59 protein-coding genes (2 of these 59 cut by a window edge) are annotated in these 57,671 nt (G+C 34.6%); 41 read left to right on the top strand and 18 right to left on the bottom strand.

The features are described from left to right. Nucleotides 1-342: the 5' end (the start) of a YoaK family protein gene (locus RK02_RS00275; protein WP_016182227.1), read on the bottom strand. Its footprint begins 393 nt before the window's first position; only the first 342 of its 735 coding nucleotides appear in the window; the start codon lies at nucleotides 340-342; its stop codon lies beyond the left edge, outside the window. A gap of 115 nt (nucleotides 343-457) precedes the next feature. Then, nucleotides 458-1,240 (bottom strand): MerR family transcriptional regulator, encoded by a 783-nt coding sequence (locus tag RK02_RS00280; RefSeq protein ID WP_016182228.1) that lies wholly within the window; start codon nucleotides 1,238-1,240, stop codon nucleotides 458-460. A 190-nt stretch (nucleotides 1,241-1,430) separates the two neighbouring features. Here RK02_RS00280 and RK02_RS00285 point away from each other — a divergent pair, with 190 nt between their 5' ends. From RK02_RS00285 to RK02_RS00300, 4 genes are all read left to right on the top strand, one after another. Continuing rightward, nucleotides 1,431-2,312 carry a CPBP family intramembrane glutamic endopeptidase gene (locus tag RK02_RS00285; RefSeq protein WP_016182229.1) on the top strand — a complete coding sequence of 294 codons (882 nt, stop codon included), beginning with the start codon at nucleotides 1,431-1,433 and terminating at the stop codon, nucleotides 2,310-2,312. Between the two features lie 139 nt (nucleotides 2,313-2,451). Beyond that, nucleotides 2,452-3,927, top strand: coding sequence for a nicotinate phosphoribosyltransferase (locus RK02_RS00290; RefSeq protein WP_016182230.1), 1,476 nt, complete (start codon nucleotides 2,452-2,454; stop codon nucleotides 3,925-3,927). 15 nt (nucleotides 3,928-3,942) lie between these two features. Beyond that, complete coding sequence (gene nadE / locus RK02_RS00295; RefSeq protein ID WP_016182231.1) at nucleotides 3,943-4,767, top strand: ammonia-dependent NAD(+) synthetase; 825 nt, start codon at nucleotides 3,943-3,945, stop codon at nucleotides 4,765-4,767. 136 nt (nucleotides 4,768-4,903) lie between these two features. Beyond that, nucleotides 4,904-6,262 (top strand): ISL3 family transposase, encoded by a 1,359-nt coding sequence (locus RK02_RS00300; RefSeq protein WP_016182232.1) that lies wholly within the window; start codon nucleotides 4,904-4,906, stop codon nucleotides 6,260-6,262. A gap of 276 nt (nucleotides 6,263-6,538) precedes the next feature. Here the strand turns inward: RK02_RS00300 and RK02_RS00305 are convergent, their stop codons facing one another. From RK02_RS00305 to RK02_RS00320, 4 genes are all read right to left on the bottom strand, one after another. Further along, nucleotides 6,539-7,396 carry a LysR family transcriptional regulator gene (locus tag RK02_RS00305; protein ID WP_016182233.1) on the bottom strand — a complete coding sequence of 286 codons (858 nt, stop codon included), beginning with the start codon at nucleotides 7,394-7,396 and terminating at the stop codon, nucleotides 6,539-6,541. 29 nt (nucleotides 7,397-7,425) lie between these two features. Continuing rightward, complete coding sequence (gene nrdI, locus RK02_RS00310; protein WP_016182234.1) at nucleotides 7,426-7,881, bottom strand: class Ib ribonucleoside-diphosphate reductase assembly flavoprotein NrdI; 456 nt, start codon at nucleotides 7,879-7,881, stop codon at nucleotides 7,426-7,428. A 167-nt stretch (nucleotides 7,882-8,048) separates the two neighbouring features. Continuing rightward, the gene (locus RK02_RS00315) at nucleotides 8,049-8,603 is read right to left on the bottom strand and encodes an LURP-one-related/scramblase family protein (RefSeq protein ID WP_016182235.1); all 555 of its coding nucleotides are present in this window, start codon (nucleotides 8,601-8,603) and stop codon (nucleotides 8,049-8,051) included. 13 nt (nucleotides 8,604-8,616) lie between these two features. After that, entirely contained in the window at nucleotides 8,617-9,489 is an 873-nt protein-coding gene (locus RK02_RS00320) for a Cof-type HAD-IIB family hydrolase (protein WP_016182236.1), read from the bottom strand. A 175-nt stretch (nucleotides 9,490-9,664) separates the two neighbouring features. Between RK02_RS00320 and RK02_RS00325 the strand changes: the two genes are divergently transcribed. The 8 genes from RK02_RS00325 to RK02_RS00360 all read left to right on the top strand — a co-directional run bounded on the left by RK02_RS00325 (nucleotide 9,665) and on the right by RK02_RS00360 (nucleotide 17,291). Beyond that, entirely contained in the window at nucleotides 9,665-10,345 is a 681-nt protein-coding gene (locus RK02_RS00325) for a uracil-DNA glycosylase (protein ID WP_016182237.1), read from the top strand. 194 nt (nucleotides 10,346-10,539) lie between these two features. Beyond that, nucleotides 10,540-11,523, top strand: coding sequence for a phosphate acetyltransferase (gene pta / locus RK02_RS00330; protein WP_016182238.1), 984 nt, complete (start codon nucleotides 10,540-10,542; stop codon nucleotides 11,521-11,523). 118 nt (nucleotides 11,524-11,641) lie between these two features. Further along, nucleotides 11,642-12,109, top strand: coding sequence for a tRNA (adenosine(37)-N6)-threonylcarbamoyltransferase complex ATPase subunit type 1 TsaE (gene tsaE / locus RK02_RS00335; RefSeq protein WP_016182239.1), 468 nt, complete (start codon nucleotides 11,642-11,644; stop codon nucleotides 12,107-12,109). Beyond that, on the top strand, nucleotides 12,102-12,626 hold the full coding sequence (locus tag RK02_RS00340) for a GNAT family N-acetyltransferase (RefSeq protein ID WP_016182240.1): 525 nt from the start codon (nucleotides 12,102-12,104) through the stop codon (nucleotides 12,624-12,626). Before tsaE ends, RK02_RS00340 begins: the two co-directional genes overlap by 8 nt. An 8-nt stretch (nucleotides 12,627-12,634) precedes the next feature. Further along, the gene (locus tag RK02_RS00345) at nucleotides 12,635-13,303 is read left to right on the top strand and encodes a response regulator transcription factor (protein WP_016182241.1); all 669 of its coding nucleotides are present in this window, start codon (nucleotides 12,635-12,637) and stop codon (nucleotides 13,301-13,303) included. Nucleotides 13,304-13,307: 4 nt separating this feature from the next. Next, the gene (locus RK02_RS00350; protein ID WP_016182242.1) at nucleotides 13,308-14,336 is read left to right on the top strand and encodes a sensor histidine kinase; all 1,029 of its coding nucleotides are present in this window, start codon (nucleotides 13,308-13,310) and stop codon (nucleotides 14,334-14,336) included. 167 nt (nucleotides 14,337-14,503) lie between these two features. Continuing rightward, nucleotides 14,504-15,271 (top strand): ABC transporter ATP-binding protein, encoded by a 768-nt coding sequence (locus tag RK02_RS00355; protein ID WP_016182243.1) that lies wholly within the window; start codon nucleotides 14,504-14,506, stop codon nucleotides 15,269-15,271. Next, entirely contained in the window at nucleotides 15,258-17,291 is a 2,034-nt protein-coding gene (locus RK02_RS00360; RefSeq protein WP_016182244.1) for an ABC transporter permease, read from the top strand. Before RK02_RS00355 ends, RK02_RS00360 begins: the two co-directional genes overlap by 14 nt. A 296-nt stretch (nucleotides 17,292-17,587) precedes the next feature. Here the strand turns inward: RK02_RS00360 and RK02_RS00365 are convergent, their stop codons facing one another. Next, nucleotides 17,588-18,340, bottom strand: coding sequence for an exodeoxyribonuclease III (locus RK02_RS00365; protein ID WP_016182245.1), 753 nt, complete (start codon nucleotides 18,338-18,340; stop codon nucleotides 17,588-17,590). Nucleotides 18,341-18,438: 98 nt separating this feature from the next. Here RK02_RS00365 and RK02_RS00370 point away from each other — a divergent pair, with 98 nt between their 5' ends. After that, nucleotides 18,439-19,362, top strand: coding sequence for a Gfo/Idh/MocA family protein (locus RK02_RS00370; protein WP_016182246.1), 924 nt, complete (start codon nucleotides 18,439-18,441; stop codon nucleotides 19,360-19,362). Between the two features lie 92 nt (nucleotides 19,363-19,454). Beyond that, nucleotides 19,455-20,351 carry a UDP-N-acetylmuramate dehydrogenase gene (gene murB, locus RK02_RS00375; protein ID WP_016182247.1) on the top strand — a complete coding sequence of 299 codons (897 nt, stop codon included), beginning with the start codon at nucleotides 19,455-19,457 and terminating at the stop codon, nucleotides 20,349-20,351. Between the two features lie 45 nt (nucleotides 20,352-20,396). Here the strand turns inward: murB and RK02_RS00380 are convergent, their stop codons facing one another. The 5 genes from RK02_RS00380 to RK02_RS00400 all read right to left on the bottom strand — a co-directional run bounded on the left by RK02_RS00380 (nucleotide 20,397) and on the right by RK02_RS00400 (nucleotide 24,187). Further along, complete coding sequence (locus RK02_RS00380) at nucleotides 20,397-21,041, bottom strand: FusB/FusC family EF-G-binding protein (RefSeq protein ID WP_016182248.1); 645 nt, start codon at nucleotides 21,039-21,041, stop codon at nucleotides 20,397-20,399. Nucleotides 21,042-21,244: 203 nt separating this feature from the next. Further along, complete coding sequence (locus tag RK02_RS00385) at nucleotides 21,245-21,880, bottom strand: ECF transporter S component (RefSeq protein ID WP_016182249.1); 636 nt, start codon at nucleotides 21,878-21,880, stop codon at nucleotides 21,245-21,247. A gap of 21 nt (nucleotides 21,881-21,901) precedes the next feature. Continuing rightward, nucleotides 21,902-22,444, bottom strand: a complete 543-nt coding sequence (gene coaC / locus RK02_RS00390) for a phosphopantothenoylcysteine decarboxylase (protein ID WP_016182250.1) — start codon at nucleotides 22,442-22,444, stop codon at nucleotides 21,902-21,904. After that, nucleotides 22,437-23,195, bottom strand: a complete 759-nt coding sequence (coaB, locus tag RK02_RS00395) for a phosphopantothenate--cysteine ligase (RefSeq protein WP_016182251.1) — start codon at nucleotides 23,193-23,195, stop codon at nucleotides 22,437-22,439. Before coaB ends, coaC begins: the two co-directional genes overlap by 8 nt. Then, nucleotides 23,192-24,187, bottom strand: a complete 996-nt coding sequence (locus tag RK02_RS00400; RefSeq protein WP_016182252.1) for a YhdH/YhfP family quinone oxidoreductase — start codon at nucleotides 24,185-24,187, stop codon at nucleotides 23,192-23,194. The genes coaB and RK02_RS00400 overlap by 4 nt, the downstream gene beginning before the upstream one ends. Nucleotides 24,188-24,438: 251 nt before the next feature. On the opposite strand from RK02_RS00400, the gene RK02_RS00405 reads away from it, so the two are divergent. The 7 genes from RK02_RS00405 (at nucleotide 24,439) to RK02_RS00435 (ending at nucleotide 29,991) form a co-directional block, all read left to right on the top strand. After that, nucleotides 24,439-25,524, top strand: coding sequence for an ABC transporter ATP-binding protein (locus RK02_RS00405; protein ID WP_016182253.1), 1,086 nt, complete (start codon nucleotides 24,439-24,441; stop codon nucleotides 25,522-25,524). A gap of 11 nt (nucleotides 25,525-25,535) precedes the next feature. Further along, nucleotides 25,536-26,345, top strand: a complete 810-nt coding sequence (locus tag RK02_RS00410) for an ABC transporter permease (RefSeq protein WP_016182254.1) — start codon at nucleotides 25,536-25,538, stop codon at nucleotides 26,343-26,345. Further along, a complete protein-coding gene (locus RK02_RS00415) occupies nucleotides 26,342-27,184 on the top strand; it encodes an ABC transporter permease (protein ID WP_016182255.1) in 843 nt (280 codons plus the stop codon). The genes RK02_RS00410 and RK02_RS00415 overlap by 4 nt, the downstream gene beginning before the upstream one ends. Next, a complete protein-coding gene (locus tag RK02_RS00420; protein WP_016182256.1) occupies nucleotides 27,181-28,254 on the top strand; it encodes an ABC transporter substrate-binding protein in 1,074 nt (357 codons plus the stop codon). The genes RK02_RS00415 and RK02_RS00420 overlap by 4 nt, the downstream gene beginning before the upstream one ends. 321 nt (nucleotides 28,255-28,575) lie before the next feature. After that, the gene (locus RK02_RS00425) at nucleotides 28,576-29,004 is read left to right on the top strand and encodes a hypothetical protein (RefSeq protein ID WP_016182257.1); all 429 of its coding nucleotides are present in this window, start codon (nucleotides 28,576-28,578) and stop codon (nucleotides 29,002-29,004) included. Nucleotides 29,005-29,342: 338 nt separating this feature from the next. Continuing rightward, on the top strand, nucleotides 29,343-29,621 hold the full coding sequence (locus RK02_RS00430) for a hypothetical protein (RefSeq protein WP_016182258.1): 279 nt from the start codon (nucleotides 29,343-29,345) through the stop codon (nucleotides 29,619-29,621). 31 nt (nucleotides 29,622-29,652) lie between these two features. Next, on the top strand, nucleotides 29,653-29,991 hold the full coding sequence (locus RK02_RS00435) for a hypothetical protein (RefSeq protein WP_016182259.1): 339 nt from the start codon (nucleotides 29,653-29,655) through the stop codon (nucleotides 29,989-29,991). 129 nt (nucleotides 29,992-30,120) lie between these two features. On the opposite strand, the gene RK02_RS00440 is transcribed toward RK02_RS00435, so the two are convergent. Both RK02_RS00440 and RK02_RS00445 read right to left on the bottom strand, forming a co-directional pair. Continuing rightward, on the bottom strand, nucleotides 30,121-31,461 hold the full coding sequence (locus RK02_RS00440) for a sensor histidine kinase (RefSeq protein WP_016182260.1): 1,341 nt from the start codon (nucleotides 31,459-31,461) through the stop codon (nucleotides 30,121-30,123). 1 nt (nucleotide 31,462) lies between these two features. Next, nucleotides 31,463-32,176: a response regulator transcription factor gene (locus RK02_RS00445; RefSeq protein ID WP_016182261.1), complete on the bottom strand. Its 714-nt coding sequence runs from the start codon at nucleotides 32,174-32,176 to the stop codon at nucleotides 31,463-31,465. Nucleotides 32,177-32,342: 166 nt separating this feature from the next. On the opposite strand from RK02_RS00445, the gene RK02_RS00450 reads away from it, so the two are divergent. The 3 genes from RK02_RS00450 to RK02_RS00460 are packed head-to-tail and all read left to right on the top strand — an operon-like array spanning nucleotide 32,343 to nucleotide 34,741. After that, nucleotides 32,343-33,257 (top strand): ABC transporter ATP-binding protein, encoded by a 915-nt coding sequence (locus RK02_RS00450; protein ID WP_016182262.1) that lies wholly within the window; start codon nucleotides 32,343-32,345, stop codon nucleotides 33,255-33,257. Then, nucleotides 33,258-34,007: an ABC transporter permease gene (locus tag RK02_RS00455; RefSeq protein ID WP_016182263.1), complete on the top strand. Its 750-nt coding sequence runs from the start codon at nucleotides 33,258-33,260 to the stop codon at nucleotides 34,005-34,007. After that, on the top strand, nucleotides 34,004-34,741 hold the full coding sequence (locus RK02_RS00460; protein ID WP_016182264.1) for an ABC transporter permease: 738 nt from the start codon (nucleotides 34,004-34,006) through the stop codon (nucleotides 34,739-34,741). The genes RK02_RS00455 and RK02_RS00460 overlap by 4 nt, the downstream gene beginning before the upstream one ends. Nucleotides 34,742-35,038: 297 nt before the next feature. Here RK02_RS00460 and RK02_RS00465 read toward each other — a convergent pair whose 3' ends face one another. The 3 genes from RK02_RS00465 to RK02_RS00475 form a co-directional block, all read right to left on the bottom strand. Further along, nucleotides 35,039-35,545 (bottom strand): methylated-DNA--[protein]-cysteine S-methyltransferase, encoded by a 507-nt coding sequence (locus RK02_RS00465; RefSeq protein ID WP_016182265.1) that lies wholly within the window; start codon nucleotides 35,543-35,545, stop codon nucleotides 35,039-35,041. Nucleotides 35,546-35,675: 130 nt separating this feature from the next. After that, complete coding sequence (locus tag RK02_RS00470) at nucleotides 35,676-36,059, bottom strand: nuclear transport factor 2-like protein (RefSeq protein WP_016182266.1); 384 nt, start codon at nucleotides 36,057-36,059, stop codon at nucleotides 35,676-35,678. Further along, nucleotides 36,046-37,992 carry an ABC-F family ATP-binding cassette domain-containing protein gene (locus tag RK02_RS00475; protein WP_016182267.1) on the bottom strand — a complete coding sequence of 649 codons (1,947 nt, stop codon included), beginning with the start codon at nucleotides 37,990-37,992 and terminating at the stop codon, nucleotides 36,046-36,048. The genes RK02_RS00470 and RK02_RS00475 overlap by 14 nt, the downstream gene beginning before the upstream one ends. Nucleotides 37,993-38,288: 296 nt before the next feature. Here RK02_RS00475 and RK02_RS00480 point away from each other — a divergent pair, with 296 nt between their 5' ends. The 8 genes from RK02_RS00480 (at nucleotide 38,289) to RK02_RS00515 (ending at nucleotide 48,422) form a co-directional block, all read left to right on the top strand. Further along, nucleotides 38,289-38,945, top strand: a complete 657-nt coding sequence (locus tag RK02_RS00480) for a redox-sensing transcriptional repressor Rex (RefSeq protein WP_016182268.1) — start codon at nucleotides 38,289-38,291, stop codon at nucleotides 38,943-38,945. A 528-nt stretch (nucleotides 38,946-39,473) separates the two neighbouring features. Then, a complete protein-coding gene (locus RK02_RS00485; RefSeq protein ID WP_016182269.1) occupies nucleotides 39,474-41,213 on the top strand; it encodes an N-6 DNA methylase in 1,740 nt (579 codons plus the stop codon). Nucleotides 41,214-41,215: 2 nt separating this feature from the next. After that, nucleotides 41,216-41,737: a hypothetical protein gene (locus RK02_RS00490; protein WP_016182270.1), complete on the top strand. Its 522-nt coding sequence runs from the start codon at nucleotides 41,216-41,218 to the stop codon at nucleotides 41,735-41,737. Between the two features lie 282 nt (nucleotides 41,738-42,019). Then, nucleotides 42,020-44,047, top strand: coding sequence for a DUF4357 domain-containing protein (locus RK02_RS00495; protein ID WP_016182271.1), 2,028 nt, complete (start codon nucleotides 42,020-42,022; stop codon nucleotides 44,045-44,047). A gap of 100 nt (nucleotides 44,048-44,147) precedes the next feature. Next, nucleotides 44,148-45,668: a class I SAM-dependent DNA methyltransferase gene (locus tag RK02_RS00500; protein WP_245555670.1), complete on the top strand. Its 1,521-nt coding sequence runs from the start codon at nucleotides 44,148-44,150 to the stop codon at nucleotides 45,666-45,668. Beyond that, a complete protein-coding gene (locus RK02_RS00505; protein ID WP_016182273.1) occupies nucleotides 45,658-46,809 on the top strand; it encodes a restriction endonuclease subunit S in 1,152 nt (383 codons plus the stop codon). Before RK02_RS00500 ends, RK02_RS00505 begins: the two co-directional genes overlap by 11 nt. A 105-nt stretch (nucleotides 46,810-46,914) precedes the next feature. Continuing rightward, a complete protein-coding gene (gene xerA / locus RK02_RS00510; protein WP_016182274.1) occupies nucleotides 46,915-47,898 on the top strand; it encodes a site-specific tyrosine recombinase/integron integrase in 984 nt (327 codons plus the stop codon). An 11-nt stretch (nucleotides 47,899-47,909) separates the two neighbouring features. Beyond that, on the top strand, nucleotides 47,910-48,422 hold the full coding sequence (locus RK02_RS00515) for a restriction endonuclease subunit S (protein WP_016182275.1): 513 nt from the start codon (nucleotides 47,910-47,912) through the stop codon (nucleotides 48,420-48,422). Here the strand turns inward: RK02_RS00515 and RK02_RS00520 are convergent. Beyond that, on the bottom strand, nucleotides 48,419-49,123 hold the full coding sequence (locus RK02_RS00520) for a restriction endonuclease subunit S (protein ID WP_016182276.1): 705 nt from the start codon (nucleotides 49,121-49,123) through the stop codon (nucleotides 48,419-48,421). The two genes, RK02_RS00515 and RK02_RS00520, sit on opposite strands and share 4 nt — an antisense overlap. A 93-nt stretch (nucleotides 49,124-49,216) precedes the next feature. Here RK02_RS00520 and RK02_RS00525 point away from each other — a divergent pair, with 93 nt between their 5' ends. The 9 genes from RK02_RS00525 to RK02_RS00565 all read left to right on the top strand — a co-directional run. Then, entirely contained in the window at nucleotides 49,217-52,300 is a 3,084-nt protein-coding gene (locus RK02_RS00525) for a type I restriction endonuclease subunit R (protein WP_016182277.1), read from the top strand. Between the two features lie 271 nt (nucleotides 52,301-52,571). Next, a complete protein-coding gene (locus RK02_RS00530; protein WP_016182278.1) occupies nucleotides 52,572-53,483 on the top strand; it encodes a permease in 912 nt (303 codons plus the stop codon). A 2-nt stretch (nucleotides 53,484-53,485) separates the two neighbouring features. Beyond that, complete coding sequence (locus RK02_RS00535; RefSeq protein ID WP_016182279.1) at nucleotides 53,486-54,442, top strand: TIGR03943 family putative permease subunit; 957 nt, start codon at nucleotides 53,486-53,488, stop codon at nucleotides 54,440-54,442. 149 nt (nucleotides 54,443-54,591) lie between these two features. Beyond that, on the top strand, nucleotides 54,592-54,861 hold the full coding sequence (locus RK02_RS00540) for an IreB family regulatory phosphoprotein (RefSeq protein WP_016182280.1): 270 nt from the start codon (nucleotides 54,592-54,594) through the stop codon (nucleotides 54,859-54,861). Continuing rightward, nucleotides 54,858-55,286 carry a Holliday junction resolvase RuvX gene (ruvX, locus tag RK02_RS00545; RefSeq protein ID WP_016182281.1) on the top strand — a complete coding sequence of 143 codons (429 nt, stop codon included), beginning with the start codon at nucleotides 54,858-54,860 and terminating at the stop codon, nucleotides 55,284-55,286. The genes RK02_RS00540 and ruvX overlap by 4 nt, the downstream gene beginning before the upstream one ends. Nucleotides 55,287-55,312: 26 nt before the next feature. After that, on the top strand, nucleotides 55,313-55,624 hold the full coding sequence (locus RK02_RS00550; RefSeq protein WP_016182282.1) for a DUF1292 domain-containing protein: 312 nt from the start codon (nucleotides 55,313-55,315) through the stop codon (nucleotides 55,622-55,624). 375 nt (nucleotides 55,625-55,999) lie between these two features. After that, nucleotides 56,000-56,620, top strand: coding sequence for a DedA family protein (locus RK02_RS00555; protein ID WP_016182283.1), 621 nt, complete (start codon nucleotides 56,000-56,002; stop codon nucleotides 56,618-56,620). A gap of 120 nt (nucleotides 56,621-56,740) precedes the next feature. Further along, nucleotides 56,741-57,622 (top strand): DMT family transporter, encoded by an 882-nt coding sequence (locus RK02_RS00560; protein ID WP_016182284.1) that lies wholly within the window; start codon nucleotides 56,741-56,743, stop codon nucleotides 57,620-57,622. A gap of 9 nt (nucleotides 57,623-57,631) precedes the next feature. After that, nucleotides 57,632-57,671, top strand: the 5' end (the start) of a protein-coding gene (locus RK02_RS00565) for a hypothetical protein (protein ID WP_016182285.1). 146 nt of this gene lie beyond the right edge of the window; 40 of the gene's 186 nt are visible here — the first part of the coding sequence; its start codon is at nucleotides 57,632-57,634; the stop codon falls past the right edge of the window.

Raw genomic sequence — 57,671 nt, forward strand, 5'->3', positions numbered from 1 at the left:
AAGAATAATTTCTGCACAGATGACCCAATGAGACCAATAGTGCGTCTTTCGACTTTTGTTGGCAAAATGAGTGAAAATGGCAGTCAAGGCAGCACCGCAACCGAAAACAAGAATGGAAAAAAGAGGATGGAGCCACTTTTTAGGATCATTGATACCAATGCCATAACTAAAAATGATGACGTTCCCAGATAACACTGTGGCAAATTGACCAGCAGTGATATACGTAAAGCCATCCATGGAACCAGTTGCCATAGCGATAATGGTGGCAAGTAACGGTCGATCAAAAAAGGGGAATTGTAATTCGTTGGTGGGCTTTTTGAGGATAGATTGATTCTGTTGCAAGTAATATCAACTCCTATTTATTGAAGTAATTGCCTAAGTTTATTATAGGAGAAAGTTAGGATTTTGAAAAATAAAAACTATATAACTAATAGTAATCAGCAAGTAAAGGGAATCTTTACTTGCTGATTTCATCTGTATTTTGAGTATAGTAATCAATAATCGTTTTAATTAATTCTACTGAAGGAGCCACGGTTTTTTGATTGTAATAAGCAGCGAAACGTTCATCTGCTACATACATTTCAGCTAAAGAGCGATGATATTCTCTAGAATAAAATGGTGCAGCGATACTTAGCCAAGTTCGATGATTGATAAAGGCTTGCTTAGCTAAAGCGTTAGGGAGTGGCTGAGGTTGAGTAAGTAACTGATTTAGTGCTTGAATCAATTGTTCTTCTGCTTGTTGCATTTGTTTAAATTGCTCTTTTGTAAGTTGCTGCCATTTTTGATTGGCTTGATTTACTTGTTCATCTCCATATTTTTCACGAATTTCTTGTCCATATTTTTCTTCGTTATCGATTAATTTTTGTTGTTTGAAATAATTGAATTTTTCATTATCGGTCATTGTATTCTCTCCTTTTAAATTTTGTAAAGTTTGCGTTAGTGCATAGAGTTGTTGTTCAATCGCATTTTTTTGTTGGATAAGTTTCATCTGTTGCATTTGCAAAGCTTGATAAATTTCCGCTTTTTCTTTAGACATTATTGTTTGAATTTCATTTAAACTCAGGCCAAATGTTTTGAAAAAGAGAATCTGTTGCAATCGATTGACTTCTTGACTGCCATAGATACGATAACCATTTGAGCGAATTTTTTTAGGCTGCAATAACCCAATTTCATCGTAGTAATGAAGGGTTCGTTTGCTAACACCGCTCATAGTGGCTAATTGTTGTACAGTATATTCCAATGTCAACATCCTTTCTGGTAAACTAGCTTACAAGATTATCATAAACGGTCACGTAACGATAGAGTCAAGTTTTTTTTTTGAAAATTTGTTAAGTTTTGAGAATTGTAATAAGTAAATATCCGCCTTTAGACCTATTCATTATTTAAAAGTTTATAGTAAATTTGCTATATCAATACTTTAGAGGTGAATTATGAAAAATATTTGTTACTTTGAAATGCATCCGCCTAAGTCATGGTGGCGGCCATTAATGGTGGTGCTATTTGTTTTTTTGTGTTTTCAAGGAATGGGGAGTTACTTTTTATTTGCATTCAGCACGCTTTTTACTCATGAAAGTTTTGCACAGCTAGCAAGTGATAAGCTGAGTGTTAGTATGAATCTTTGTTCATTATTTGGCTTTGGCTTTGCGCTTTTGGGCATTATTTATTGGAATCAGAAAGTCAATAAACGTCCAATTGCTGCTTTAGGTTTCACTAAGGAAAAACTTTTTAGTCGCTATGCTTTAGGCTTTACCATTGGTGGCTTAGCAATTATTTTATTAGCGCTTGTTGCTATGTTGATGGGTAGTTTATCTTTTGAGATAAATAGCCAGCTACGAATAGGCGTGTTTATCGCTTTATTAATAGGTTTTATGATTCAAGGATTAACAGAAGAGGTTTTGTGTCGAGGTTATCTTCAAGGTAGTTTAAGTGCGATAATGGATAAAAAGTGGGCGATTGTGCTTAATGCAGTCTTTTTTGCTATACTACATGGAGCCAATCCGGGTATTCGCTTCATTCCTTTAATGAATTTATTTTTGTTTGGTTTACTCTTTGGGCTATTATATTATTTTAGTGAAAATATTTTATTCGTTGGCGCTATACATAGTGCTTGGAATTTTTTCCAAGGCCCTGTTCTTGGCATAAAAGTAAGCGGGATGAATTCAGTTACCTCTCTTTTAAACGCCAAAAGTGCAACCGCTAATTGGATAAATGGGGGTAGCTTTGGGATTGAAGGAAGTATACTAACTACTATTTTAGGGATTGCAAGTTGTTTGCTATTATATTACATGATTGTAAATAAAAAAAGTCAGTAAAATAAACTTTTTTAAGTCAATGGTTCTCAATTATGAGACATTGGCTTTTTATTGTATTGACAGATATGTTATAATAGCCTCAAATAAATTTTATGAAATCAATGGAGCATTCCTCCTATTGATGAAAGGATTGTTATAGATGCAAAAATTATATCCTGATGATAGTTTAACCTTGCATACTGATTTATATCAAATTAATATGATGCATACCTATTGGGAATTGGGACGTGCGGATTTGAATGTGGTTTTTGAGTGTTATTTTCGCGATATGCCTTTTAAGCATGGTTATGCTATTTTTGCGGGATTACAGCGAATTGTTGAGTATTTAGAAAATCTAAAATTTACAGAGAGTGATATTGCTTATTTAAGGGAGATTGAACAATATCCTGAAGGTTTTTTAGAATACTTAGCAAACTTTAAGTTTAGTTGTACAGTACGTTCAGCTCTTGAAGGAGATTTGGTATTTAATAATGAGCCGATTTTACAAATTGAAGGCCCCTTGGCGCAAGCACAATTAGTTGAAACGGCGCTGTTAAATATTGTGAACTTCCAAACGCTAATCGCCACTAAAGCAGCTAGAATCAAATCGGTATTAGGGCATGATCCTTTACTTGAATTTGGTACAAGAAGAGCGCAGGATTTAGATGCTGCAATTTGGGGTACTAGAGCGGCCTATATTGGTGGCGCGGATGCGACAAGTAATGTCCGAGCAGCGAAAATTTTCGGTATTCCAGCAAGTGGGACCCATGCGCATTCATTAGTCCAATCTTATGGGAATGACTATGATGCTTTTATGGCTTATGCCAAAACGCATAAGGATTGTGTCTTTTTAGTAGATACCTATGACACATTAAAATTAGGTGTACCTAGTGCGATTCGTGTCGCTAAGGAGATGGGGGATAAAATCAATTTTCTTGGTGTGCGTATTGATAGTGGGGATATGGCCTATATTTCTAAACGTGTTCGCGAACAATTAGATGAAGCCGGTTTTCCAAATGCCAAAATCTATGCGTCAAATGATTTGGATGAAAGTACCATTTTAAGCTTAAAAATGCAAAAGGCGAAAATTGATGTTTGGGGCGTAGGAACCAAGCTAATTACTGCCTATGATCAACCTTCTTTAGGGGCAGTATATAAGATGGTTTCTATTGAAAATGAAGAGGGAGAAATGGTGGATACCATTAAGTTATCAAGTAATGCTGAAAAGGTAACGACTCCAGCGAAGAAGCAGGTTTGGCGGATTACCCGTAATTCTGATGGAAAATCTCAAGGAGACTACATTACTTTATGGCATGAAGATCCCCGTAAAGAAGAGGAAATCTATATGTTCCATCCAGTGCATACCTTTATTAATAAGACAGTTACTGATTTTTCAGCTCGACCATTGTTACAAGATATTTTTGTGGAAGGAAAGTTAGTGTATCAATTACCAACTTTAGAAGAAATCAAACATTATGCCCAACAAAACTTAGATTCATTATGGGAAGAATATAAACGTGATTTAAATCCTCAAAAATATCCGGTTGATTTATCAACAGAATGTTGGAATCACAAGATGAATTTATTAGATAAAGTGCGTAAGGCAACAATCGAGCAACATAATTTGATGAAGTAATTTGAGGTGAATGAGATGACATTACAAGAAAAAATTATTGCTGAATTAGGCGTAAAACCAAGCATCGATCCTGCTGAAGAAGTTCGCAAGAGTGTTGATTTTTTAAAAGCATATATGAAAAAACACGCCTTCTTAAAAACTTATGTGCTAGGCATTAGTGGTGGGCAGGATTCTAGTCTGGCCGGACGTTTAGCACAATTAGCAATGGAAGAATTACGTGAAGAAACACAAGATGATGCTTACCAATTTATCGCTGTGCGCCTACCGTATGGTGTACAAGCTGATGAAGCAGATGCGAAACGTGCCTTAGCCTTTATTCAGCCTGACCAAGCACTTACTGTAAATATTCAACAACCAGTTGATGGTCAAGTGGCTGCTTTAGCCCAAGCTGGTGTAGAGGTATCAGATTTTAATAAAGGAAACATCAAAGCTCGCCAACGAATGATTACGCAATATGCTATTGCCGGAGCCAATCAGGGAGCTGTGATTGGTACAGATCATGCGGCTGAAAACATTACTGGCTTTTTCACGAAGTATGGGGACGGTGGGGCAGATATTTTACCAATTTTCCGTTTGAATAAACGTCAAGGTAAACAGCTACTAGCTTATCTAGGTGCTGATGAGGCCATCTATCAAAAAGTCCCAACTGCTGATTTAGAAGACGGAAAACCATTATTAGCCGATGAAGCAGCTTTAGGGGTAACTTATGATGAAATTGATGATTATTTAGAAGGAAAAGTGGTCTCTGAGCAAGCTAAAGCGACGATTGAGGCTTGGTGGAATAAAACCGAACATAAACGTCATTTACCAATTACGATTTTTGATGATTTTTGGAAATAAAAAGGTTCTATGATATTTAGTGTTGTTACTCAAATTGAGGATAACGCTGAATATCTTTTTTTGTTTGAAACAATAGAAAAAGACATCTGTTTCCTCTATAATTAAGTCGACCAAAACCATTAAGGAGTGAAACATGATGTCTTTCTTACATAATATCAAAAAAACTTGTGCAAGTACAACGAATCTTATCAAAAATATCCTAAATATTAAGGATAAACATATTACTTTTCCTGCTTATGCTTACGCATTTTCTGACGAGAAGGTCCATGGCGTGTTTTCTAAAGTCTTTTCTGGTTTGCTTTCCTACCCTGAAAATCCCCATTGTTGTTCTTCTTGTGGAAAGTCAGGTACGGTTATTAAGCATACGCCTAAAGCTAGTTTGATTCAAATGATTCCTTATCAAAATGTGCCGACCTACCTGCGTTTATACAAGCAACGTTATCGTTGTAAAGCGTGCGGACAAACGTTTTCCGCTACGACAAACATCGTTGATGAACGTTGCTATCTTTCAAATGCATTGAAATTCGCTATCCTACATGATTTGAAGCAAAAATGTGCAATGACGGATATCGCCAAGCGCTATTTTGTCTCGCCTAAATCAGTTGAACGAATCTTAAAGTCTTACTCTTATGAGCTAAATCCTTACCATATGCAACTACCAGAATGCCTGCTCATTGATGAATTCAAAGGAACGAGCGATTGTAACGGGAAAATGTGCTTTATTTTAAGTGATGGACAATCCGGGAAAATCATTGATATTTTAGACGATCGCAGAAATTTCGTAATTAAAGACTTTTTTCTACGTTTTAGTTTGGAAAGTCGAAATCGTGTCAAATATGTGGTCATGGATATGAATGCCGCTTATCCTTATGTCATTAAAGAAGTATTGCCCAATGCATCAATTGTCATTGATCGTTTCCATATTATCCAACAACTCACTCGAGCGTTGAATAAAAAAAGAATTCAAGTGATGAAAGCATTGCGCTATAAAAATCAACGTGCTTACAATAAATTCAAACGCTATTGGAAGTTGCTTTTAATGCCTGAAGATCACTTAAACTTTGAGAAATATGTACAATATCCCTTATTCGATCGAAGATATGTGACACAGACTGAGGTGGTGGATACGTTACTTAGTTTTGATGATGCATTCAGACAGTGTTACCAGATTTATCAAGAGCTACTTGCTTGTTTTCATCAAAAGCAGCTAGACGAATTCTTCCATATTCTTCACACGCTACCTGAAGACTTAGATATAGCCTTTAAAAAATCGCTGAAATATTTAATCAAACATACACACGCTATAAAAAATGCGATACAATCCCCTTACTCCAACGGAAAATTAGAAGGGAAAAACAATTTAATCAAGGTCTTTCAGCGAGTGGCTTTTGGATTTAGAAACTTTAGTAATATGCGAAGAAGAATCTTTTTATACGAAGAAAATTGGCATACAAAACAACCAACTAAAAGAAATTGTGGGGAGAAATCCGCCTAAATCTCTTTCTCAATCAGACTGCTATTGTAACAGGCGAGCTTTCGCTTGTGCAAGGGCTTTGCAAGTGACCGATCTTCGTCTCGGTCACCCTTGCACGCTTAGCTGCCTGTTTGACAAAAAGCATCGATTGAAAAAGAAAATAAAAACAGGAGAGAAAGTCATCGAAAAAATAACTTCCTCTCCCATCGACTTAATTGCCAACAACACTAGTTGACAAAGAACCAATAAAAATAGCGACTATAACTTAGTGTGATTTTCTAAGTTATAGTCGCATTTTTAATCACTTGAACAATCAAGCGTATTTGAGTGAGTTAAGTCATAGCTTTGCGCTAAATTTTTGATATGTTCATTTATTTCTAAAATAATTGGCACGTTGATTTCACGCTTCATTAGTAAATAGAAGTGTCGGATATTTTCCTTATCTAAAGGTCGATAGCTTACTTCAGCAGATAGGGTACACTTGGGTACGATAGAGCGACCAACATGATTTTTTAGCATGGAACCAATCATTTCATCAGTATCAATTTCAATGATTTTAGGCATGAGATGGTTGGTTTGCAAGTATTGTTGATTGAACTGGCGCAGGGTTAAATCATCATTGCCTAAAAGCCAGTATTCGCTATCTAAATCACCAGCTAAGACTAGTTCATCGACCGCTAATGGTGTACGCACAAATTCTTTTAAGTTTTCGGCTTGTTCAATTAGACCAAGATCAGCCTTGTTTTCCTCGAGTAAATGTAAAACTTCTTCGTTATTCCCTACTTTAAAAATAAAATCGACATGAGGAAAATCTAATAATAATTGACTAACTAATTTAGGCAGATAAAAAACTGCGCAAAAATGTGAGCTGACAATTGTGCATGACTTCCGCTGCTTTTGTTTTTCGGTTATTTGATCTACGGCATCATCCCATTGCTTAACGATTTTTTCAATAATCGGATACATATAATCGGCTGCCGGAGTTGGCGTAATTTCTTGTTTACCGTTGCGAATAAATAAAGGCACGGTAAGCATTTCTTCTAATTTTTTAATTTGAGAAGAAACGGTTGGCTGAGATAAAAATAAATAATCAGCTGAACGAGTGAAATTATGAGTGGCATAAACCGATAAAAAAGTTCTAAGTAATTGAAACAAGGGAAGTCCTCCTTAGATAATAAAAATAGTTAGTTAAGATAAGTGCGTAATTTTTGATAGATTTGTTCTACATCTTGAGTCGTACCACGTAATTCAAAATCAGCAATCAAGGGTACTTGAAATTCTTGGGCATATTGCTTAGCCGTTAGACAGTATTGATGATTAAAATTACGATTGCCACTGCCGACAATTCCAAGACAAGCTTGAGCATTCTGATTAAAACGTAAAAATTCTCTCAAGGGCTCAGTTAAAATTTCAACATCACCATTGTCAATGCCATTTCCCCCTTCTAAATAAGTCGGTACAAAGGCAAAGAATGGTTCAGTAATTTCATGAGGTGTGGTCTGTAGATGAACTTCTTGACTAATGATTTTTGGCAGCTTGGCATCGTTTTGCTGCTGCTCGTGTGCATATTTTGTTAATTTTTGAATAAAGGCTCGAGTATTGCCTGAAATAGATATATAAATAATATGGATGTCTTTCATCAAAATCCCTCCAGTTCTAGTATAACAGATTTTTTTTATAAGAATAATAAATATCATTATTTATTAGTAATATTTAAGATGAAAAGTCAGTTTATTTTAAAGCTTTTTTGTTAATACAAAAAGTTACGAAAGTTATTTAATTTTTATTAAATAAGATAGCCGTTCATTTAATTTTTAGCTTGACATTGATAACCTTCAGCCAAAATAGCCGTTTGGTATTCATTTGTCTGTAAATTAGAGGAGATATGTGGTTTTTTATGATAAAGCCAGTAATCTAGAACTGCAGCAATGCAGATACATTTGGCCGCATGTTTACTTTCAGGGATATCTAACACATAGTAATCACCACTAAAAAGCGAAGCAGTATTCATCGTCATAATTTTTTTATTGAAATGATGGATTTGATATTGATGTTGATAAATATTCCCGTGAGCAGCCCAATGCAATTGCTTAATATAATAAAAATCTCCCGGCCAATTGAAAATTTTTCGCATCACACCAACTTGTTGCCGATGTTCATAAATTGCAAAACGACTGCCAAACAGAATGCTAAGCTGCTTGATTTGCGCGATGAGTTGACCATTCATTTTATACAGCGAAAGGACATCTTTTTGTCTGCCCCACGTGCCGACCATTAAAAAAAGTTGTTTGCCTTGTTCATCTTTTATTATCGTGCGGGTAACATTGGAAAGCTGTTGATCTTGAATATAGTATTCTGGCATAAAATTTCCTTCTTTAGGTTAATTTTTCATCAATTGCTCTAAAAATGGCTTTACCAACCCCACTATTAACATTGGTATCTGTTTGATATTTGGCGGCAGCTTTTAAATCATCAATTGCATTTTCCATAGCAAAGCTTACGCCAGCCATTTGAATCATGCTCAAATCATTCAGGTTATCACCAATGGTCATCACTTGTGTTAAGGGAATTTGTAATAGCTCAGCCATTTGTTTTACGGCTAACCCCTTTTGCGCCATTTTATGATTGATTTCAATGTTATTGCTACCAGAAGAGGTAACAGCTAACTCGTTAAAATCTTGTAGCTTTTGGCGCACCTTAGCTAAAATTTCTGGTCGCTTATGTTCAAAACCAATGATCTTTAGCACCTGTACCTGTGGTTGGTTGATATACGCTTTCAGATTAGGAACAATTTTAATCGGTAGCTGATCAAAACGTGCTGATGTCATCGCAATGGCCATTTGATAGGTTAAATGAGGCATTCGTTCACATAAAAAGGCGGCGAAAGTTTCGATTCTACGGGCCAAATCTTGAGAAAAAGTCCCTTCGTTAGTTGAAATTTCATAATAAATGTGTTCTTGTTCTAAAATTTCAATAATGGCTAAAGCTAGCTCCTGCTCAATTCCAGCAGTAAAGAGTACGTTTTTATTTTGATCAAAAGCTTGTGCTCCATTTAAAGTAATCATCGGGCAGGTAATGTTGGCATCACTTAAAGCAGGGAGTACCTCGGTGATATTCCGACCAGTACAAACCATGAATTGAATCCCTTTATCTTGAGCATAGCGAATGGCTTGAATATTTTCCTCAGAAATTTGCATGTGTTCATCTAATAAAGTGCCGTCCATATCAGAGGCAATCATTTGGATCATAGCGTTCATCCTTTCGATTATGGGTAACTTATATCTATTAGTTTATCACAATTTAACTATAGGCTCTATGATTCAAAACAAATTCTCCTTTGGCAATTAAATAAAAAATTGTTACAATAGAGCCAGTTGAGTTTTTAAGCAAAGGATGTGAAGGATTAACGTTTAATCCCTAAAAATGAAAACGATTATTTCAAATAGTTGGCAAGAAATATTAGCCGACGAGTTTGCTAAGCCTTATTATCAACAGCTACGTCAATTTTTAAAAACGGAATATCAAACTAAAATGATTTATCCGGATATGTATCATATCTATGAAGCGTTAGAACTTACCCCCTATGAAGAGGTAAAAGTAGTAATCTTAGGACAAGATCCTTATCACGGGCCTAATCAGGCGCATGGTTTGGCTTTTTCCGTGCAGCCGGGAGTGAACTTACCTCCATCTTTACGGAATATTTATCAAGAATTACAAGCTGATTTAGGGATTGTGCCAGTCCAACATGGTCATTTAACTGCTTGGGCCAAACAAGGGGTACTTTTATTAAATACCGTTTTGACTGTTCAAGCAGGTAAAGCCTATTCCCATCGAGGCCATGGTTGGGAACAATTCACCGATGTCATTATTCAAAAGCTTAGTCAAAGACAAACGCCGATGGTATTTATTTTATGGGGAAAACCAGCACAGCAAAAAATCAAAATGATTGATACTTCTCGCCATGTGATTATCCAATCGGCACATCCGAGTCCTTTATCTGCTTATCGCGGTTTTTTTGGCTCAAGACCGTTTTCAAGAACAAATGAAGCATTAAAAAGTTTTGGTTTAGCACCGATTAATTGGCAATTACCAATGCAAGAATAATTGGCTCAACGATTTGTAAGCTTGTTTGAAACAGTAAAAAAAAACGCTAGTTACTGTGGTATTTGAAAAACTGTGAAAATGTTAACAATATTGTTCTTATAAGGTTTTTTTTAATATTACAGAAAAAAAGAACTGTTCATTTCATACAATGTGTTGTACAATGTAAGGGTATTAATGTACTGGAGGTTGTCCAAATGGAATTGTTCGATAGTTTAAAATTTAAAATTGTAAGAAGACATATTAAAATTGCGTTTCCAGAAGCTACAGATCCTCGTATTTTAGGAGCAGCAGCACGTTTGAAATCTGAAGAATTAGTTGAACCGGTTTTAATTGGGAAGACAGCAGATATCCAAAAAGCAGCTCAAGCTCGTGGAATTGCTTTAGATAATTTTGAAATATTAGATCCTGATAACTATGATCGTTGGGATGAAATGGTAGAAGCTTTTGTTGCTCGTCGTAACGGTAAAGCAACTAAAGAGCAAGCTGAAACAATTTTAAAAGACGTGAATTACTTTGGTACCATGCTTACTTATATGGGAATTACAGAAGGAATGGTTTCTGGAGCAATTCATTCCACTGGGGATACTGTGCGTCCAGCTTTACAAATCATCAAAACTAAGCCAGGTGTCAGTCGTACAAGTGGAGCCTTTTTAATGGTTCGTGGACGTGACCAAGAGAAATATTTATTTGGCGATTGCGCGATTAATGTGGATCCAACAGCTCAGGAGCTAGCTGAGATTGCCGTGGCTTCTGCTAAGACAGCTGAATTATTTGATATTGAACCAAAAGTAGCGATGCTAAGCTTCTCAACAAAAGGTTCAGCTAAAGCGCCAATGGTTGATAAGGTCGTGGAAGCAACTAAAATTGCGCAAGATCTAGCACCTGAATATCAAATTGATGGGGAATTACAATTTGATGCGGCTTATGTGCCAAGCGTGGCAGCTCAAAAAGCACCACAATCAGAAGTAGCTGGTGCTGCAACTGTCTTTATCTTCCCAGATTTACAAGCCGGAAATATTGGTTATAAGATTGCCCAACGTTTCGGTGGTTTTGAAGCAATTGGTCCAATTTTACAAGGTTTGAATAAACCAGTTTCTGACCTTTCTCGTGGTTGTAATGAAGAAGATGTCTACAAATTATCTATTATCACTGCAGTTCAAACTTTATTAGATAAATAATGTGTTGATTGCTGCAAGCTATTTCGCTATTTGTTGCTTTGTCTTTGACAGATGTAACAAATAGCGTTTTTTTATGATAAAATGAAGGAAAGAATATTTTTGAAGGTGAGGGAGCTTTTTGATTACGATTACTGATCTTAGCCAAATGGAAAAATTAGGTGTTTTACTTGGACAAAGTGCACCAAGCGGGAGTGTTTTGATTCTCTCAGGTGATTTAGGTGCAGGCAAAACCACTTTGTCAAAAAGTATTGCCAAGGGTTTAGGGATTCACCAAATGATTAAAAGTCCTACGTATACCTTGATTCGTGAATATCAAGAAGGTCGATTGCCGTTTTACCATATGGATGTTTATCGGATTGATGGCGATGTGGCAGGGATGGGATTAGAAGAATATTTTGAAGGTGACGGTCTGAGTGTTGTTGAATGGGGAGAATTACTAACAGAAATGCCTGAGGATTATTTACACTTGACGATTCATAAAGATGCAACTGATGAAAATTGTCGCAAGCTTGTCTTTGAGGCGAATGGGCCACTTGCACAAGCTTGGTTAACGACGATTTTGGCTGAGGGGACTTTTCATGAGTAGTGAAGTAAATTTATTGATTCGCCAAGCAAAGGCTTCAGATGCTCGTGATTTACTGGCATTAAGTCAACAAGTCGCCAGTGAAACAGATTATTTAATTATGGATGAATATGGGATGGGCTTAAGTGAAGCGTTATTAGCTAATCAACTTGAATTATTAGCTAATGCTAATAATCAGCTATTGTTACTGGCTTTTGATGGTTCAAATTGTATTGGGGCTGCTTCAATTAAAGGCAATGAAGAATATCGGATTGAACATATTGGTGAAGTAGGCATTTTTATTTTAAAAGACTATTGGTCTTTAGGAATTGGTTCTATTTTAATGGAAGAATTAATTGACTATGCAAAAGCGGTTGGTTGTTTTAAACGCTTAGAATTAACGGTTCAAGCAAGAAACATCCCAGCAATTCATCTTTATCAAAAATTTGGTTTTGTTAAAGAAGGCACTCTTAAATACGGTGCGAAACTTTCATCAGGAAAATTAGTCGATGTGTATTTATATGCCAAGTATTTTGAGTAGGTGATAAGATGCAAAAAATCATGATTATAGAAGATGAGTTCGCTTTAGCACAGGAAATGGCTATTTTACTCTCACAGGCGGGGTATCAGCCCTATATTGTGCAAGATGTGCTAAATCCGTTAGCAGAAATCGCTACGCATCAACCAGATTTATTGCTACTTGATATACAATTGCCTGGTTTAAATGGGCATCAACTATTACAAGAAATTCGTAAAACCTATCAATTTCCAATTATTATGGTCACCAGTCGAGCAAATGAAATGGATGAGGTTTTAGCCTTAAGCTATGGTGCGGATAACTATATTACCAAGCCCTATAATCCTACTGCCTTACTGTTGCATATTGCGGCAATTTTTAAAAGAATGCAACCTGTTAGTACCAATCTTGTACAATATCATGATCTACAGATTGATTGGAATAAATGGACGATAAGTAATGCACAGGAGATGGTTCATCTAACGAAAAATGAACAGTTGATTTTTCAGTTATTATGGCATCAACGTGGAAAAATTGTGACTAGGGAAATGCTGATGACTGAATTATGGAATAATGATGAGTTTATCAATGATAATGCGCTGAGTGTGAATATTAGTCGCTTGCGTCAAAAATTGGCGGATTTAGGCTTAGAACAGGTGATTGAAACCAAGAAAAAACAAGGCTATCTATTATTGGAGTGAGCAAATGCAGATAGGTAAATATCTTCAAAGTCGAATTTGGCAATATTTCATTAAGGGGCTTGTTGGGCTGTTGTTGTTTTTCTTTTTATGGGTTTTTCGTTTGCCTACGACCATGCTTTTCATGTTAGTACTATTGATGTTAGGTAGTTTTTTGTTGATTGAATCCTGGGAATATCATCAGCGTAACAGTTATTATCGTGAATTATTCCAACAATTAGATCAATTGCAAGAGCAAGGCTTATTGGTTCGTTCAATTATTGCCAATCCCAAATTTTATGAAGGTCAGTTGGTCAATGAAGAATTACAGCAGGTTTATCAAAGCTTTTTAACCCAATTACGTAGCAGTCAAAAACAAGCAGAGGATTTTAAGGATTTTATTGAATTATGGATTCATGAAGTGAAAATTCCTTTAGCTACTTTACAGCTGAGTCTTTATAATCAGCATCATTTACCCATTGAAATGAAACAATCCTTACAGCAGTTAGAAGATTATTTAGATCAGGTTTTATATTTTACGCGGGCTGAGCATGCACAAAAGGATTATCTCATTCGGCAAGTGCCTCTACAGCAGGTTATTCGACAGGTAGCCATGCGCAATCAAGCACGCTTGCTCAAGGAAAAGATTCAATTACAAGCACCTAGTACGCAAGCTATTGTAACAACGGATCAAAAATGGCTAGCTTATATTTTAAATCAAATTTTAGACAATGCGATAAAATATGTTCATACTGCAACTAATCCAACAATTGAATTAAAAGTAGTCGAAAATGATACGGAAATTCAGCTAAAGATTAGCGACAATGGTTGTGGTATTTCAGCTAGTGATCTGCCTCGGGTTTTTGATAAATCCTTTACCGGAGAGAATGGTCGTCTATATCCTAAAGCGACCGGTCTAGGCTTATATTTGGTTAAGAAGTTAACCACTCAATTAGGTCATGGCCTTAAAATTGATTCAACTTTACAGCAAGGAACGACCGTAACCCTTGTTTTTGCTAAACCTAGTTTTTATGCAGTCGTTCAAAAGAATAATTAGTTTATGTAGCGAGTTTCCCGTTGTTTAGGGTAAGCTCGCTTATTCTATTTGAAAAGCTAGAAATCTTACAAAATTGTAATCTACGGTAAGATTAGGCTGACGACAGTTAATCAAGTGATAGTTATAATAAAGTTGTAAAATCAATGAGTGATAGGGAGGAACAGTATATGAATCCAGTTTTACAAGTGAAGCAGGTGGAAAAATATTTTGGCCGGGCGACTAATTTAACACGTGCTTTAAATCAAATTAGTTTTGAACTTCAATCAGGAGAATTTGTGGCGATTATGGGCGCTTCAGGTAGTGGAAAAACCACGTTATTAAATTGTATTGCAACGATTGATCGAGTTACAAGTGGTCAAATTATTGTAGCCAATCAGGATATTACCAAATTAAAAGGGGGACAGCTAAATCAATTTCGTCAAAAACAAATCGGCTTTATCTTTCAAGATTTCAATCTACTAGATACGATGAATGCCTTTGAAAATATTGCTTTAGCTTTATCTATCCGCAATGTAGGTGTGAAGCAGATTGAAGAAAAGGTTTTGAAGGTGGCAAGTTATTTAGGCATTACTGATATTTTATATAAATTTCCTTATGAGGTATCGGGTGGTCAAAAACAAAGAATTGCCGCAGCCCGGGCGATTGTAGCAGATCCCGCTATAGTTTTGGCCGATGAGCCAACTGGTGCGCTTGATTCAAGGTCCGCACGGCAATTACTAGAGCAATTTGAATTGCTTAATGAGCGTTTAAAATCCACTATCTTAATGGTGACACACGATGCTTTTGCTGCTAGCTATACTAATCGCGTATTATTTGTAAAAGATGGCCAAATTTTTAATGAGCTGTATCGCGGTACTTTAAGCCGCAAAGCCTTTTTTGATCAAATTATTGAAGTGGTGGCCTTATTAGGTGGTGATGTCAATGATGTCCGTTAAATTAGCTTTAGGTAATGTGAAAAAGAGTATCGGTAGTTTTTTAGTTTATTTTGTGACCTTGGCTTTAGGCGTGGCGATGTTTTACGCTTTTACTGCGTTACAAGATCAAAGCCTCTTTCGCTATTTTGAAAAAGTCTATAATCAAAAATTAACGGTTCTTTTTGAAAGTTTGAGTATTTTCAATAAATTTATTGCCTTTGTATTTGGGTTAATTATTCTCTATGCGACTAGCTATTTATTAAGAAAGCGCAAAAAAGAATTTGGCTTATATATGATTTTAGGGATGAATAAACGAAAGCTTTCGTTCATCTTAGTCTTAGAAACCTTTTTTATTGGCGTGTTTTCTTTAATTTTTGGCTTATTATTAGGTGTAGGTTTTTCTCAGCTCATCAATCTTTTTTTAGGACATCTTTTTGCGGCTGATATTTCACGGCTTAGTATTCAAATTTCGCTACATGCAATTGGCCAAACCTTGATTAGCTTTGGGATTATTTACGTGGTTGCGATGTGTTTTAGTGTAGTAATCGTTAATCGCGCAAAATTAATCGATTTATTAAAAGCAAGTCAGCAAAATGAAACGAGTTGGTGGCAAAAGCCTTGGCTGGGTAGTCTTTTGTTGGTGGTTGGTTTAGCGATTTTAAGCTGGAGTTATTATATTGCTTGGCATTTAACAGAGATTGTTCATCAGGACCTTTCATTTGATTTAATTTTATACGCTATTGTCGGAGGAATTGTTGGAACCTATCTTGTGTTTATGGGCTTTTCGGCTTTTATTCCAGTGATTGCCCCTAAGTTTAAAGGTTTTTATTATCGAAAATTACACAGCTTTGGTATCCGTCAATTTAGTACACAATTAGCCAAAAGTGTCTTTTCTTTAGCGACTATCTGTCTTTTGCAATTTTTTGCGCTTGGGATTTTAGTGGCTTCTTTTAATATTAAAGTAGGGATTGAAGAAAAAAGCTTATCTGTGGTTCCTTTTGATTTTCAATATGCGATTACCCAAGCAGCGGATGAAAATGATGAAGGAATTCCGCCACTAGATCAAACGATTGTTCAGCAAGCCGTTGAAAAATATCGAGCATATTTTAAAGGAATGGTCAAAAAAGAGCTGCAATATGATACTTATATTGATCCAAAGCTTGATCAAAAGCTTGGCACGAATCAACTACTTGGCATTCAAGATGACAAGCATTTTTTACAGCATCCACTTTTTGTAAGCAATAGTCAATATAATCAAATAGCACCTTATTATCATCTGCCTAAGTTAACGGTTAAAGCAGGGGAATATGCATTAGTGATGCAATCAGGTGGCTATTTTGTTACAGAGGTGGAAAATAAACTGCATGCCTTACCTAATATTACCGTGGCAAATCAGTCGTTAGTTCCTGCTAAAAAGCAATTTATTAATGGAACCTTACAATCTTATAGTTATTTTAGCTACTTTATCTTAAATGATCGCACGCTTCATCAGCTCGCCTTGCAGCCTTATGGTAAATTTATTGGCACGATTTATAATCAAAAAGGATTAAGCAATGAAAAAGACCTAGCGAACAATTGGCAAAAGGCTTTACCAAATAGAGTCGGTAGCTATTCAGCACAATCTCGTTATGCTACCAAGACTTCAGCAGCCTCTGATGCGTTGATGATTACGGTAGTGGGTATGTATTTGGGTATTTTCTTCTTAATTGCAGCAATCGGCATTTTATCCTTGAAGAGTTTAATTGATTTTGAAAAACATCAGCAAAATTATCGGATTTTACGGCAATTAGGTACCACAGAAACGATGATTCAGAGGTCTTTATTTAACCAAATCGCGATTTTTTTCATTATTCCATTAGTTGGAGCCTTGATCCATATGATTTTCGGCTTGAAGTTTACCAAAGATTATCTCATGCTAGGTGGCGGCTATGAATTAGATATTCAACGAGTGGGAGTAGTGAGTGGCTTTGTTCTTTTGGTGAATCTAGGTTATCTAATCATTACGTATTTAATGAACCGCAGTGTAGTCAAAGAAGGATAAAACAAAACGCCTGTTGAAAGAATCGACTTTCAACAGGCGTTTTAAACATAAGGTTGTCTATCAACTTGCTCAGCTACGAAAAAATTCGAGTGTCCCGCCGATGAGAAAATCAGCAAAGAGAAAGATTTTCGCAAGCGGAGGGCGAATTTTTTAAGTAGCTAGTTGATAGTACACAGTCAATAAGGTTGTCTATCAACTTGCCCAGCTACGAAAAAATTTAGGTATTTAAGTAAAGGGCACATTTATATTTTCTATGGTGAGACAAATTTTATAAATAGCTAGTCGTTTAACAGCGATTAATTTAAATCTAATTCCACCGGACAGTGATCACTTCCCATAATCTCGGTATGAATTTTAGCATCAACTAATCGTTCTTTTAGATCATCTGATACGATAAAATAGTCAATCCGCCAACCAGCGTTATTTTTACGGGCATTAAAACGATAGCTCCACCAAGAATAAACACCTTCTTTTTCAGGATAAAAGTAACGAAAAGTATCAATGTAACCATTGGCTAAGAGTTGAGTAAATTTTTCCCGTTCTTCGATGGTAAATCCGGCATTGCGTTGGTTGGTCTTCCAATTTTTCAAATCAATATTTTGATGGGCAACGTTTAAATCGCCACATAAAATGACGCCTTTTTTCGCTTTCAATGTATTTAAATAATTTAAAAAGGCTTCCTCCCAATTCATCCGATAATCTAGACGTTTTAATTCATTTTGGGAATTAGGGGTGTAGCAGGTAACCACATAATAATCTGGATATTCAAGGGTAATGACGCGGCCTTCTTGGTCATGCTCGGGCACCCCTATGCCTAATTGGACGGCTAAGGGTTCATGTTTGGTAAAAATAGCAGTACCAGAGTAACCTTTTTTCTCGGCATAATTCCAATATTGATAGTAGCCCGGTAAATCTAAGTCAATTTGACCAGCTTGCAGTTTCGTTTCTTGTAGGCAGAAAAAGTCTGCATCCAGTTCTTGAAAAGTTTCTAAAAAATTTTTTTGGACAATTGCCCGTAGACCATTGACGTTCCAAGAGATAAATTTCATTTTTTCTCCTCATTTCTAACTAGGTTACTTTTATTCTACCTGATTGTTTAGTATCATGAAAGTAAAACAGTAAAAATAGATTGGTTGGAGGATTGTATATGTTAAAAATCGGTGTACTAGGTCTAGGCAATATTGCACAAAAAGCGTATTTACCTACTTATGTCCAATATCAAAATCGTGCAACTTTTTATTTTGCAACTAGAAATGATGAAGTGTTGCAACATTTAAAAGCAAAATATCAATTACAACATACCTATCATACTTTAGATGAATTGATTGACCAGAAAATTGATGCTTGTTTTATCCATACAGCTACTAATAGTCATTATGAATTGATTAAACAATGTTTGTTAAATGGAATTCATGTCTATGTTGATAAACCGGTCAGTGAAAAACAAGAACAAGTCGAAGAATTATTTCAATTAGCTAAAGAAAAGCAATGTCATTTGCAAGTGGGCTTTAATCGTAGAAAAGCGCCCTTTGTTCAAAAATTAAAAGCGATTCCGGAAAAAAGAATTCTTCATCTAAGTAAAAATCGTCTAGCCCATAGCCGAGAAGTAGGGTTTGAAATATTTGACCTTTTCTTGCATTTAGTCGATACGGCGGTTTATTTATTAGATGAGCCAATTGAGCAGATGACCAGTCATATTCAAACGCTACCAGACGGTTTATTATCATTTGCTAGTATGACGTTACATACTCAAAATAGTTTGGCTCATTTAACGATGGATATGTATAGTGGGAGCAATCAAGAAAAATATAGCTTAACTAGTAAGCAAGGTACTTATCAAGTGAATAATTTAGTAGAATGGATAGAAGAGGTTAATCAGCAAAAAACTTATCAAACCTTTAATGATTGGGATACAACTTTATATAAACGTGGTTTTGAATCAGTGGTAAGTGATTTTCTTGATACTTTGGAGCAAGCGAAACCTATTGATATTGATAATTACCAATTAGCCATTTTATCTCATCGTCTTTGCACAGACATGTTGCGACAATATAATCAAGAGAAAAAATAGAAATTTTATAGAATTGATGATAGAATAAAAAAGAATTTGGTGAAAAGACTAACAAAAATTGTTAGCTAAAGAAAGTGAGAGAAAAATCTAAAATGACTACAATAAATCAAGCCTTACCACAAGTGACCATTTTTCAAAATGAACCACTAAGTCACTATACTTTTACCAAAACTGGTGGACCGGCTGACTTTTTAGCCTTTCCTAAAAGTGTAGAAGAGGTACAAGCTGTTGTTAATTATTGTCAAACCCATGATGTCCCTTGGTTGGTTTTAGGCAATGCTAGTAATTTAATTGTTCGCGATGGTGGTATTCGTGGCGTAGTAATTATGTTAGAAAAATTAGATAAAATCAGTGTTGAAGCAGAGCAAATTACTGCACAAGCGGGAGCAAAACTAATTGATACTAGTTATAAAGCGTTAGAGTATAGCTTAACTGGTTTAGAATTTGCTTGTGGGATTCCAGGTAGTATCGGTGGTGCTGTATTTATGAATGCCGGTGCGTATGATGGTGAGATTAAGGATGTATTTGCCTACTGTGATGTGTTATATCCTGATGGTCAGGTTAAACGCTTGTATAAAGAAGAGATGGCTTTTTCTTATCGTCATAGTGCTATCCAAGAGCAAAAAGCAATTATTTTATCAGCTGCTTTTCAATTAAAAGATGGCGATAAAAGCCAAATCAAATCACGGATGGATGAGCTTACCTTTTTAAGAGAAAGTAAACAACCTTTAGAGTATCCTTCTTGTGGTAGTGTCTTTAAGCGTCCAGTTGGTCATTTTACCGGTAAATTGATTCAAGATGCTGGCTTACAAGGGTTACAGTTTGGAGGTGCCCAAATTTCAACCAAACATGCCGGTTTTATTGTTAATGTCGATCATGCAACGGCTACTGACTACGTTGAATTAATTGCACATATACAAGCGGTGATTAAAGAAAAGTTTGATGTCACTTTAGAAACAGAAGTGAGAATTATCGGTGAAGAAAAATAAACTGAAAAATCCAGTGGAACAATATCCACTGGATTTTTTTATCCATTATTTTTGGATTTTTTCAGCAAATTGATATAAGCCTTCTAAATCATATAATTGATGATTACATTTTTGGCTATCCGTACAGATATAATTACCTTTTTTGGTATAGGTACCATCGGCAGTAGCTTTGGTTGTGGATAAAAATAAAGCGACATTACCGATGTGATTACAAATACTGCAAACATTTTTGATTACATTAGGGGACATCTGACCTACAATACCTTTTAATTGATGTTGTTGATCATAATACAATAGATATTTTTTTTGACTTCCGGCATCATCAAAGCCAACAAATGAGCATTCTCTTAAATCAAGTTGCTCCCAATCGGGTTGTTTGACTTTTTTAATTTTTCGAAAAGCTTTTTCGACTTGTTTGGTCGATGGTTTTTCAAAAGCGATGACACATTCTTTAATAGGTAATAAATAGCGTTGAGCTTTTGTTTTGGTCAAGCTTTTATCTAAGATGATTTCTTTGAATGCTTCGATTTCAGGTAATTGCTCATCAAAAAGTTCATCAATTTTTTCAAAGATTAGTGCTTGGTAAACTTTAATTGTTTGTAAATCATTAACTGATTGATAAGCATTAATTAAATTTTCGACTTGTTGTGTTAACGCATGAAATTGATGCGGATAAATAGTTGGTTTCATAGACATACTCCTTTATCTGGTTTCGCTCCCTTTTTTAGGAAGAACCTAGCAAAGGGAATTTATTTGAAGACGAACCAACTAAGTACAGATGATACGAAACGTACCATATGACCACCCCCTTAATAGTTTGCCAGTATGTAAAAGCTAAGTAAAAATAGCAAATATTTAATCAAATGTCAATAAAAAAACTAGTGAGCTGGTCACTAGTTCGTTTGTTTTTTCATTAATTTTAAAAGAATAGCTGCAACTGCTGAGGTAAAAACTCCCGCAACAATCGCTTCAGGAATGCCTTGGGTCAAGATAACAGCATTGACAGCGGCATAAACTGCATGACCACCTTTACCAATTACCTGAGCATAATCTTTTTGGAAAAGAAAATAGATAAAATTCATTACCAAAATGGTATTGGTTAGACCACCGGATAATCCAGCGATAAAAAGGGAAATTGGCTGTACTTTATTTTTTAAGCCTTTTTGACAAAGTTGATAAACATAATAAGGTACAATCCCAATTAAGATTCTAGGAATTAATACGACAATTAAAGCTTTCCAACTTCCATGATTCGTACCGATAACTGGAATGAAAGGCGAAAAAACAAAAGATAAAGCACTAGGCATTGTAGTTGCACGAATTAAACTAATAATTCCAAAACTACCACCTAATAGTGCACCAATTCTTGGACCTAAGACGATTGAACCAATAATAACCGGAATATGCATGGTTGTTGCATTTAAAGGACCGATAGGAATAAATCCTAAAAATGGTACAGAAGCCAGTAAAATCATAATTCCTAAAAATAGGGCAGTTAATACAAATTGAAAGGTATTGTTTTTTTTCAACGGAAAGACTCCTTTTAGTTTTTACAATGCTTGGCTAATTTGTTCGATAATTGTTTCGACCGTTGCCAAAGCACCTTGACCATAATCTCCACAAGCTAATAGGCTTTTTCGTGGAATGATTTCATGATAGCCAATATCTTTTAAATAGGCAAGATTTTTTTTCACCACTGGATTGGCATACATCTGCGTATTCATCGCAGGCGCAATAAATTTAGGTGTATCTGCTTTTAGAGCTAGAGCTAAGGTAGATAGCAAATCATCTGCAATCCCATTAGCTAATTTACCGATGATATTGGCACTAGCCGGTGCAACTAAGAACAAGTCTGATCGTTTGGCTAATTCAATATGATTTATTTTATCAGGTGAAGGTTCAAACATGACCTCTGTATGCACCAAACGTTTCGATAGTGATTGAATGGTTAAAGGGGTAATAAATTGCTGGCTATTTTTAGTCATCACCGCATCGACCTGATAGCCCAGCTTGGTTAATTCATTGGTTAAATCAGCAGCCTTATATGCTGAGATACTGCCAGTAATTCCTAAAAGAATCGTTTTTTTATTCATGCTTTGCAACCTCCTTTTGCCATTGATGATAAATCATTTCAGCAATTTTTGCTTTACTATCGGCTTGTTGTAGAATTTCGCCTTTATGATTGAGTAAATAGGCGAGATGCTTCTGGCCATTGATATTGGCTAAATCATTGGCAATCACGTAATCCGCGCGATTTTTCTTTAGGCTTTCTTTAGCTACAGACAAAAGTTCTTCTTTACTAACGTTGGCTAATAATTTAAAACCGAATAAACAGGTTGTTGGCTGCCAATCCTTGATTTTTTGAATAATTTTAGGGGTTTTATTCAAGGTTAAAATCAATTGCTCAGTATTGGAAGCAATTTTTTTATTGGCATCTACTTGTTCATCTGCTAAAAGCTCAAGCAATTCTTCCATAGAAAAATTTTGCTGATTAGTGGCCAAACGTAGATTTAATTTGCTTAACAAGGCTTCAATAGGAAGTGCAGCTTGAAAGGCAAAATCACTAATAGCCATTGTATGAATGACCGCAGTATATTTTTTAGTAGTCAAGAGTTTTTGTAAACATTGCTCGACTGATTGGGTATCACTCACTAGATGAATGTTTAGATTCTCTTGTTTTTTTGGTTTCAAGGCAGTAGCGGTTGTGACATAATCAATAGTTACAGCGCTTTGTTGAAATTGCTCAATTAAGGCGAGCCCCAAGGCACCAGTGGCATGGTTGGTAATTGCTCTTACTTGATCAATTGCTTCACTCGTGCCACCAGCCGTAATTAAAATATTCATTCCTTCATCTCCATTTGAATCAATGTACGTCCTTGATGTAATCCAGCAAGTAAGTCCTGGGCTACTTGAGGAATTTCACCAAGTGTTTTTGTTTGAATGGTTAGTTTTTCAATGATTTGTTGATTTTTTGCCAACCATTGCCAGATTTCTTGGCGTTTAGGCATGGGTGTTTGTACAGAATCGATGCCGATTAATTGTACGCCTCGCAAGATAAACGGTAAAACAGTGGTAGTTAGTTGGATACCACCTGCATTGCCACAAAGACAAGCCACGCCTTCATAATGCATTTGTGGAATTAAAGCACTTAATAATTCTCCACCGACAGTATCAATCATACCAGCAATTTTTTGTTTGGCTAATGGTTTGCTTTTTTCAGGAATCCATTGGCTCGAATGTTCGATACACTTTACCCCTAGCTGATATAGCCAATCGCTGTCTTCTTTACGTGATAAGGCGATGATGTTTTGATAGCCTCGCTCACTTAATAAAGCACAAGCGATACTGCCTACACCACCGGTAGCTCCCGTAACGACAATCGGTGCTGTTTTTGCTAATTGGTGTTGTTCTAAGGCGTTTACCGCTAATGCCGCCGTAAAGCCAGCTGTTCCTAAAATCATTGCTTGCTTTAAGCTAAATCCTTCAGGTAAAGCTACCAACCATTCAATAGGAACGATTTGTTCAGTTGCAAAGCCTCCTGGTTGACTAACACCCAAGCCATAGCTCGTAGCAATCACTTGCTTACCAACGGGCCAAGTATCCGTTGTACTTTCAATGATTTCGCCAGCTAAATCAATCCCAGGAGTCATCGGGTATTGACGAATAACGCCACCGTTTTTTTGACAAGCAAGCGCATCTTTATAATTCACACTAGAATAGTGGACTTTTACCCGAACGTAGCCTTCTGATAGATGCGGACGCTGGGCCGTTTTTATTTTAGTTATGACTGTATCATTATCTTGTTCGACAGCAAGATAGGTGTAATTTTTTTCCATGAAATACGCCTCCGATTATTGCGTGCATATATTTCCTATATCATAACATAAGTTGAAGTGTAAACGGATGCTTTTTGTTTATTTTTTTCAGTAAAAACAGGTGAGAAAAGGTGAAAGGACGATAAAAAGATAGTAAAAAACAAGTTTTTTTACTTGTAATTTAGCTAATAAAGCCCTATGCTTAATAAGTATGCTATCATGCACGGATTGTGTCTAGCTAAGGCACTGAATGCTTTTAAGGAGGAGAAAAAATGAGTCAACCAATTATTTCATTTCATCATGTGGTGAAACGCTATGATGATGAGACAATCTTAAAAGACATCAGTTTTGAAATAGAAGCTGGTAAGTTTTACACCTTATTAGGACCTTCTGGGTGTGGGAAAACTACTATTTTGCGAATTATCGCAGGCTTTTCGGATGCAACCGAGGGGGATGTGTATTTTGAAGGCAAACGCATTAATGATATTCCAGCCAATCAACGCCAAGTAAATACCGTCTTTCAGGATTATGCTTTATTTCCACATATGAATGTATTTGAAAATGTCGCTTTTGGCTTGAAGATAAAGAAATTACCCAAAAATGAAATCGAACAAAAGGTGAAAGAAGCCTTGCGTTTAGTACAATTGGCTGGTTATGAACAACGTGAAATCAGCGAAATGTCTGGGGGTCAACGTCAGCGGGTGGCGATTGCTAGAGCGATTGTCAATGAGCCGAAAGTTTTATTATTAGATGAGCCACTATCTGCTTTGGATTTAAAATTACGGACAGATATGCAGTATGAATTACGTGAATTACAACAGCGCCTAGGGATTACCTTTATTTTTGTCACTCACGATCAAGAAGAAGCCTTAGCGATGAGTGATGAGATTTTTGTGATGAATAAAGGCGAAATCGTTCAAAGCGGCACACCAGTAGACATTTATGATGAACCGATTAATCATTTTGTCGCTGATTTTGTCGGTGAAAGTAATATTGTTGACGGTGTGATGCTAGAGGACTATCGTGTTGAGTTTGTCGGCAAGCAATTTGATTGTGTCGATGGTGGCATGCGTCCGAATGAACCAGTCGAAATTGTGATTCGTCCAGAAGACTTGACCTTGACGACAGCAGATAAAGGAAAATTAGTGGTAGAAGTGGACACGCAATTGTTTAGAGGCGTGCATTATGAAATTATTTGCTACGATGAGCAGGGTAATGAATGGATGGTCCATTCTACACGTAAAGCCAAAGAGGGTAGTAAAATTGGCTTATTCTTTGAACCTGAAGATATTCATGTCATGCGTTTTAACGAATCAGAGGAAGACTTTGATGCTCGCTTAGAAAGCTATGAAGAATAGGAGGTTGTAAAGTGACAAAATTAAAGCGAATTTATGCAATTCCCTATGTTATGTGGTTGGTTCTATTCGTCATCGCGCCGGTATTGCTGATTATCTATCAATCCTTTTTTGATATGAATGGTCATTTTACCCTAGCAAACTATGCCAATTATTTTGCATCGGGAAAATATTTGACGATGACATTAAATTCAGTGTGGTATGCCTTTTTAATTACTTTAACTACCTTGATTTTTAGTTATCCAACTGCGTATTTTTTGACCAAATTAAAACATAAAGATTTATGGCTATTACTGATTATTCTGCCAACCTGGATTAACTTATTACTAAAGGCCTATGCGTTTATCGGAATTTTTGGTATTCACGGTAGTATCAATCAATTTTTATCTTTATTTGGGATTGCACCGGTTCAAATATTATTTACTGATTTTAGTTTTATGACGGTGGCCACCTATATTGAATTACCGTTTATGATTTTACCGATTTTCAATGCCTTAGAGGAAATTAATCCGTCTTTAATCAATGCAAGTCGTGACTTGGGTGCCAATAGCTTTGAAACCTTTCGACGTGTGATTTTTCCATTATCCTTAAATGGTGTGAAAAGTGGGATTCAGGCGGTCTTTATTCCTTCGCTTTCTTTATTCATGTTAACTCGTTTGATTGGTGGAAACCGAGTGATTACCTTAGGGACGGCAATTGAAGAGCATTTCTTAGTGACACAAAACTGGGGAATGGGTTCAACCATTGGTGTTGTCTTAATTGTTGCGATGTTTATTGTCATGCTACTGACTGCTGAAAAGAGAAAGGGAGGGATGAAGAAATGAAGAAGCATCTGCTTTCACGCATTTATCTAGCCTTTATCTTTGTTTTATTATATGTGCCTATTTTTTATTTGATTTTTTATTCCTTTAATAAGGGAGGCACGATGAATAAGTTTACTGGCTTTACTTGGGAACATTATCAAACCTTATTTGCCGATACTCGCTTAATTATTATTGTGCTAAACACTTTCTTGCTGGCCTTTTTATCCGCACTATTTGCGACGATAATCGGTACTTTTGGTGCGATGGCCATTTATTACAGTAAGAAACGACAAACAAGAACTACGCTACTCAGTATGAATAATATCTTATTAGTATCGCCAGATGTTATTATTGGTGCGAGCTTTTTGATCTTTTTTACCATGCTAGGTAGTCTATTTAGTAATTTTAGTCTGGGCTTTTTCAGTGTTTTACTCTCACATATTGCCTTTAGTATTCCAATTGTAGTCTTGATGGTGTTACCTAAATTACAAGAAATGAATGATACAATGATTAGTGCTGCCCTAGATTTAGGGGCCAATTATCGTCAGGTCTTACTGCGAATTATCTTACCGTATCTATCACCTGGGATTATTGCCGGGTATTTCATGGCATTTACGTATTCACTAGATGATTTTGCGGTGACTTTCTTTGTAACGGGAAATGGCTTTAGTACCTTATCAGTGGAAATTTATTCACGTGCTAGACAGGGAATTAGCTTGGAAATCAACGCGCTAAGTACATTAGTCTTTATCTTCTCGATGGTATTAGTAGTTGGTTATTATTTCATCAGTAAAGATAACACGAGTAAAAAAGGCAGAAAAGCCAATATAGCGCAATCGGAGGTGACAAAACTACGATGAGAAAACTTCAATCATTATTTATTGGGATTGTGGTCATTATTTTAGTTTTGGCCTTTGGAGTCCATCAATTACAAAAATCTAGTGGGATGGCTGGTGCGAAGGTTTTAAATGTCTATAACTGGGGCGATTATATTGATCCTGCCTTAATCAAAAAGTTTGAAAAAGAATATGGCTATAAAGTCAACTATGAAACGTTTGACTCTAATGAAGCGATGTTTACGAAAATCAAACAAGGTGGAACTGCGTATGATATTACCATTCCAAGTGAATATATGATTCAAAAGATGAAGGAAGAAAATTTATTGATTCCTTTAGATCATAGCAAAATCACTGGATTAAAGAATATTGATTCACGCTTTTTGAATTTAAGCTTTGATAAAAATAACCGTTATTCAATTCCTTATTTTTGGGGAACATTGGGCATTGTGTACAATGACAAGTTTGTCAAAGCCGATGAAATTCAATCTTGGGATGATTTATGGCGACCAGAATTTAAAAATAAAATTATGTTAATTGATGGTGCCAGAGAGGTCATCGGCTTAGGGCTTAACAGCTTAGGTTATTCTTTAAATAGCAAAAATGACGAACAGCTACAGACAGCAGTCAATAAGCTGCGTGGCTTAACGCCAAATGTTAAGGCAATTGTTGCGGATGAAATCAAAATGTATATGGCCAATGAAGAAAGTGCGGTGGCTGTGACCTTTTCTGGAGAAGCTGCGGATATGATGTATGAAAATGAACATCTGCATTATGTCATTCCTAAAGAGGGTTCTAATTTATGGTTTGATAACATGGTCATTCCTAAAACAGCTAAAAATATCCAAGGCGCCTATGACTTTATCAATTTTATGTTAAAACCAGAAAACGCCGCGCAAAATGCCGAATACATCGGTTATTCAACACCGAATAAAGCAGCGATGAAGCTTTTACCAAAAGACATCACTAGCGATAAGCAATTTTATCCTTCTGATGATTTAATTAAGCACTTAGAGGTTTATGATAACTTAGGTGCAAAATACCTAGGAATTTATAATGATCTCTTCTTAGAGCTAAAAATGTATCGAAAATAAGTGAATAAATAGCGAGATTGGAGGATTTAGTTACGTTTTCGTAGCTAAATCCTTTTTTGTAGGCTAAACCTCAAAAATTGCATCTTGATTGAACAATGCGCACACGCTTGCGACCTTTGTCGTGGGTATGTGCATATCGGAATAACGTTACAAAGTAGTAGATGGCACCAAAGCTCTCTTATGATAAAGAGATAACTAGTTGCCTTTTTTATTAGCCAATTTTCATGGTAGCTCACAATTAAATAAATGTTAAAAAGTGAATAAGAAAAATTTAATGAATAATTATCTATGTTACAATTAAAGAAAAAGGGGGTAAATCTTATGAAGACGATTCATGTAAAAAGAAATCTTACTTTTATTGATGATCGGAGCCCAAAATATTTTGTGATTAATGAAAAGGTTAAAGGGAAAATTGGTACTTTGATTGATAACCAATTTAAAACAGAAGAAGCACTGGCTGAAGTTTATGTTAAAGATTTTTTGGGAATTAGAAGTAATCGCCTCAAAATAAATGAAGATGGAGAATTTTATCTTGAATATAAGCTCAATACCACTTGGTTAATTTGTACCAGTCTGATGCTAGTTCTTACAATCATATTCATTGCAATTATGGGAATCTCTTCTATTAGACAGTATATTACAAATCATTTGTTTTCGGTGATATTACTTCCTGGGATATGGATACTTTATATTGGGATTACTCTATTCTTTTTAAAAAACAAGTTATATATTCTTACAATAAAAAAGTAGCGTTAAAAGGTTGAGGGATTATGGTGCCTTAGTTAAGGAGGTTTACCTATTGTATGAAACGAAAAGGCAAGGCTTGGCATTTAGGAATACAAAGGATGCTTCAGCGTGCTGCATCCTATAAAATAATGATTATGAAACAAACTTTTTTGAAAAGTGGGAGGAGCATGCTGCGTTAGCTAATCAATGCAATCAGTAGATGATCGTATCAATCTTCCTGCTTTTTTTTAACATCTAAAATAATCAATGTATTGTAATGATAATCAAAAAGGTGTATGATTCAGTTGCAGCTATGATGGCCGATCATCAATCTTATCAAGCAGAAAAGAGGTGGCAAGTGCGTGATAGAAAAAATAGCTTATCTGCTCATTATCGTTTTATTAATTATTTTACAGTTAACTCATTGGATTAGCTTGAGCCTTTTCTTTCTGCTTTTTTCTTTTATTTTGTTATTGATTGATTCAAGAATGATCATTGCTAAGAAGTACGATTGGATTTTGTTGATTGCTAATCCTAACGTTGACAGTAAGGAAAATAAACGATTGCTATATGTTACAGGGGCTATCATTTGCTTAGCTGCGTTGATTCTGCTTGGAGTAGGCATGTATTTAAATGAATAGTGTATTTTTCTCTTTAAAGAAGGTGTGAAAAATGGAAAAAATGAAAAACATGAAAAATATTGCGATAAGCTTCGTTTTATTGTTATTCGTTTTTTTAGTTTTGCTATTTATCGCTACTATTTTCAAAAGTTTGTTATTTACAAAGATTTTTGGTGGAGTAGCCATTCTATTAACAGCGCTACTTACATTGGTGGGTTATCTTTTTACTAAAATGAGTTATAAAGGAATTGGGGCAAAGGGTCCACTGTTTGTACCCAAAGCATTGGGAGTAGGCATTACCATCAATCCTTATCATTGGTTAGGAAAATGTATTTGGTTAGGACTAGAATTATTGCTAATCGTGGTGCTTATTCAGTTTCTTTTAGCATAAAGTAATGGCGGTAAAATCAATCTAGGAAGCGAATAAATAAGTAAGTATAAAAGCAATCACTACTTTGTACAATGGGTATAAAGTAGTGATTGCTTTATTGTTTGTAGCTGAAAAATTTTTAAAGGATAATTATAAAAAGATTTCTACTTTAAAAAATTCTTTGTATTTACTCGAGAGAACCATCCGTCCATTATTTAATTGAATAATTTTTTTAGAAATGTATAAACCAATTCCAGTGGTCCGAATAAAGGCAATATCAAACGGTTGATCATCAAGGGTGTTCAGTTGTTTGAGCTGTTCATTCGTTACCCCAATACCATCATCTAAAATCGTCAAGCAAATTTTTTCATTTATTTTAGTTAATGAAATCGTGATTTGACAGCCATCTGGATTATGTAAAATTGCATTATAAATAAGATTATGGATGACTCTGGAGAATAAAAATGGATCTAGCTGTAAGCTTACATTTTTTAAGTCTTCCTCTGCATGAAAAGCAATGTCGATATTTTCCCAGATTTCTTGATTTAATATTTGAATGATGACTTCTTTAATAAATGAAAGAATATAGATGTTTTCTTTTTGTAACGAACAAGCTTGATTATTTAAGCGCGCAAAGATGTTTAAGTCGTTTAATACGTTTTGGATATAATAGGTTTCTGTTAGGATTGGATCGAGATATTTATTTAGCTCTGGGTTGTGGGCATAATCTTTGGCGATAGCTACATTTGACAGAACAATCGATAAGGGTGTTTTAATATCATGGGCAATCCCAGCAATCCAATCCTGTCTAAATTTTTGTTCCTCTTTCAGCTTATTATCGGTTTGTTCTAAGGCCTGAATAATTTCTTCGAGTCCATAGATTGGCTTAATGGATGAGGAGAGTCCATTTGGTAATTGCATAATCATTTTTACAAGCGGTAGTATTTTTTTTCTTAATCTATAGTTACTATAGATATAGAGTAGGATAAAATATGCACAATTGAGTAATATCGTTAGTAAAAAGATGAAAGGAATTTTTTTAATCATACTAATTGATAGATAATTATTGCTATATCTAGCATAAGAATTTTTAGGAAAGCCGATAACAAATAAATAATTACCTTTAGCATAGGTAAATACTGGATAATCGTTCAAATAATATCTTGAAAATTTGGCTACCTCAGTATAGAAATACTGATTAGGAATAGCTTGGGGCTTTTGATAGCTGTATTGGACTTTTCCAGTTTTGTTATCTATAGCTAACAACCAAAGCTTTTTTTGCTTGAGCAAGCTCTGACCTTTTTCATCTAGGGTGATAGCTGAGTTAGTTACACTGACATGATTCATGATAGTGTCTATGCGTTCAGATACACTATGATTGTTTTTGATATTCAGTACGCATATTGTAAAAATCAGTAAATTAATCAATAAGATAAGCACAAAGGAGAGGATAAATTTTAAAATAATCTGTTTAAATATATTCTTTTTCACTTTATTCACTCCGAATAACATTTAATTTGTAGCCAAGGCCTCTAATCGTTTTTAAAAAAATAGGTTGTGAAGGATTATCTTCAATTTTTTCGCGAATATGGCGAATATGTACCTTCAAAATCTTGTCGTAGCCTACGTGATTTCCACCCCAAACAACATCAAATAAGCTATCCATTGAAACAATCTGATTTTGATTAGTCATTAATTTTTGTAATATTCTTAGTTCAGTGGGTGTGAGACTCACTTCCTGATTGTTTTTAGTGACTAAAGCATTCGTTAAGTCAATAGAGGTAGTGTCATTCAAGTATAGGCTATTCATACAGTTTTTATACACACGATTCATTAAAGCGGTTATTCTATAAATAAGATTTTTAGGTAAAAAGGGCTTAGTAATATAATCATCTGCGCCACAAGCTAAACCGGAAATTTCATCTTCAGGATTATTTTTAGCAGTTAAAAAGATTATTGGAATATCGGAATCTTGACGAATATACTTAGCTAGCTGATAGCCCTCTCCGTCAGGCAACATAATATCTAGTATAATCAAATCAAAATGTGTTAGCTTCCATAAATCGAGTGCCTCTGCAAGCGTGTAGGCACTACTTAAATGTTTAAAACCATTCAGCATTAAAATTTGTTTGATGGTTTGATTGAGTTTTGGATCATCGTCAACAATGAGTATTTTCTTTTCATATAATTGTTTGTTTTCATACATAATCATTTCACCTCGTCTAAGCCAATCATAGTATAACATTAAATCGTTACAAAAATCGGTACATCTTTCATATTAACCTAAGCTTAACCTAGTATTTACCTGAAATTTATCCATAGACAGTATGCTTAGTCTATCAATTATAAAAATTCTAGGAAGTGATAGGTCCATGAAAGAGATTATTCGTTTGAAGAATGTAGTGAAAAAATATAATGAAGTCGAGGTTGTTCATTTATCTAAGCTCCATTTATATCAAGGAGAGATTTATGGATTACTTGGATTAAATGGTGCGGGAAAAACCACCACAATGAAAATGATTTTATCTTTAATTCAACCGACTGCTGGTAAAATTTTCGTTTTAGGGAGGGAACTTTCTGATCAATCGAAAGAATATTTGAATAAAATCGGTTCGGTAATTGAAGAGCCTTCCTATTATCCCAATTTAACTGCTTATGAAAATCTAGCAATTTTTCAAAAAATTTTAAATTTTGATAAAAAAAATATTATCGAAACTTTAAATCTAGTGGGATTAAACACAGCTTCTAATCAGAAAAAATTAGTTAAAAATTATTCATTAGGAATGAAGCAGCGTTTAGCATTAGCCTTTGCTTTGGTGAAAAAGCCCGAAATTTTAATTTTAGATGAACCAACGAATGGGTTAGATCCTCAGGGAATACAAGAGATAAGGGAGCTAATTGTTCAATTAGCCAAAAAAGAAGGTTTAACAGTTCTTGTATCTAGTCATATTTTATCCGAAATTGAGCAAATGGCAGACCGTGTAGGGATCATCCATCATGGGAAAATGCTATACGAGGGAAAGATTGAAGACATTCAGACTAATCGATGGATTGAAATACGTGGCGATTTCAGTAACAGAGAATCATTAGCAGAATTAGTTACTAGAGAAAATATTGAAATATATAAACATACCAGTACAACCTTACAAATTGAAAATATTGAAAATGATAGAATCACTAGTTTATTAAAGCTGTTAGTTCACAATAATATTTTATTTTATGAAGTTGTAAGAAAAAGAGAATCTTTAGAAAATATATTCTTGTCGTTAACGAGAGGGGATATTTAGATGATAAAAGATGTAGCGATTGAGTTTCTAAAAACGAAGCGAAGTAAATCATTATTTTTAACATTTTTAGTTATAGGAATTACTTTATTATGGATGATGGCTATTTTAACAAAATATAGTAGTATTTCACAATATCACGATATGCGAATTATTTATTATGGTGTATTGGATGTAGAAACCCTGATGCTTCCTATTTTTCTTTCTGTTTTTGTTGCTAGAATTTTTGAAATTGAACGTTCAGGTAATGCGCTGAAATTAATGGCTATAAATGGACAATCAGTGACTAATATATTTTGGAGTAAACTTTTTTTAACGATGATAGTAGGGGGAATATTTTCTTTATTAGAATCATTGGTTATGCTATTAGTTGCTAAGATGGGGCAACTTTCTTGGTCAATTAAAGAATTATTATTTAAAAATTTAATCAATCTTTCTTTTATCTTTGTATTAGTGTGTGTATTTTTAATGGTTTCTCTTTTTATTAAAAAACAGGAATTAGTCATTGCTTCAGGTTTTATTGGAGGATTTATAGGTTTTATGCTCCATCGTTCTTCATTTATCAGTTTAATTATTCCTTTTGGAGGGATCAGATATCTATCATTAGTCAATATGAAAGTAGTAGCTGGTAAGGTGATTTTGGAGATGAATCAGCAGATAGTTTTCCATTTTCTAATTTATATTATTTATATGATTGTATTATATAGTTTATTGAGATACTTACTTAATATGAAAGGAAAGAAGATAGAATGAGTTACTTAACTATTGAATGGCTAAAATTGAAAAAAGCTGCTTCTTTAGGAATTGGGATTATATTTATATTATTTTCGTCAATTATTGGATTAGCAATTTTTTTTGGAGCAGCTTATAACATGTATCAACCTAATGAGCGTTTTATGGCCTTGTGGCTACAATTAAGTTTTTACTATAGTCAACTTTTTTTCTTAATCATGATTAGTATCATTGTCTATTTAGCATTGAGTGAAGAATTTGCTAGGAAAAATCTAGCTTTCTTACGAGCGAATAACTTTTCCATGCCTAAGTTGATTCTAGCTAAAGCGATTAATGTATTTTTTATTACTATTCTACTACAACTTATTTTTTATGCTGTTTTTTTCGGAGCAGTTAAATTTGCTAATATTTCCTATCAAGTTAAGGAAATCCAACAAGTTTTTCAATGGCTATTAAATTTTGCGGTGGCTTCAATGACTTTAATTTTTACTCAACTTTTTATTACCTTGAAAACAAAGAGTTTGAGCAAATCTATAGGTATTGCTACACTAGGCATGATAATAGGGTTTATACTTCTATTCATTAATAAAAATTTGACTAATTTTTTCCCTTATAGTCAAGTCCAAATTGCCATGCATGCTAGAAGTGGTGCACCGTTTACGATAAGAGAATCGTTGCGTTTTTTCATGGTGAATAGCTTATATATTTTTTTATTTTATTGGCTTTCCTGTCGTGAATTAAGGAAAGAAGCTTAAACGACAAATTTTTTAAAGGCCAAAGAAGCTAATTGCAATAGAGACGAGCTTGTTATTAGCGCTTTGCTATAAGAACCATTACGATTAGGCTGTTCGTTTAGTTTTGCAGAAAGCACCTGTTAATTGATTTTAAATATTTTATATTTTAGTATGTAGTGAAACTTTCAATAGTGTAGACTATTAGCAAATGAAATAAAAAAGGATAAAAATAAGCGTAGCTATGTCTATGAATATCCTTATATCAAAGGCTATGACAAGTTATCTTATTTTTATCCTTATATTATTATATAAACAATTTTAGTTAGCTGCATGTCCTAACTTCATTTGTTCATATTGTAAAATTTGTGCTTTTAAAGGTAGTCCCCAACCAAAGCCTGTTAATTGTCCATTTTTACCAATCACTCGATGACAGGGAATGATAAAGAAAATTGGATTTTTGCCAATTGCATTAGCCACTGCACGAAAGGCGGTTGGTTTACCTAAATTTTGAGCAATTTGGCTATAGCTTAGGGTTTGACCAAAAGGAATTTTTTGTAATTCTTGCCAAACGCGTTGCTGAAAAGCTGTCCCACGTAAATCTAAGGGATAGTCAAAGCTATTTTTTTCATGACTCAATAATCGGCTAAATTCAGCCACATAAGGAGCAGTTTTTTCTAAATCCTGTTGCCATAGGTATTGCTGTTTTTCTTTAACCAGTTGGTCACTAGGGGCTAAAAACAACAAACCATGTTCTGAGACACCTAAAGTTAGCTGCAAAGAAGAGATTTGGAAGTCCTGAACATAAATAGGTTCTTTAGATTGCATTAAAAAAGCCCTCCTTTTATCTAGTAGTGGTATTTATTTTTTTATGCTTTATTTATATTTAGAAGTATTGTCGTAGTGCGACTACAAAAATCTGGTTCTGTAATAAAGTAAATCAGCAAGTTATTAAAAGTTAGTTGCGAAAAGGCTGATAATGCTTAGCCTCTGATTTAAATTCTTTGATACTACAGATTAAATTTTCGTCATCAAAGGTAATTAATGATACGCCATTAAATTCATCATATTTCTCATTAAAATAGCAAGCAAAATACCATTCCACTATAAGCGTTTGATTGCTTGGGTAGATTTGTTTTATCTCCCATTTTACTACCTTGCCTTGTTCGTTCCATTGAGCAAACCATTGATTAAGCTGATTGAGTCCTAGGTATTCAGGTCCATAGCATTCACTATAGTAAATATTGGGACTAAATATTTGCGACCAGCATTCGTTATGTTGATTGAGCCAACTAGTAAAATATTTTTTTATATTTTCCATCTGTTTGTCAATTTGTAGCATCTTCAATAACCTCCAGTTCACCAATAATTGCTTCCCATTGCTCTAAAAGCTTTTCTTGTTGTTCTTTAGCTGCTTCTAGTGAGGTGTTTAATTCGACTAAGGCCTGATGATTAGCTAAATTTTCTGGTAAGGTCATGGCTAGCTCAAGCTCAGTTATTTTTTCCTCTAATGCTTCAATTTCTTGCTCATATTGTTCCGCTTTACGCTTCAAGCTGCGTAATTGCTTTTGTTGCTCCTTGCTTTGTTGGAAGGATTGCTTTCCTGCTGTATTGGCTTCCTTAGTTTGCGTCGTTTCTTGTTCTAACAAGGCTTTTAATTCAGCTTCTTCACGTTTTTTCTCTAAATAATAATCATAATCGCCTAAATATAATTTACTGCCGGTTTCAGATAATTCAATCACCTTGGTAGCAATTCGATTGATAAAGTAACGGTCATGGGAAACAAATAACAGGGTTCCCTCATAATCAATCAGCGCATTCTCTAAGACTTCCTTATTATCAATATCTAAATGGTTGGTCGGTTCATCGAGAACTAAAAAGTTATCCTTATTCATTGACAGCTTAGCTAAGGCAACTCGCGCTTTTTCGCCGCCACTTAAAAGAGCGATGGGTTTTTCTACCTCTTCACCTGAAAAGAGGAAACTACCTAAAATGGTACGAATATCGCCTTCAGGAGTGGTAGGGTGCTCATCCCATAATTCATGTAAAATCGTCTTGTTGGCATTCAACTCGGCTTGACCTTGATCGTAATAACCAATACTGACATTGGTTCCCAGATGGAGTTGACCTTGAATCAGGGGAATTTTGCCAATGATTGATTTTAAGAGTGTGGATTTACCGATTCCATTTGGGCCAACTAAGGCAATCGCTTCTTGTTTACGAATATCTAGCTCGATTGGTGCGCTAAGGATCGTCTCTTCATAGCCGATTGCACCATCTGTTAACTGTAAAACCACATTTCCTGAAGCTTTTTCAATATCAAATAGGAAATGGGCCGATTTTTCATCCCCTTGAGGTTTATCTAAGCGATCCATTTTTTCAAGTTGTTTTCTTCGACTTTGTGCTCTTTTAGTAGTCGAAGCCCGAACGAGATTTCGTGCAACAAAGTCTTCTAGTTTTTGGATTTCTTCTTGTTGTTTTTCGTAGGCCTTCCATTCACTCGCTAATTGTTGGGCTTTTAAATCTAAATATTTACTATAGTTTCCTTTAAAGTAACGCATTTTTTGACGACTGAGTTCATACACCTCGGTAACTACCTTGTCAAGGAAATAGCGGTCGTGTGAAACGATGAGCAATGCGCCTTGATACGCTTGTAGATACCCCTCTAACCAAGCAAGTGTTTCGATATCTAGGTGGTTGGTGGGTTCGTCTAAAATTAATAAATCAGGTTTTTGCAGAAGTAGTTTGGCTAAAGCTAGACGCGTTCTTTGTCCACCAGATAAATTATTAATTGCTTGTTCGTAAAATTCAGCACCAAACTGGAAGCCATGTAAAACTGAGCGAATCTCATTTTCGTAGCCATAGCCATTGTTTTCTGCGAATTGATGCTGAATTTGATCATATTCTTTTAATAAACTTTGATATTGCGCGCTAGTCACATCAATTTGGCCCATTTCCACTTCTAGCTGACGCATTCTTTGTTCCATTTGTCGAAGGGAATCAAAGGCTTTGAGCATTTCATTCCATACAGTTTCTTCACTCGCTAAGCCTGAATTTTGCGCCAAATAGCCCAGGCGGATATTTTTATTACGAATGACTTGACCAGCATCAGGTTGTTCGCTACCAGCGATAATTTTTAATAGGGTAGACTTACCCGCACCATTCCGGCCGACCAAGGCAATTCTTGCATGACTATCTATTTCCATTTGGATATTTTCAAATAAAACATCTGCTCCGAATAAACGAGCAACTTGATTGGCTTGTAATATAATCATGTGTTATTACTCTTCCTTTAATACAAATTTGCATTATCAGTCTATCATAGTTTAAAGCCAAGAAAAAGCTATTTGTATTTAAAGAGAGTACTCATTAACAAATTGAATGAACAATAGGGCGTGATTTTGGCAAAATTTTTAGTAGATATTACTGTTTTAATTGCCTTGTTACTGATGAAACGAGTTTGTGAGAAAATCACGATGAATTTTGAGCAGATAAATTGCTTTTCATTGCGACTCTTTGGTAAGATAACTCTGGAAATAGTGAACAATTCACAAGTTGGAGGAGAAAGATCGTGAAAGAAAAACAAATACCTAAAGCAACAGCCAAACGTTTACCGATTTATTATAGATATTTGAAGATGTTGCACCAAGCCGGTAAGAAGAAAGTTTCTTCAACGGAGCTAAGTGAAGCTGTCCAAGTCGATAGTGCAACCATTCGCCGAGATTTTTCTTATTTTGGTGAGTTAGGTAAACGTGGCTACGGTTATGATGTCGAGGAAGTAATGCTATTTTTCGCAGTGACCTTAAATGAAGATAAGATGACTAATGTTGCCTTAATTGGGGTCGGAAATCTTGGTAGTGCGTTATTAAAATATAAGTTCCACCATAGTAATTCTATTCGCATTAGTGCAGCCTTTGATGTGAATCAAGATTTAGTTGGTCGAATTATTGATGGTATACCAGTTTACCCAATGAGCGATATGAAAGAGCAAGTTAAGATTCAAGAAATCGATATCGCTATTTTAACTGTACCAGCTGATAAATCACAGGATGTGGTGAATGATTTAGTCGATTCTGGAGTCAAAGGAATTTTAAACTTTACGCCTGTACGCTTAAATGCCCCAGATGATGTTATTATTCAAAATGTAGATTTAACGAATGAATTGCAAACATTGATTTATTTCTTAAATTCTGATAACAATCCATCTGATATTTTTATCCATAGTTAAGCCGAATCAAAATAAATTAACTTGCAGAAAATCAACGTGTTTTGTTTGAATGCGTTAGCTTTATTCCTATTGCCATCAGATTTTGCTTCTGATGGCTTTTTTTGGATAATTTTAGGGGAATAGGTTGATTGTCTTTATGTTTCTCCTTAGTTAATTTCTTAGCGCATTAAAATTTTTTTATAATATTCATTTGGCCTGTTTATAATAGATTAAACTAAACATGAATGTAAATAACTTCAATTTTCTAACTATGTTTTTAACCATTTCAAATAAAAACATTTTTTCAAGATATTGAAAATTACTTATTAGAAGATAGACACCCAAATGAGTAAAATACTTCTGATTTAGCAACCTTCCTTGAAAGATAGGAGGGCTTTTTTTGCTAATTCAACTGTTTTATGAGAAGTAAAAATTGGTAATTAGCGAAGAGGGTTAAAAATATTTTTTAGGTTATTGACAACCTAAAAAGCAGATGGTATGATTTATTTGTAATTAAGGTTATGAAAAACCTAAAAAGGAGAGATTGTTTTGGATATTAAAGATTTAAAGAGCAGAGAGTATGGGAATCTAAGTAAATATGTTTCAATGATTAAGTACCATCTTAACAGTGTTTTTGAAGAAGAAGTAGAAGACGCAAAAATATTTGCAACTGCCTTTCTTGCGTATTTAGTAAAAAAAGAAAATTTGTCTACTAAAAGAGAATTAATCAACTACATCGAACGAAAATTACCAGAATCACAACAACTATTTTTGATAGACAGAACATCAGATACTTACTGGACGAAAGTATTAGAAATCGCAGAAGAATTATCATTGGATGCTTTATTAGCGACAGTAGTTTGGTATCCATATTCTGGGTTTTATAATACCAAAGAGATTGCCACACCAGAAAGTATTGTTAAATTAGCATATAGCATTTTAAATCCGAAAAATGAATATGTGGCTGATTTATGCAGTGGTGTGGGTAGCTTCCTTTCATATACAGCTATGCAAGATGATGAATCTACTTTATATGGAGTAGAAACAAAAGCATACCCTAAAGTGATTTCTGAAATAATCCTTTCATTTTTTGAGAACGAAGCTAAAATCGTCCAAGGATCTGCTTTAGAAATTCCCAAAAATAAGAAATTCGATAAAATCTTTTGTGAGTATCCATGGAACCTAAACTCAAGATATTTATCAGATGATGAAAAACAAGCAGTACTTGATGATGGACTCATTCCAGAACTAGCGAAAACTTCTAGGACGGAATGGTATTTTATCTTGAATGTGGTGAATCATTTAAGTGAAAATGGTAAAGCTGTAGTTTATGCGCCAAATGCTATTACTTGGGACGAAGACAGATTGAAAATAATTCGTGAAAGATTCATCAAGTTAGGTCTATTGGAGGCTGCGATAACTATCCCGAAAGAAATTGTATCTCCTTACGCAGGTGTTAGGTCTGTTTTATTAGTCCTTAGTAAAAACAAATCTGATTCAGTAAGATTTATTGATGCAAGTGAATTAGAATTAGTTGACGTTAATAATCGAGGATTATTCTATTCTTATAAAGATGAAACCATTGAAGAAATTTTAACTATGCTAGATTCTGATGGTAAGTACTCTAAAAAGGTCTCTATTGATGAAATCGCTAAAAAAGACTATGTTATCAATCCAGTTAGATATTTGGAATCAGAAATTAAGGTGAAAAATGGGGTGCCCTTTGAAAGTTTGATTAAAAACATTACTAGAGGTATTCAAATGAGAGCTGCAGGAATTGAAGAAATGATTTCTGACACGCCAACTCCTTATCGCTATTTAAAATTGACGGATATTCAGGATGGTTTGATTAATGAAGATTTGCCTTATTTGAAAGAGATTGATGAAAAGCAGAAAAAATATTGCTTAAAGAATCGTTCATTGGTTATTTCTAAAACAGTTAATTCATTAAAAGTTGCTGTGTCTAATGTGGAAGAAGGACAACAAATTTTGGTAAGTGGTAATTTGTATATTATTGAGTTGGATGAAACAAAGGCTAATCCATACTATGTCAAATCATATTTAGAGAGTGAACAAGGAACTGTTGCATTATCAAGAATATCAGTTGGATCCGTAATAGCTAATATACCAATTTCTAAATTATCTAAATTGATGATTCCTAATCCAAGTATAGCGTTTCAAAATAAAGTAGCCGAGAAATATCTAACAAAAGTCGATGAAATAAAATTATTAAGATATAGACTACAAAAAGCAACAGACGATTTGAAAAAGATTTTTGAGGAGGAATAATTTTGTTATTATCAATTGCCGAATTATCAGATTTAACAGATGAAATCACGTATCGTTTACCATCAATCCTCTCAAACTTAAATCGGACTGGCGGATTAGAAGAATGGTTAGCCATGGGTGGTATGTCTGATCTTGTTCAAGGAGATAAAGATTTAAATTCCTATCCAAATGGAAAGATTGTCGTGATTGGTGGAACAGATATTAAAGAAAAAGTGTTTTTAGGTGTAGCAAAGGAGCTAGGTCTTCCTAAAGATAGCTTTGAGTTTTGTTTGGACTATAAAAAAATCCAAAAATACGAATTCAACAAACTGCAGTACAATCCTAACTATCGAGTAGTTTTATTTGGACCAGCACCTCATAGCTCTCAGGGAAAAGGCAAGAGTAGCAGCGTAATCATAGAAATGGAGAAATCACAAGGATATCCTAGAGTCATACGTCTGCAGTCAAGTAATGAGTTAAAAATCTCAAAGACAAATTTCAGAGAGGCATTAAAGCAGCTTATAGATGAAAAGTATATTATATAAGCAGTTAGAAGGTTTGATGTAAAATGAAAATATTTCATTTAGTGGTAAGTCTGTAAGTGGAGGTATCTAAAATTTTTAATAATATAGGTTTGAAATGAATTTTAGTTAGCATGAAATATGTGTAAATTAATTTGATTAGTTATAAAAAGAAAAAGTAGATGTTGTGATTTGAATTTTTAAATACAATGACAAACGTTTGAAAACGGTTTATATGATAGTGTTAATTATATCCTTTTATGATAAAATATAACTATAAAAAATAGGTGAGTGGTGAATACTGTTATGGAATCAAATCCTAGGAAATTATTAGATGAGTTTATTCCTGAAGCTATGGGAAAACAGTTTGTTATTCCGGTTTATCAGAGAAAATATACGTGGACTGTAAAAAAACAATTAATTCAATTAATGAAGGATTTAGTGGGGTTAATTGAGGATGAAACGAAACAAAAGCAGCATTTTCTAGGTACAGTTGTTTATTTAGAAAATGTAATTGAATATAAAACAGAACGCTCGATTGTAGACGGACAACAGCGAATAGTTACAATGTTTCTAATTGCTCATGCTATGAAATCAATTGCGGATAATGAATTCCGTGCGCGAGAAATTGACGAAACTTACCTTCAGAATTATTCTGAACCATTAGGCAGCAAATATCGTCAAAGATTGTATCCTTCTGTTGCGGACGGTAATGATTATTTGATAATTGCAGAAGGGCGTTATGATGAAATTGATCAAAATAGCTCTAGTAATATTGTTAAGAACTTCTTATATTTACAGTCTGAATTAAAAGTATTGGTTCATAAATATGGTTTTGATAGAGTCTTGTATGCATTAAAAAGATTTACCATTGTCTATATCAAATTGGAAGATAGAGACAATGCGCAACAAATATTTGAGAGTATTAATTCTACTGGTGAAAGGTTAACTGCCTCAGACTTAATTCGTAATTTTATTATGATGGATAAATCTAACGAAGAACAGACTACGCTATATCGAAAATATTGGCGAAGACTTGAAGAAGTATTTGACAATTCAAAAGAGATGGAAGATTTTTTCAGATATTATCTTGCTGCAATGACAGGGGAGTACTCTGCTAAGCATGTATTGTATCAAGCATTTAAAAATTATTGGCGTAATCAAGATGAGTTAAACTATGAAGAATTACTTGATAAGTTAGTACGTTATTCTGGTTATTTTTCTTCACTATATTTGAAAGCACCCTCCGGAAAATATCTAGATATTCTAAAGGATTTCCAAAGTATAGAAAGTATGATGCCTGCACCATTTGTATTAGAGCTATCGGAATGGTTTTATTATGACCAAAAAATTACTGAATCACAGTATTTTGAAGTGATTAAAGTGATTAATGTTTATCAAATTAGACGATATTTTAATGGTGATGATACAAGTAGAGTTTCAAAGTCCTTTCCGACATATTTGAAAAATGTTAAAAAGTATGCCGAAAAATATGGTTTTGAAAATATTGTTGATATTGTCATTTATGTTTTAGTTACGAAAAATCAATCGAATAATATGGCACTTCCAACGGATAAGTCACTAAAATCTAAATTTGTAAATATGAATGCTTATGCAATGAGACTGACAAGGTGGCTACTTGAAAAAATTGAAAATAAAGGTAATAGTGCTACCTTGGATATGAGTGAATTATCCATTGAACATATTATGCCGCAAGCAAGTACACCGTATTGGGAAGAAAAAGCTGGTGTTATTGGAGAGGAATATACTGAGCTTGTAAATACAATTGGAAATTTAACTTTAGTTAGTAAACCTGATAATTCTAAAGCTGGAAATAAAGATTTTGAATCAAAAAAGAAGATTTTTGAGGACACATTACACATTCACATGAATAAATCGATTCATGATTTAGATTCTTGGGATAAAGGAGCGATTGAATCAAGAAGTAACCACATTATAGAAGAATTGATTTTGATGTATCCTTATCTTCGTTCAAAAGAAAACTATGAGCAAAGTAAAAATAGAAATATTTACTTATCTTCCAAAGGTGTAAAAGCTACAGGATATTTAAATGAAGATGAAACTGTTGTCATTTATGCTGGTTCGGAAATCAGTCAAAAAGTTAAGAATAATAGTTCAAATTTGTTTCATGAAGATATACAGGATTTGATTGATAAGGGAATTGTTGAAGAGACTATAGGAGGTCTTCAATTTGTGCAAGATTATTTAGCCTCATCTGTTTCAAAGGCTGCAGGATTGATTCTTGGGGGCAGTAAAAATGGATGGGAATACTGGAAAGATTCAGATGGAATGATTATCAATGATTCGTTATGAAAAAAGAAGTAATTATCCTGGAAAATAAATGTATCCAAGCAAATAGTACAGTTTAATTATTGGTCTAAAAATCTTATAAGTAAAATATTAATTGGGGGAAATGATTTTGGCAAAAAAACATACAAACGCTAATCTAGGTGTTGAAAAAGAGTTATGGGCAGTAGCGAATAAGCTTCGTGCATCAGGTGGTATTAGTGCTGCGGATTATCGTAAAGTTGTTGTAGGATTAATATTTTTGAAATATGCATCTGATAGTTTTGAATGGAAATATGAAGAGCTTGTTGCAGAAGGAGATGGCTTTGAGGAAGAGAAAGATGCTTATACAATGGACAATATTTTCTTTGTGCCGAAAGAAGCCCGTTGGTCACATATTGCATCGCATGCGCACACTCCTGAAATCGGACAAGTTATCGATGATGCGATGAGGGCAATTGAAAAAGAGAATAAATCATTTAAAGGCGTATTGCCAATGAATTACGCTAATTCAGATATTGATAAACAAACATTAGGAGAAGTTGTTGATATGTTTACAAATAATATCAACCTTCGAGACCATAATGATGAGATGGATTTGTTGGGACGGACTTATGAGTATTTCATTGAACAGTTTGCAGCAGTAGAAGGACAAAAAGGTGGAGAATTTTATACGCCAACATCTATTGTAAAAACGATTGTTGCAGTCTTAAAACCATTCAAGGGTCGTGTATATGACCCAGCATGTGGATCAGGTGGTATGTTTGTTCAGTCTGCAAAATTTGTTAAGGAACATGCAGGAAATATAGATGATATTTCTATATTTGGGCAAGAAATGAACCCAGATACATGGAAAATGGCGAAGATGAACATGGCGATACGAGGGGTTGAAGCGAATTTCGGTGAATATCCAGCGAATACATTTACTAACGATTTGCATAAACACTTAAAGGCTGACTTTATTATGGCGAATCCCCCATTTAATGTTAAGGATTGGGGCGCAGATAAACTAAAAGATGATCTACGATGGAAATATGGAACACCACCAAATGGCAATGCAAACTATGCATGGATGCAACATATGATTTCTCATTTAACGCCAAATGGCAAAATAGGTTTAGTTTTAGCAAATGGATCGCTTTCTTCATCGCAAAGTGGCGAAGGTGATATTCGTAAAGCAATCATTGAGGATGATTTGATTGAAGGCATTGTAGCACTACCAACTAACCTTTTCTATAGTGTAACTATTCCGGCCTGTATATGGTTTATCTCTCGTAATAAAAAGCAAAAAGGCAAAACTGTTTTCATTGATGCGCGTAAAATGGGAGAGTTAGTAGACCGCAAGCATCGAGATTTTAGTGAAGAAGACATTGCTAAAATTGCTGAAACTTTTGAAGCTTTCCAAAATGGCACTCTTGAAGATGAAAAAGGATTTTGCGCTGTAGTTACAACTGAGGATATTAGCAAGCAAGATTACATTCTAACTCCTGGAAGATACGTGGGTATTGAAGAGCAAGAAGATGACGGAGAGCTATTTGAAGAAAAAATGAAACGGTTAACTTCTGAGCTATCTGAATTATTCGAACGCTCTCATGAATTGGAAAAGGAAATTAAAGAACGATTGGGGGCTATTGGGTTTGAAATCTAAAGTGGCTTTATCTGAAATAGTAGAAATTATTAGTGGCGGTACACCGAAAACGAAAGTTTCTGAATATTGGAATGGACCGATTCCGTGGTTATCAGTTAAGGATTTTAGAAATGATAGTCGTTACGTTTATAAAACTGAAAAAACTATCACAAAGTTAGGACTTAAAAATAGCTCAACAAAACTTCTTCAAAAGGATGATATAATTATTTCTACTCGAGGTACTATTGGTGAATTGGCGATGATTCCGTATAGTATGGCTTTTAATCAATCTTGTTACGGTATTAGAGGTAAGCAAAATGTTGTAGACCAATCGTATTTGTACTATTTATTAAAAAATATTGTACCAATATTGAAAAGAAGCTCTCATGGTTCGGTTTTTGATACAATCACAAAAGAAACATTTAATAATATTATTGTCAAATTACCTTCACTTGAAGAACAAAAATCAATAGCTAAATATCTTACTATTCTTGATGATAAAATCGAAATAAACGAAAAGATAAATGAGAATTTATTTAAGCAAGCTCAAGTTTTGTATCAGCAATCTTTTCCTTACACTACATCAGACTATTTACCAGATGGATGGAGAATTGGAACTGTGAGCGAAATCATTGAAATTCATGATTCAAAACGAATTCCACTTTCAGGGGCTAAACGTAATAAGATGAAAAGAAAAATCTATCCATATTATGGAGCAGCCTCTCTGATGGATTATGTTGATGAGTATATTTTTGATGGCAAATATCTTCTGTTAGGAGAAGATGGTACCGTTTCTGACGATGCTGGTTTTCCAATTCTACAATATGTATGGGGAAAATTTTGGGTAAATAATCATGCACATATTTTGACAGGAAAACTTGGATACAACGTAGAAAGTTTGTATACACTTTTTAGCCAGACTTCAGTCAATTCTATAATCACCGGAGCAGTCCAACCTAAGATTAGTCAAGCTAGTCTCAAATCAATAAGAGTAGTTATTCCTCCTGTATATTTCATTGAAAAGTTTAATGAACAGATTGAACCAATGTTTACACTCATACGTAACAATCAAGATGAAAACAAACGTTTATCAGCTATTAGAGACACTTTGCTACCAAAGTTAATATCTGGCGAACTCAATATTTCTAAAATCAAGGTTTAAGCCACTAAATTCTCATTTAACTTAATAACTCCTACCAACGGCGGGAGAAAAAACAGCGGAACTGCCGTTGATTCGTTCTCTGAAAAATAAAAAGGAGAACGAATTATGAAACAAATAATTATAGAAGAAATTGTACAGAAAATGTTACCTTATCTTGATAATGCTCAAATGCAAAAATTACAAGAAACTTTGCAATATACTCTTTTTAACTATGAAATCACAGGAGACATTAAAGCAGAGGAAGATGATACTCAGAAATTAGTCGAATCATTCTTGTATGCCAAGCGAATAGAAGGGTGTTCAGAAAAAACTATTAAGTATTACAGTGCAACTATTGAAGCGATGTTAGTTACTGTAGATAAAGGAGTTCGTCATATACATACGGATGATTTAAGGGCGTATTTGACAAATTATCAAGAAAATCATGGATCTAGTCGAGTAACAATTGATAATATTAGAAGAATTTTATCCAGTTTTTTTTCTTGGTTGGAGGATGAAGATTATATTCTAAAAAGTCCAGTACGGAGAATTCATAAGGTTAAAACTGCAACAAACATCAAAGAAACATATACTGATGAACAATTAGAGAAAATGCGAGATAATTGTACTGAACCTAGAGATCTAGCAATTATTGATATGTTGGCTTCTACAGGAATGCGTATTGGAGAAATGGTATTGCTAAATAAGGCGGATATCAAATTCAATGAGCGCGAATGTATAGTATTTGGTAAAGGTGATAAGGAAAGAGTAGTCTACTTTGACGCAAGAACGAAAATCCATCTGCTGAACTATATAAATAGTAGGACAGATGATAACCCAGCACTCTTTGTGACATTACGAGCACCACATACAAGGATAACTATTGGTGGAATAGAATCGCGATTAAGAGAAATGGGAAGAATTTTAGAAATAGAAAAAGTCCATCCACACAAGTTTAGAAGAACACTTGCAACGATGGCGATAGATAAAGGTATGCCGATTGAGCAGTTGCAGCAACTCTTGGGGCATAAACGAATAGATACGACCTTGCAATATGCAATGGTCAAGCAGAGCAATGTGAAACAGGCACATAGGAAATATATAGGATAGGAGAATTTGACATGGCTGAATGGATAAAATGCAGTTTGGGTGATATAGCAGAAGTAACGATGGGGCAATCGCCAAAATCTGAATTCTATAATACTGATGGTGAAGGATTGCCATTTATGCAAGGGAATAGAACTTTTGGAAGATTGTATCCAACATTTGATACATATACAACAAAGATTACAAAAATTGCTGAAGCAGGGGATATCATTATGAGCGTTCGCGCACCAGTAGGTGATTTAAATATAACGCCTGTGAAAATGTGCTTAGGAAGAGGCCTGTGTGGAATTAAAGCAAAAAATGGAGAACGCGATTTTCTTTATTATCTTCTCAAGTATAATATTAGTAATTTATTAAACAAGGAAAGTGGTACAGTTTTTGGATCAGTTAACAAGAAAGATATTAATGGGTTAGAAGTAAATATTCCTGATAGTGTCTCTATACAAAGAAAAATTTCAGAGATTCTTAAAAAATTTGACGATAAAATAGAGTTAAATGAAAAGATAAATGAGAATTTAGTTGCTTAGAATTCAGCATTTGTAACATCAAGTTCACCTGACATAAGTTTTGCTAAGAGCGTATCTCGCAATTGTTTTAAGTTCTCATTTTCTTGACAATTTGCATAAATTTTTTCAGTAATAGTTCGAGACATATTATCAAACTTGTTGATTTCATCTTGTGAAGCTACGTAAATAGGATACTTGATTATATGTGTTATCTTAATACTTGGTTGAACAGAACCAATATTATAAGCAACCAAATCATTTTTAATATACTTTAAGTATTGATACAAATATAGTGGGGATATACTTCTACTTCTGAAACCTACAACATTTTGAGCGATACATCCCACCTTACCAAGAAAGAGTTTCATTTCTGCTAAGCTCCCTACAGTAGAAAAAAGAATATCATATTGTTCGGGATGACCACTTCTAAACCAATTATTATATGTTTCTTCGTCTACATATTTGGAACATTTATTAAAGTCAACAATTCTTACATTGCCAGATAAGGCTTTAACATCGATGATAGGATATGATGTTGGTTTAACAGAAAGCGGAGGCGTTTTTCCTCGGTTGTCAATACTTTCAATAAGATCTTTTAATTTAAATTTGCTTTCTACAAGATTATCAATGTTAAAACCGAACATTTTTATAAATATAGTAGAAATTTGCTGCTCTAAATTCTCATTTATCGGAGTTATATCTTTAAAATGTTTAAGAGACATCTGTAAAAAAGTGCTTATTGGAGGTTGATAGTAGGAGGTATATAGTTAAAAAGTTATAGATTGGATACAAGTTGCTAGGGGGAGTGATATTTTGTGAGTTATGCAGAAAGCAATTATGAGGAAGCTATTCTAGAATTTTTTGAGAATTTGGGATATAACCGCATTCTAGGTTACGATGTTGAACGAGATTATTATAATCCACTATATATGGATGAATTAGAAGTAGCATTACAACAGATAAATCCTACTTTGCCTGTTATTGCAATCAATGAAGCAATTGAAAAACTTCAACATTTTGAGAGTGGTTCATTATTACAAAAAAATAAAGTATTCATGGATTATCTACAGAATGGAATAACTGTTTCATATTTTTACGACGGAGAGCAAAAGAATTCTATTGTCTATTTAGTGGATTATGAAAATGTTGAAAATAATATATTTACAGTTGCCAATCAATGGAGGATAGAAGATAAAGTTCCTCATCGTCCTGATGTAATTGTATTTTTAAACGGATTACCTATCGTAGTCTTTGAACTGAAGAGTCCATCGCGTGAAGAAACAGATGCTTCAGATGCTTATTTACAACTAAAGACATATCAGAGAAATATCCCAGTATTATTTAACTACAATGCTTTTAATGTGATGAGTGATATGGCCATTTCAAAAGCAGGAACAATTACTGCTGGAGAAGATCGTTACATGGAATGGAAAACAAAAGATGGTAGCTATGAAAATACACAGTTTGCCCAATTTGATACCTTTATTGAAGGAATTTTTGAAAAGAATCGTTTCTTGGATATTTTGAAAAATTTTATTTGTTTTTCTGAAGATGCAAAAATTTTAGCTGCTTATCACCAATATTTTGCTGTACGAAAGGCTATTGAATCAACTTTAAAAGCATCAAAGGGAGATGGCCGAGGAGGAGTCTTCTGGCATACACAAGGGAGTGGAAAATCACTTTCAATGGTTTTCTACGCACATCTTTTACAGAAAGTAATGGATTCACCAACCATTGTAGTGATTACCGACCGAAATGATTTAGATGACCAGTTGTTCACTCAATTCTCTAAGTGCTCTGATTTTCTACGTCAAAAACCTATTCAGGCAACGAGTCGAGAAAATTTAAAAGAGCTTTTAGCTGGTCGCGTTGCCAATGGGATTATATTTACTACGATGCAAAAGTTTGAATTATTAGATGAACCATTATCTGAGCGAAGAAACATTGTGGTAATGGCTGATGAAGCCCATCGTGGACAATATGGTTTGGAAGAAAAAGTTGGCACAGATGGTAAAATTCACGTTGGTACAGCCAGAATTATTCGTGACCAATTACCAAATGCAACATATATTGGATTTACTGGTACGCCAATTTCAAACAAGGATAAATCAACAACTGAAGTGTTTGGAAATTATATCGATATTTATGATATGACGCAGGCTGTTGAAGATGGTGCCACTCGTCCTGTTTATTATGAAAGCCGAGTAATACATCTTAAATTAGATGAAGACATTTTGAAATTGATTGATCAAGAGTATGAGATACTAGCTGAACAAGCAGAAGAGTATGCGATTGAAAAAAGTAAGAAGGAACTTGGTAAACTCGATTCAATACTAGGATCAGATACGACACTCAATGCATTAGTAGATGATATTATTGATCATTACGAAAATAATCGTGCTCATGAGCTTACGGGTAAGGCAATGATTGTGGCCTATTCGCGACCAATTGCAATGAAGATTTATCAAATTATGCTTAAAAAACGTCCAAATTGGAATGATAAAATTGGTATTGTAATGACTTCTGGAAACAACGATCCAGAAGAGTGGCATGATATTATAGGAAATAAACGCCACAAAGAAGAAATGGCAAGACGTTTCAAAGACAATAAGGACCCATTTAAAATTGCAATAGTGGTTGATATGTGGTTGACAGGATTTGATGTACCTAGTCTTGCTACAATGTATGTTTTCAAACCAATGAAAGGTCATAATTTAATGCAGGCCATTGCACGTGTAAATCGTGTGTATAAAGATAAAGAAGGTGGGCTTGTAGTCGATTATGTTGGAATTGCTGGTGCATTGAAACAAGCGATGAATGACTATACAAAACGTGATAAAGGTAATTTTGGTGATACAGATATTGCAAAAACAGCTTATCCAAAATTTGTTGAAAAGTTGGAAGTTTGTCGTGATATGTTTTATGGGTTTGATTATTCTACATTTATGGATGAATCTGCAACTGACTTAGTTCGCGCGAAAACAATTAGCGGTGGTGTTAACTTTATAACTGGTGTGAAGGAAGAAAAGCACAAAGAAACTTTTATCAAAGAAGCCTTATTACTACGTCAGGCATTACAGCTTTGTCGTTCGTTACTTTCATCAGAAGAAAGATTTGAAGCAGCCTATTTTGAAGCAGTGCGTACTTTGCTTACCAGAGTGACTGTTAGTTCAAAGCAATTATCCTTGAAAGAAATTAATACTCGCATTAATGAATTATTGAAAGCAAGTATCAAGAGCGAAGGGGTAATAAATTTATTCTCAGATGTGGATACAGGATTCTCACTGTTTGATCCTAAATTCCTAGATGAAATTGCAAAAATGAAAGAGAAAAACTTAGCAGTTGAATTACTGAAAAAATTGATTTCCGAACAAGTTTCTCTGTATAAGCGGACAAATTTAGTCAAATCAGAAAAATTTTCTGAACGTCTAACTCGCGCAATGAAATCTTATTTGAATGGAATGCTTACAAATGAAGAAGTCATTCAAGAATTGATGAAGATGGCAAAGGAAATGTCTTCAGCTAACGAAGAATCAAATTCATTAGGATTGACTGATGAGGAATTAGCATTCTATGATGCATTAACAAAACCAGCAGCAATAAAAGATTTCTATGAAAATGACCAGTTAGTCGCTTTGACACATGAGTTAACTGATATGCTTAGAAAGAGCCGAACCATAGATTGGCAACGAAAAGAATCAGCACGAGCACGAATGCGGATGATGGTAAAAAAATTACTTAGAAAATATAAGTATCCACCAGAAGAAGTAGCTGAAGCGATGGATACGGTTATGCGTCAATGTGAGCTATGGACTGATTCAGGTGTAGTTTATTTTGATCAATATCGAAATCAGCACGATATGTCTATGGTTGCTGATGATAGAGATGATTATAAATAATATCAAAATAATAAGTGTAAGAAAACTTATTAATTGAAAATATTAGTACCAGAGAATTTTTTTCAGACATAATCATAATACAATAAATAAGTTTAATATATTTCGTAAATAATCGTTTAATAATTAATGACAATGAAATCTCCAAGTATTTATTGACTTTGGAGATTTTTTTGGTAAATACGTTGATTTTTTATTAAATTCTTGTGGTAAGGTTGTGACTAGTCTAAAATCGGCGTATGATAGCTTAGAAATCATTTTTTGGAGGAAAGATATGTTTAGTCATTTACCTAATTCTGTTTTACAGATGAGCATGATCTTTTTATCTATCGTCATCGAGGCCTTGCCCTTTGTTTTACTGGGCTGTATCATTTCGGGGGCGTTGCATGTGTATTTAACACCAGATAGAGTGCGCAAAATATTACCGAAAAATAAATTTCTCTCAATTCTAATTGGCAGTACGATGGGGATTTTTTTTCCTTCGTGTGAGTGTGGGATTGTTCCTATTGTCAATCAATTTGTAAGAAAGGATGTACCAGCGTATACTGCCTTTGCTTTTATGTTGACGGCCCCAATTATCAATCCGATTGTTTTGTTTTCAACTTTTATCGCTTTTGGTAATTCATGGAAGTTTGCTTTACTTAGAGCGCTAGGAAGCTTAATCGTGGCGATTATTGTTGGTAGCTGGTTAGCTTATTTTTATAAAAAACCAATCTTAACGCAACAAGCGATGCAGGATCTTAGCTGCAATGTAGACCATCATCATTTGGAACAAACAACAAAGCTACCTTTGAAAAAGCAAATTGGCTCACTTTTAGATCATAGCTTGGATGAGTTCTTTGATACTGGTCGTTATTTGATTATCGGTGCCTTGCTTTCGGCTAATATGCAGACCTATTTACCGACCCAGTGGATTTTGACTTTAGGACATACAAAAATTTTAGCTATTTTAGTGATGATTTTATTAGCGATTATTTTATCCTTATGTTCTGAGGCAGATGCGTTTATTGGTTCAAGCTTGTTAAGTCTTTTTGGACAAGGGCCAGTTGTGGCATTTTTAGTTTTTGGGCCAATGGTTGATATTAAGAATCTTTTAATGATGAAACGTTACTTTAACGGCAAATTTATCGTCTCAATGGTGAGCTTGGTTGCGATGATTGTATTTGTCTATGCATGGGTGGTGTAAGCATGATTCGATTTTTAATTTTATTAGGTTATGTTCAATTAATGATGTATTTGCAATTGACGGGCAAATTAAATCAATATATTAATATTCATTATCAATATCTGGCTTTTTTATCGATGAGTTTAGCTTTAATTTTGGCAATTGTTCAATTGTTCAAATGGGTAAGAGCAGGCGATCAGTCAAAAGCGTCGCATAAAGATGAACGATCTCATGAAAACAAGCCTAGTCATCAGCACGAAGAAGATGAGGAACAAACGCATGAACATCATACCCATCATAATCATCAGGTAGCGCATAGTCATGAAGATGAATTACATCACCATCATCATCATGGAATGGATAAATGGTATCAAAAATTAATCGGTTATACGCTTTTGTGCTTACCATTATTAGTTGGTTTATGCTTTCCAAAGGTTAGTTTGGATACGACCATTGTCGAAGCCAAGGGATTTCAGTTTCCGTTGAGTAAAGAAGCAACTGGCGATCCTAATTTTCAAACGCAGTATTTGCGACCAGATACCAGCATTTATTTTAATCCCTCAGATTATAAAAAGCAGATGGATCGCTTGTTAAACAAATATAGTAAAAATAATGTTTTACAAGTCACCGATGCGAATTATTTAGAACTGATGGAAATTATCTACAATTATCCAAGTGAGTTTATTGGTAAAGAGATCTCTTTTGAAGGTTTTGTCTATCATTCGACCAAAGAGAATCAACAAGATTTATTTTTATTTAGATTTGGTATTATCCACTGCATTGCCGATTCTGGTGTTTTCGGTCTAAGAGTAGAGTTGCCGGATAATCAGACCTTTAAAAATGATCAGTGGTTAAAAGTAACGGGAAAATTATCTTCTGAGTACTATGCACCATTTAAACGAGAGTTGCCGGTTGTTATGGTCGATACGTTAAAAGTCGTTGAGGCACCAGAGAATCAGTATGTTTATCGAACATTTTAAATTTTTTTATGTTTTTGCTGAAATTTCCCCTAAAAATAAAAATATAAGTTATAATAGAGATAGCATATTAGGATGATTTTTAATCAATCAACCTTAAGATAAACTATCCTTAAATGCTTGCATTTAAATCAAGGAAGAGGTGTTTTACAATGGGATTTACAGATGAAACAGTTCGCTTTAGTTTTGATGATAATCGAAAGAAAGAAGTCAGTGAGACTTTAGAGATTGTCTATCGTGCATTAGAAGAAAAAGGCTATAACCCAATTAATCAAATCGTCGGGTATCTATTATCTGGAGACCCAGCCTATATTCCCCGTTATCGTGATGCGCGTAATTTAATTCGTCGACATGAAAGAGATGAAGTATTAGAGGTCTTGATTCGTTACTATCTAACTCATCATGGGATTAATGTTCAATGAGAATAATGGGATTAGATGTTGGTTCGAAGACAGTTGGCGTAGCGGTCAGTGATTTGATGGGTTGGACGGCACAAGGCGTTGAGATTATTCGTATTGATGAAGAAGCTGGTGAATTTGGTTTAGAGCGAGTAGCCGAGCTTGTGAAAGAATATGAAGTAGAAAAATTTGTCGTCGGTCTACCTAAAAATATGAATAATACAATTGGTCCTAGAGCACTTGCTTCACAAGCCTATGGTGAGATGTTGATTGCACGTTTTGGTTTACCAGTAGAATTCCAAGATGAACGTTTGACAACTGTGCAAGCAGAGCGTATGCTAGTACAAGAGGCCAATACTTCGCGCGCAAAACGCAAAAAGGTAATTGATAAATTGGCGGCAGTAATGATTTTACAGAATTATTTAGATATTTCTGGTAAGACGTTATAATATATTTACGAAAAGAGGAATAGACTATGACACATCATCATCATGACCATGATCACGATCATGAAGGACATGAACATATTACATTGGTAGATGACCAAGGAAACGAAACATTATATGAGATTCTTTTAACGATTGATGGTCAGGAAGAATTTGGTCGCAATTACGTGTTGTTATATCCTGCTGGTGTGCCAGAAGAGGAAGATGTTGAGCTACAAGCATATGCTTACATCGAAAATGAAGACGGTACTGAAGGCGAATTACAACAAATCGAAACCGAAGCTGAATGGGATATGATTGAAGAAGTCTTCAATACCTTCATGGCTGAAGAAGAAGAATAGACTAAAAATGATGGCTGAACCCTTGATAGATAAGGGTTCAGCTTTTTTTTACTTTTGATTTGAATACGAGATTGAATACGTTCCGCTAGAAATTTAGGTGCTGCTTTCACTGAGCAATCAGTCTTTTTTTTTTGCTGTAACATCATCAAGGGGCAAAAAAGGGGCAAACAATCTATTTTTGCTAGTTGTTTAAGGGCAAGTTAGTATTTGTTGTTGAGGGGGCAACTGTTTAACAGTCATTTAGTTTAAAATCGTTTTTTGGGGCTATCTTGGAAAAATTCACTACACAAATTAGTTCAAGAAATGAGTATAATAAAAAAGTATCGGTCGTTTGATGTCGTTGTATGTATTGAATACAAGCGAAAGGAAAAGAAGATGCAGACAACTATTTTAAATTACTTAAGTGAGTATGGCTATTTGGCCATTTTTTTATTAATTTTATTAGAAACTATTTTTCCCCCAATTCCTTCAGAGTTAATTTTAACGTTTAGTGGTTTTCTAACTATCTATGGTTCACTGAATTTTACTTTAGTGCTTATCATAGCAACATTAGGCTCTGTATTAGGGGCTTTGATGCTATATCAAATAGGTTATGTGATTGGCAAGGAGCGTTTAATGAGTTTGCTTGACAGTCAATTAGCTCGTCGACTCCATTTAAAACCAACAGATATTCAAAAGGCTGAGCAGTGCTTTCTACGCTTTGGCTGGCAGGCGGTATTTTTTGGTCGTTGCGTGCCTATAGTACGTAGTTTAATTTCGATTCCAGCCGGTCTTGCTAAAATGAACGTCTATTTATTTATCCTATTGACTAGTTCAGGCACATTGCTTTGGAATTTTGGATTAATTTATCTAGGCAGATTGGCTGGCAATGCTTGGATCGATATTTTAGGCTATTTTGAATCTTATGCGACAATTACGCTAGGTCTAGGCTTAATTGTCGGTTGTGTGGGTCTTGGTTTTTTTATCAGGAAACGTTTTTTCGTTAAAAATACTTAGTCGGATCTAAAGGTTTTGGTTTAGAAAACGGATTATATTTAATTTGTTGAAAAAATTGCAGAAAATTTTCGTATTTTGGTGTATGATATTAATCAAATTGAGAATATAGGGGGGGTCAGGTTGAAATATAGAGGAATGCTATATGCTTGTCTTGCGGCTACTTTTTGGGCGATTTCAGGCATATCTGGACAAATTTTGATGCAACAGTTTCATTTTACAGCTAATTGGATTGTTGCAGCGCGTATGATTGTTTCTGGTGGATTATTGTTGCTTTTTAGTCAAAGGTTTAATCAGAAAAAATCGTTAGGCGATATTTTTCAGCAACCAAGTGCAATGATTCGTTTGCTATTGTTTGGTGTTTTTGGTATGTATGCTGTACAAGCCGGTTTTTTCCAAACAATTGAGTACAGTAATGCTTCATTTGCCACAATTATCCAATTTACGGGCCCGATTTTTATTATTTTTTATGAGGCGTTTCGTCAGCGGCAATGGCCATCTTTTCAAACAATCTTTTTGTTAATTTTAACGTTTATTGGTATATTATTATTGGCAACTAAGGGAAACCTCAATCAGTTAATTGTACCTAAGATGGCGATAGTAATGGGGCTCATTGCTGCCTTGGCAATTGCGGTTTACAGTATCTTACCTCGACAGTTAATCATGGAGTATGGCAGTTTAACCGTAGTAGGTATGGGCATGCTAATAGGAGGGATTTTTGCGAATTTAGTGCATCCAATCTGGCAAGTTGATGGTTTATTTACGCTTGCTTCTTTTATTCAATTTTTAATTGTAGCAATTGTCGGCACAGCGTTGTCATTTTTTTGTTATTCGCAAAGCTTGCAATATATCTCCCCGTCATTAGCCGGAATTTTAACAGCGGTAGAGCCGTTATTATCGCTTGTTTTTTCAATTATTATTTTTCATTTAGCTTTTGGATGGATTGAGTGGATAGGTTTTTTACTAGTTTTTTGTTCGATTTTATTATTACAAAGAAAAATGTAGGTGAGAAAAGTGAGTTTTAAACGTTTTGCTCAATTATTTATTATTTATG

The organism is Enterococcus columbae DSM 7374 = ATCC 51263 (assembly GCF_000406925.1).
GTDB lineage: Bacteria > Bacillota > Bacilli > Lactobacillales > Enterococcaceae > Enterococcus_E > Enterococcus_E columbae.

What these genes read in the sequence shown, in the direction of transcription:
- RK02_RS00465 (WP_016182265.1), bottom strand. Translation starts at nt 35,545, where the DNA reads ATGCAATCTAAAGAACCTATTTATGTTCAGGACTTCCAAATCTCTTCT.
- RK02_RS00500 (WP_245555670.1), top strand. Translation starts at nt 44,148, where the DNA reads ATGATTTTGGCAAAAAAACATACAAACGCTAATCTAGGTGTTGAAAAA.
- RK02_RS00350 (WP_016182242.1), top strand. Translation starts at nt 13,308, where the DNA reads ATGCAGATAGGTAAATATCTTCAAAGTCGAATTTGGCAATATTTCATT.
- coaC (WP_016182250.1), bottom strand. Translation starts at nt 22,444, where the DNA reads ATGAATAAAAAAACGATTCTTTTAGGAATTACTGGCAGTATCTCAGCA.
- murB (WP_016182247.1), top strand. Translation starts at nt 19,455, where the DNA reads ATGACTACAATAAATCAAGCCTTACCACAAGTGACCATTTTTCAAAAT.
- RK02_RS00370 (WP_016182246.1), top strand. Translation starts at nt 18,439, where the DNA reads ATGTTAAAAATCGGTGTACTAGGTCTAGGCAATATTGCACAAAAAGCG.
- RK02_RS00470 (WP_016182266.1), bottom strand. Translation starts at nt 36,059, where the DNA reads ATGCTACAAATTGACAAACAGATGGAAAATATAAAAAAATATTTTACT.
- RK02_RS00345 (WP_016182241.1), top strand. Translation starts at nt 12,635, where the DNA reads ATGCAAAAAATCATGATTATAGAAGATGAGTTCGCTTTAGCACAGGAA.
- RK02_RS00365 (WP_016182245.1), bottom strand. Translation starts at nt 18,340, where the DNA reads ATGAAATTTATCTCTTGGAACGTCAATGGTCTACGGGCAATTGTCCAA.
- RK02_RS00435 (WP_016182259.1), top strand. Translation starts at nt 29,653, where the DNA reads ATGGAAAAAATGAAAAACATGAAAAATATTGCGATAAGCTTCGTTTTA.
- RK02_RS00285 (WP_016182229.1), top strand. Translation starts at nt 1,431, where the DNA reads ATGAAAAATATTTGTTACTTTGAAATGCATCCGCCTAAGTCATGGTGG.
- RK02_RS00315 (WP_016182235.1), bottom strand. Translation starts at nt 8,603, where the DNA reads ATGCCAGAATACTATATTCAAGATCAACAGCTTTCCAATGTTACCCGC.
- RK02_RS00540 (WP_016182280.1), top strand. Translation starts at nt 54,592, where the DNA reads ATGGGATTTACAGATGAAACAGTTCGCTTTAGTTTTGATGATAATCGA.
- RK02_RS00325 (WP_016182237.1), top strand. Translation starts at nt 9,665, where the DNA reads ATGAAAACGATTATTTCAAATAGTTGGCAAGAAATATTAGCCGACGAG.
- RK02_RS00535 (WP_016182279.1), top strand. Translation starts at nt 53,486, where the DNA reads ATGATTCGATTTTTAATTTTATTAGGTTATGTTCAATTAATGATGTAT.
- RK02_RS00455 (WP_016182263.1), top strand. Translation starts at nt 33,258, where the DNA reads ATGATAAAAGATGTAGCGATTGAGTTTCTAAAAACGAAGCGAAGTAAA.
- nadE (WP_016182231.1), top strand. Translation starts at nt 3,943, where the DNA reads ATGACATTACAAGAAAAAATTATTGCTGAATTAGGCGTAAAACCAAGC.
- RK02_RS00520 (WP_016182276.1), bottom strand. Translation starts at nt 49,123, where the DNA reads ATGTCTCTTAAACATTTTAAAGATATAACTCCGATAAATGAGAATTTA.
- RK02_RS00360 (WP_016182244.1), top strand. Translation starts at nt 15,258, where the DNA reads ATGATGTCCGTTAAATTAGCTTTAGGTAATGTGAAAAAGAGTATCGGT.
- RK02_RS00450 (WP_016182262.1), top strand. Translation starts at nt 32,343, where the DNA reads ATGAAAGAGATTATTCGTTTGAAGAATGTAGTGAAAAAATATAATGAA.
- RK02_RS00320 (WP_016182236.1), bottom strand. Translation starts at nt 9,489, where the DNA reads ATGATCCAAATGATTGCCTCTGATATGGACGGCACTTTATTAGATGAA.
- RK02_RS00555 (WP_016182283.1), top strand. Translation starts at nt 56,000, where the DNA reads ATGCAGACAACTATTTTAAATTACTTAAGTGAGTATGGCTATTTGGCC.
- RK02_RS00445 (WP_016182261.1), bottom strand. Translation starts at nt 32,176, where the DNA reads ATGTATGAAAACAAACAATTATATGAAAAGAAAATACTCATTGTTGAC.
- RK02_RS00495 (WP_016182271.1), top strand. Translation starts at nt 42,020, where the DNA reads ATGGAATCAAATCCTAGGAAATTATTAGATGAGTTTATTCCTGAAGCT.
- coaB (WP_016182251.1), bottom strand. Translation starts at nt 23,195, where the DNA reads ATGAATATTTTAATTACGGCTGGTGGCACGAGTGAAGCAATTGATCAA.
- RK02_RS00355 (WP_016182243.1), top strand. Translation starts at nt 14,504, where the DNA reads ATGAATCCAGTTTTACAAGTGAAGCAGGTGGAAAAATATTTTGGCCGG.
- RK02_RS00415 (WP_016182255.1), top strand. Translation starts at nt 26,342, where the DNA reads ATGAAGAAGCATCTGCTTTCACGCATTTATCTAGCCTTTATCTTTGTT.
- RK02_RS00300 (WP_016182232.1), top strand. Translation starts at nt 4,904, where the DNA reads ATGTCTTTCTTACATAATATCAAAAAAACTTGTGCAAGTACAACGAAT.
- RK02_RS00405 (WP_016182253.1), top strand. Translation starts at nt 24,439, where the DNA reads ATGAGTCAACCAATTATTTCATTTCATCATGTGGTGAAACGCTATGAT.
- nrdI (WP_016182234.1), bottom strand. Translation starts at nt 7,881, where the DNA reads ATGAAAGACATCCATATTATTTATATATCTATTTCAGGCAATACTCGA.
- RK02_RS00420 (WP_016182256.1), top strand. Translation starts at nt 27,181, where the DNA reads ATGAGAAAACTTCAATCATTATTTATTGGGATTGTGGTCATTATTTTA.
- RK02_RS00530 (WP_016182278.1), top strand. Translation starts at nt 52,572, where the DNA reads ATGTTTAGTCATTTACCTAATTCTGTTTTACAGATGAGCATGATCTTT.
- ruvX (WP_016182281.1), top strand. Translation starts at nt 54,858, where the DNA reads ATGAGAATAATGGGATTAGATGTTGGTTCGAAGACAGTTGGCGTAGCG.
- RK02_RS00290 (WP_016182230.1), top strand. Translation starts at nt 2,452, where the DNA reads ATGCAAAAATTATATCCTGATGATAGTTTAACCTTGCATACTGATTTA.
- RK02_RS00340 (WP_016182240.1), top strand. Translation starts at nt 12,102, where the DNA reads ATGAGTAGTGAAGTAAATTTATTGATTCGCCAAGCAAAGGCTTCAGAT.
- RK02_RS00460 (WP_016182264.1), top strand. Translation starts at nt 34,004, where the DNA reads ATGAGTTACTTAACTATTGAATGGCTAAAATTGAAAAAAGCTGCTTCT.
- RK02_RS00425 (WP_016182257.1), top strand. Translation starts at nt 28,576, where the DNA reads ATGAAGACGATTCATGTAAAAAGAAATCTTACTTTTATTGATGATCGG.
- RK02_RS00400 (WP_016182252.1), bottom strand. Translation starts at nt 24,187, where the DNA reads ATGGAAAAAAATTACACCTATCTTGCTGTCGAACAAGATAATGATACA.
- xerA (WP_016182274.1), top strand. Translation starts at nt 46,915, where the DNA reads ATGAAACAAATAATTATAGAAGAAATTGTACAGAAAATGTTACCTTAT.
- RK02_RS00515 (WP_016182275.1), top strand. Translation starts at nt 47,910, where the DNA reads ATGGCTGAATGGATAAAATGCAGTTTGGGTGATATAGCAGAAGTAACG.
- RK02_RS00475 (WP_016182267.1), bottom strand. Translation starts at nt 37,992, where the DNA reads ATGATTATATTACAAGCCAATCAAGTTGCTCGTTTATTCGGAGCAGAT.
- RK02_RS00550 (WP_016182282.1), top strand. Translation starts at nt 55,313, where the DNA reads ATGACACATCATCATCATGACCATGATCACGATCATGAAGGACATGAA.
- pta (WP_016182238.1), top strand. Translation starts at nt 10,540, where the DNA reads ATGGAATTGTTCGATAGTTTAAAATTTAAAATTGTAAGAAGACATATT.
- RK02_RS00380 (WP_016182248.1), bottom strand. Translation starts at nt 21,041, where the DNA reads ATGAAACCAACTATTTATCCGCATCAATTTCATGCGTTAACACAACAA.